53 protein-coding genes and 1 riboswitch (2 of these 54 only partly in view) are annotated in these 57,671 nt (G+C 62.4%); of the genes, 26 read left to right on the forward strand and 27 right to left on the reverse strand.

Going from position 1 to position 57,671, the window contains the following annotated elements:
• A protein-coding gene (locus tag BLT26_RS06315; protein WP_091510358.1) for a TonB-dependent receptor crosses the window boundary here: on the forward strand, positions 1-1,217 show its 3' portion. Its footprint begins 1,015 nt before the window's first position; the window shows 1,217 of its 2,232 coding nt (coding positions 1,016-2,232); its start codon lies off the left edge, out of view; its stop codon occupies positions 1,215-1,217.
• Positions 1,218-1,274: 57 nt separating this feature from the next.
• Here BLT26_RS06315 and cobO read toward each other — a convergent pair whose 3' ends face one another.
• The 5 genes from cobO to BLT26_RS06340 form a co-directional block, all read right to left on the reverse strand.
• Positions 1,275-1,901, reverse strand: a complete 627-nt coding sequence (cobO, locus tag BLT26_RS06320; protein WP_091510361.1) for a cob(I)yrinic acid a,c-diamide adenosyltransferase — start codon at positions 1,899-1,901, stop codon at positions 1,275-1,277.
• A gap of 204 nt (positions 1,902-2,105) precedes the next feature.
• A complete protein-coding gene (locus tag BLT26_RS06325; RefSeq protein WP_175453044.1) occupies positions 2,106-3,968 on the reverse strand; it encodes a TonB-dependent receptor plug domain-containing protein in 1,863 nt (620 codons plus the stop codon).
• Positions 3,969-4,094: 126 nt separating this feature from the next.
• Positions 4,095-4,226: riboswitch (cobalamin riboswitch) on the reverse strand.
• Positions 4,227-4,583: 357 nt separating this feature from the next.
• Positions 4,584-5,369: an ABC transporter ATP-binding protein gene (locus tag BLT26_RS06330; protein WP_091510369.1), complete on the reverse strand. Its 786-nt coding sequence runs from the start codon at positions 5,367-5,369 to the stop codon at positions 4,584-4,586.
• Positions 5,366-6,361 (reverse strand): FecCD family ABC transporter permease, encoded by a 996-nt coding sequence (locus tag BLT26_RS06335; protein ID WP_245720614.1) that lies wholly within the window; start codon positions 6,359-6,361, stop codon positions 5,366-5,368. The genes BLT26_RS06330 and BLT26_RS06335 overlap by 4 nt, the downstream gene beginning before the upstream one ends.
• Entirely contained in the window at positions 6,345-7,184 is an 840-nt protein-coding gene (locus BLT26_RS06340) for an ABC transporter substrate-binding protein (protein ID WP_091510373.1), read from the reverse strand. Before BLT26_RS06340 ends, BLT26_RS06335 begins: the two co-directional genes overlap by 17 nt.
• A gap of 161 nt (positions 7,185-7,345) precedes the next feature.
• Here BLT26_RS06340 and BLT26_RS06345 point away from each other — a divergent pair, with 161 nt between their 5' ends.
• Positions 7,346-7,729: a DUF6249 domain-containing protein gene (locus tag BLT26_RS06345; protein ID WP_091510377.1), complete on the forward strand. Its 384-nt coding sequence runs from the start codon at positions 7,346-7,348 to the stop codon at positions 7,727-7,729.
• Between the two features lie 31 nt (positions 7,730-7,760).
• Here BLT26_RS06345 and radA read toward each other — a convergent pair whose 3' ends face one another.
• Complete coding sequence (radA, locus tag BLT26_RS06350; protein WP_091510381.1) at positions 7,761-9,155, reverse strand: DNA repair protein RadA; 1,395 nt, start codon at positions 9,153-9,155, stop codon at positions 7,761-7,763.
• A 147-nt stretch (positions 9,156-9,302) separates the two neighbouring features.
• Between radA and BLT26_RS06355 the strand changes: the two genes are divergently transcribed.
• Complete coding sequence (locus tag BLT26_RS06355) at positions 9,303-10,010, forward strand: 4'-phosphopantetheinyl transferase family protein (RefSeq protein ID WP_091510384.1); 708 nt, start codon at positions 9,303-9,305, stop codon at positions 10,008-10,010.
• A gap of 163 nt (positions 10,011-10,173) precedes the next feature.
• Here BLT26_RS06355 and BLT26_RS16735 read toward each other — a convergent pair whose 3' ends face one another.
• A complete protein-coding gene (locus BLT26_RS16735) occupies positions 10,174-10,287 on the reverse strand; it encodes a hypothetical protein (RefSeq protein WP_425435277.1) in 114 nt (37 codons plus the stop codon).
• Positions 10,288-10,743: 456 nt separating this feature from the next.
• On the opposite strand from BLT26_RS16735, the gene BLT26_RS06365 reads away from it, so the two are divergent.
• The 11 genes from BLT26_RS06365 (at position 10,744) to BLT26_RS06415 (ending at position 22,776) form a co-directional block, all read left to right on the forward strand.
• Entirely contained in the window at positions 10,744-11,130 is a 387-nt protein-coding gene (locus BLT26_RS06365) for a hypothetical protein (protein ID WP_091510388.1), read from the forward strand.
• A gap of 262 nt (positions 11,131-11,392) precedes the next feature.
• Positions 11,393-14,101 carry a TonB-dependent receptor domain-containing protein gene (locus BLT26_RS06370; protein ID WP_217631379.1) on the forward strand — a complete coding sequence of 903 codons (2,709 nt, stop codon included), beginning with the start codon at positions 11,393-11,395 and terminating at the stop codon, positions 14,099-14,101.
• Between the two features lie 75 nt (positions 14,102-14,176).
• Entirely contained in the window at positions 14,177-14,908 is a 732-nt protein-coding gene (locus BLT26_RS06375) for a hypothetical protein (RefSeq protein ID WP_139169414.1), read from the forward strand.
• On the forward strand, positions 14,905-16,782 hold the full coding sequence (nqrF, locus tag BLT26_RS06380) for an NADH:ubiquinone reductase (Na(+)-transporting) subunit F (protein WP_091510397.1): 1,878 nt from the start codon (positions 14,905-14,907) through the stop codon (positions 16,780-16,782). The genes BLT26_RS06375 and nqrF overlap by 4 nt, the downstream gene beginning before the upstream one ends.
• A 116-nt stretch (positions 16,783-16,898) precedes the next feature.
• Positions 16,899-17,321: a hypothetical protein gene (locus BLT26_RS06385; protein ID WP_091510400.1), complete on the forward strand. Its 423-nt coding sequence runs from the start codon at positions 16,899-16,901 to the stop codon at positions 17,319-17,321.
• Between the two features lie 137 nt (positions 17,322-17,458).
• Complete coding sequence (locus BLT26_RS06390) at positions 17,459-17,968, forward strand: DUF411 domain-containing protein (RefSeq protein ID WP_091510404.1); 510 nt, start codon at positions 17,459-17,461, stop codon at positions 17,966-17,968.
• Positions 17,969-17,995: 27 nt separating this feature from the next.
• Complete coding sequence (locus BLT26_RS06395; protein WP_091510409.1) at positions 17,996-19,909, forward strand: copper resistance system multicopper oxidase; 1,914 nt, start codon at positions 17,996-17,998, stop codon at positions 19,907-19,909.
• Positions 19,910-19,920: 11 nt separating this feature from the next.
• Positions 19,921-20,838 (forward strand): copper resistance protein B, encoded by a 918-nt coding sequence (locus BLT26_RS06400; protein WP_245720615.1) that lies wholly within the window; start codon positions 19,921-19,923, stop codon positions 20,836-20,838.
• 90 nt (positions 20,839-20,928) lie between these two features.
• On the forward strand, positions 20,929-21,291 hold the full coding sequence (locus BLT26_RS06405; protein ID WP_175453045.1) for a copper resistance CopC family protein: 363 nt from the start codon (positions 20,929-20,931) through the stop codon (positions 21,289-21,291).
• Between the two features lie 3 nt (positions 21,292-21,294).
• A complete protein-coding gene (locus tag BLT26_RS06410) occupies positions 21,295-22,149 on the forward strand; it encodes a copper resistance D family protein (RefSeq protein ID WP_091510414.1) in 855 nt (284 codons plus the stop codon).
• Positions 22,150-22,302: 153 nt separating this feature from the next.
• Positions 22,303-22,776: a YybH family protein gene (locus tag BLT26_RS06415; protein ID WP_091510417.1), complete on the forward strand. Its 474-nt coding sequence runs from the start codon at positions 22,303-22,305 to the stop codon at positions 22,774-22,776.
• 59 nt (positions 22,777-22,835) lie between these two features.
• On the opposite strand, the gene BLT26_RS06420 is transcribed toward BLT26_RS06415, so the two are convergent.
• The 6 genes from BLT26_RS06420 to BLT26_RS06445 all read right to left on the reverse strand — a co-directional run bounded on the left by BLT26_RS06420 (position 22,836) and on the right by BLT26_RS06445 (position 28,360).
• Entirely contained in the window at positions 22,836-23,090 is a 255-nt protein-coding gene (locus BLT26_RS06420) for a DUF5676 family membrane protein (protein WP_091510420.1), read from the reverse strand.
• Positions 23,091-23,193: 103 nt separating this feature from the next.
• Positions 23,194-23,652 (reverse strand): ATPase, encoded by a 459-nt coding sequence (locus tag BLT26_RS06425; RefSeq protein WP_217631380.1) that lies wholly within the window; start codon positions 23,650-23,652, stop codon positions 23,194-23,196.
• Between the two features lie 166 nt (positions 23,653-23,818).
• Complete coding sequence (locus BLT26_RS06430; protein WP_091510428.1) at positions 23,819-24,277, reverse strand: hypothetical protein; 459 nt, start codon at positions 24,275-24,277, stop codon at positions 23,819-23,821.
• Positions 24,278-24,387: 110 nt separating this feature from the next.
• On the reverse strand, positions 24,388-24,759 hold the full coding sequence (locus BLT26_RS06435; RefSeq protein WP_091510431.1) for a cupredoxin domain-containing protein: 372 nt from the start codon (positions 24,757-24,759) through the stop codon (positions 24,388-24,390).
• On the reverse strand, positions 24,759-27,074 hold the full coding sequence (locus BLT26_RS06440) for a heavy metal translocating P-type ATPase (protein WP_091510435.1): 2,316 nt from the start codon (positions 27,072-27,074) through the stop codon (positions 24,759-24,761). Before BLT26_RS06440 ends, BLT26_RS06435 begins: the two co-directional genes overlap by 1 nt.
• Before the next feature lie 80 nt (positions 27,075-27,154).
• Positions 27,155-28,360, reverse strand: a complete 1,206-nt coding sequence (locus BLT26_RS06445) for a permease (RefSeq protein ID WP_217631381.1) — start codon at positions 28,358-28,360, stop codon at positions 27,155-27,157.
• A 167-nt stretch (positions 28,361-28,527) separates the two neighbouring features.
• Between BLT26_RS06445 and BLT26_RS06450 the strand changes: the two genes are divergently transcribed.
• The 4 genes from BLT26_RS06450 (at position 28,528) to BLT26_RS16740 (ending at position 31,844) form a co-directional block, all read left to right on the forward strand.
• Complete coding sequence (locus tag BLT26_RS06450) at positions 28,528-29,883, forward strand: DnaT-like ssDNA-binding domain-containing protein (RefSeq protein ID WP_091510438.1); 1,356 nt, start codon at positions 28,528-28,530, stop codon at positions 29,881-29,883.
• Positions 29,798-30,460, forward strand: a complete 663-nt coding sequence (locus BLT26_RS06455; protein ID WP_175453046.1) for a replication protein P — start codon at positions 29,798-29,800, stop codon at positions 30,458-30,460. The genes BLT26_RS06450 and BLT26_RS06455 overlap by 86 nt, the downstream gene beginning before the upstream one ends.
• Before the next feature lie 114 nt (positions 30,461-30,574).
• Complete coding sequence (locus BLT26_RS06460; RefSeq protein ID WP_091510441.1) at positions 30,575-31,297, forward strand: outer membrane beta-barrel protein; 723 nt, start codon at positions 30,575-30,577, stop codon at positions 31,295-31,297.
• Between the two features lie 70 nt (positions 31,298-31,367).
• Positions 31,368-31,844 carry an REP-associated tyrosine transposase gene (locus BLT26_RS16740; RefSeq protein WP_091510446.1) on the forward strand — a complete coding sequence of 159 codons (477 nt, stop codon included), beginning with the start codon at positions 31,368-31,370 and terminating at the stop codon, positions 31,842-31,844.
• Positions 31,845-31,953: 109 nt separating this feature from the next.
• Here the strand turns inward: BLT26_RS16740 and BLT26_RS06470 are convergent, their stop codons facing one another.
• A complete protein-coding gene (locus BLT26_RS06470) occupies positions 31,954-33,909 on the reverse strand; it encodes a phytase (RefSeq protein ID WP_091510449.1) in 1,956 nt (651 codons plus the stop codon).
• A gap of 210 nt (positions 33,910-34,119) precedes the next feature.
• Between BLT26_RS06470 and BLT26_RS06475 the strand changes: the two genes are divergently transcribed.
• The gene (locus tag BLT26_RS06475) at positions 34,120-36,021 is read left to right on the forward strand and encodes a PhoX family protein (RefSeq protein WP_091510454.1); all 1,902 of its coding nucleotides are present in this window, start codon (positions 34,120-34,122) and stop codon (positions 36,019-36,021) included.
• A gap of 9 nt (positions 36,022-36,030) precedes the next feature.
• Here the strand turns inward: BLT26_RS06475 and BLT26_RS06480 are convergent, their stop codons facing one another.
• Positions 36,031-36,639, reverse strand: coding sequence for a MarC family protein (locus tag BLT26_RS06480; RefSeq protein WP_091510458.1), 609 nt, complete (start codon positions 36,637-36,639; stop codon positions 36,031-36,033).
• 104 nt (positions 36,640-36,743) lie between these two features.
• On the opposite strand from BLT26_RS06480, the gene aceK reads away from it, so the two are divergent.
• Both aceK and BLT26_RS06490 read left to right on the forward strand, forming a co-directional pair.
• Positions 36,744-38,498, forward strand: a complete 1,755-nt coding sequence (gene aceK, locus BLT26_RS06485; RefSeq protein WP_091510462.1) for a bifunctional isocitrate dehydrogenase kinase/phosphatase — start codon at positions 36,744-36,746, stop codon at positions 38,496-38,498.
• A 54-nt stretch (positions 38,499-38,552) separates the two neighbouring features.
• Positions 38,553-39,038 (forward strand): hypothetical protein, encoded by a 486-nt coding sequence (locus BLT26_RS06490; RefSeq protein ID WP_091510465.1) that lies wholly within the window; start codon positions 38,553-38,555, stop codon positions 39,036-39,038.
• On the opposite strand, the gene ppk1 is transcribed toward BLT26_RS06490, so the two are convergent.
• Positions 39,039-41,087 carry a polyphosphate kinase 1 gene (gene ppk1 / locus BLT26_RS06495; protein WP_091510468.1) on the reverse strand — a complete coding sequence of 683 codons (2,049 nt, stop codon included), beginning with the start codon at positions 41,085-41,087 and terminating at the stop codon, positions 39,039-39,041.
• Positions 41,088-41,218: 131 nt separating this feature from the next.
• On the opposite strand from ppk1, the gene BLT26_RS06500 reads away from it, so the two are divergent.
• The 3 genes from BLT26_RS06500 (at position 41,219) to BLT26_RS06510 (ending at position 44,715) form a co-directional block, all read left to right on the forward strand.
• Positions 41,219-42,691, forward strand: a complete 1,473-nt coding sequence (locus tag BLT26_RS06500; RefSeq protein WP_091510471.1) for a Ppx/GppA phosphatase family protein — start codon at positions 41,219-41,221, stop codon at positions 42,689-42,691.
• A gap of 7 nt (positions 42,692-42,698) precedes the next feature.
• A complete protein-coding gene (locus tag BLT26_RS06505; protein WP_091510475.1) occupies positions 42,699-44,168 on the forward strand; it encodes a protein adenylyltransferase SelO in 1,470 nt (489 codons plus the stop codon).
• A 130-nt stretch (positions 44,169-44,298) separates the two neighbouring features.
• A complete protein-coding gene (locus BLT26_RS06510; protein WP_175453047.1) occupies positions 44,299-44,715 on the forward strand; it encodes a DUF2147 domain-containing protein in 417 nt (138 codons plus the stop codon).
• 178 nt (positions 44,716-44,893) lie between these two features.
• Here BLT26_RS06510 and BLT26_RS06515 read toward each other — a convergent pair whose 3' ends face one another.
• The 11 genes from BLT26_RS06515 to parC all read right to left on the reverse strand — a co-directional run bounded on the left by BLT26_RS06515 (position 44,894) and on the right by parC (position 56,097).
• Positions 44,894-46,378, reverse strand: a complete 1,485-nt coding sequence (locus BLT26_RS06515; protein ID WP_217631382.1) for a DHA2 family efflux MFS transporter permease subunit — start codon at positions 46,376-46,378, stop codon at positions 44,894-44,896.
• The gene (locus BLT26_RS06520; RefSeq protein WP_217631383.1) at positions 46,375-47,484 is read right to left on the reverse strand and encodes an HlyD family secretion protein; all 1,110 of its coding nucleotides are present in this window, start codon (positions 47,482-47,484) and stop codon (positions 46,375-46,377) included. Before BLT26_RS06520 ends, BLT26_RS06515 begins: the two co-directional genes overlap by 4 nt.
• Before the next feature lies 1 nt (position 47,485).
• On the reverse strand, positions 47,486-47,971 hold the full coding sequence (locus tag BLT26_RS06525) for a MarR family winged helix-turn-helix transcriptional regulator (protein WP_091510482.1): 486 nt from the start codon (positions 47,969-47,971) through the stop codon (positions 47,486-47,488).
• Positions 47,972-48,180: 209 nt separating this feature from the next.
• A complete protein-coding gene (locus BLT26_RS06530) occupies positions 48,181-49,218 on the reverse strand; it encodes a sodium:calcium antiporter (protein WP_217631384.1) in 1,038 nt (345 codons plus the stop codon).
• Between the two features lie 283 nt (positions 49,219-49,501).
• Complete coding sequence (locus BLT26_RS06535; protein ID WP_217631385.1) at positions 49,502-49,837, reverse strand: DUF2185 domain-containing protein; 336 nt, start codon at positions 49,835-49,837, stop codon at positions 49,502-49,504.
• A gap of 366 nt (positions 49,838-50,203) precedes the next feature.
• Positions 50,204-50,542 carry a DUF6547 family protein gene (locus BLT26_RS06540; protein WP_091510485.1) on the reverse strand — a complete coding sequence of 113 codons (339 nt, stop codon included), beginning with the start codon at positions 50,540-50,542 and terminating at the stop codon, positions 50,204-50,206.
• A gap of 137 nt (positions 50,543-50,679) precedes the next feature.
• Entirely contained in the window at positions 50,680-51,297 is a 618-nt protein-coding gene (locus tag BLT26_RS06545; RefSeq protein ID WP_175453048.1) for a DUF4272 domain-containing protein, read from the reverse strand.
• A 222-nt stretch (positions 51,298-51,519) separates the two neighbouring features.
• On the reverse strand, positions 51,520-51,834 hold the full coding sequence (locus tag BLT26_RS06550) for a hypothetical protein (protein ID WP_091510496.1): 315 nt from the start codon (positions 51,832-51,834) through the stop codon (positions 51,520-51,522).
• Between the two features lie 649 nt (positions 51,835-52,483).
• The gene (locus BLT26_RS16215) at positions 52,484-52,894 is read right to left on the reverse strand and encodes a hypothetical protein (RefSeq protein ID WP_139169416.1); all 411 of its coding nucleotides are present in this window, start codon (positions 52,892-52,894) and stop codon (positions 52,484-52,486) included.
• A gap of 157 nt (positions 52,895-53,051) precedes the next feature.
• Entirely contained in the window at positions 53,052-53,669 is a 618-nt protein-coding gene (locus BLT26_RS16220; protein ID WP_139169418.1) for a DUF6988 family protein, read from the reverse strand.
• 181 nt (positions 53,670-53,850) lie between these two features.
• Positions 53,851-56,097 carry a DNA topoisomerase IV subunit A gene (gene parC / locus BLT26_RS06560; RefSeq protein WP_091510504.1) on the reverse strand — a complete coding sequence of 749 codons (2,247 nt, stop codon included), beginning with the start codon at positions 56,095-56,097 and terminating at the stop codon, positions 53,851-53,853.
• A 334-nt stretch (positions 56,098-56,431) separates the two neighbouring features.
• On the opposite strand from parC, the gene BLT26_RS06565 reads away from it, so the two are divergent.
• A complete protein-coding gene (locus BLT26_RS06565) occupies positions 56,432-57,031 on the forward strand; it encodes an ABC transporter ATP-binding protein (RefSeq protein WP_091510508.1) in 600 nt (199 codons plus the stop codon).
• A protein-coding gene (locus BLT26_RS06570; RefSeq protein ID WP_091510511.1) for an ABC transporter permease crosses the window boundary here: on the forward strand, positions 57,032-57,671 show its 5' portion. 167 nt of this gene lie beyond the right edge of the window; 640 of the gene's 807 nt are visible here — the first part of the coding sequence; the start codon lies at positions 57,032-57,034; its stop codon lies off the right edge, out of view.

Here is a 57,671-nt window from a genome sequence, read left to right on the forward strand (position 1 = left end):
AATTCGAGAATTTCACGCTGACGTCTATCACTGCTTACGAGGAGCTGGACAAGTTCCTGCAGGACGATGGCGACGGGACCGCAGTGGTGTGGTTTGACGAACAATATGCCGTGGATGCAGAGCAGTACACCCAGGAGATTCGCCTTAATGGCGCAACCGATAACGCTACCTGGGTGACCGGTTTCTACTACTACAAGGACGACCGGGGCCTGGTGACCGAGGCGCCAACCACGGCGGACGGTCTCTGGCACCAGGAGATCGTCGCGCTGGACAGCGAATCCTGGGCGTTGTTCGGACAGGTGGAATACGACCTGGCCCCGACCCTGACCTTGGTCAGTGGCCTGCGCTATACGGAAGAGGAGCGGGACTTCGCGCAGGACTCGGGCCCCAGTTTCTATACACCTCTTTCGGTACGCGACGACCTGAGTGAGAGCGCCACTACTGGCCGCATCGGCCTGGACTGGCGCCCGGCCGATGACACGCTGGCCTACGCCAGTTTGTCCACCGGTTTCAAGAGCGGCGGGTTTTCCGGCAGCTATAACGCCTCCCTGGAAGCCACCCGCCCGGTGGGCGCCGAGGGCATCACCAACTTCGAGGTGGGGCTGAAAACCACCCTGGCCGGGGCCTACCGCCTCAACGCCGCAGCCTTTCACTACACCGTGGAGGACTACCAGGCCCAGGTGTTCCTCACCGTGGCTGATGGCAGCGTGATCACCAATGCGGGCGATGTGGACGGTACCGGTGCGGAAATCGAGCTGACAGCACCCATCACCGATAACTTCGAGATAATCGCTGGCGCCGGCTGGCTTTCCACCGAGTTCGACTCCGAGCAGATATTCCTCGTCGCCGGCGACAGCTACACGCTGGACGGCAATGAGCTGCCCTCGGCCCCCGGGTTTACCTACAACCTCGTGGCCCGCTATTACCAGGGGCTGGGCCATGCGGGCGAGCTGGTTTTCCAGGGTGATTACTCCTGGCAGGATGACCACTACCTGCAGATCGAGAACGATCCCTACTCGCGCCACGAGGCCTATGGCCTGGCCAATGCCAGTGTCAGCTGGCACTCACCATCGGACCGCTACAGCGTGCAGGCATTCGTCAATAACCTGGCCGACGAGGAGTATTTCACCTACCAGAATACCCTCGGCAGCGACTGGGGTTACGGTGTCTGGGGCCAACCGCGCACTGCCGGCATGCGCCTTAACTGGAAGCTTTGATCGCCCTGTTGCCCCTGCAATATGCCCGCGGCAGCGCTCCTGCCGCGGGCACTCCACCTACCACTCAATGCCCTTGCGCGCGGCAATACCGGACTCGAAGGCATGCTTGTGTGGCCGCATTTCCGTCACCGTATCAGCGATGTCTTTCAGGTATTGCTTCGCCCCCCGGCCGGTGATGATCACCGACTGCTCCCGCGGGCGGTTTTCAATCGCGGCGATTACCTCTTCGCGCTCGAGCCACTTGTAGTTGAGGGCATAGGTGAGTTCATCCAGGACCACCAGGTAGACCGATTCATCGGCAAGTGCCGCGCGCAGTCTTTCCCATAATGACAAGGCGGCCGCCCTGTCGGCCTCGAAGTCCTGGGTCTCCCAGGTGAAGTCGGTTCCCATCTCAAACCATTGCAGTGGGAATTGCTCCGCAGGCAGGCCGGTCAGCAGGTTTTTCTCGCCGCACTCCCAGGCTCCCTTGATAAACTGCCCGACCACCACCTTGTAGCCATACCCCAGGGCCCGGGCCACCGTACCCATTGCAGCGGTAGTCTTGCCCTTGCCATCACCGGTATACAGGATGGCGATACCCCGCTCCTCCAGTGCCCGGGCAATACCGGCATCGACAATCTCCTTGCGCTGCTGCATACGCCGCTTGTGGCGCTCGGTTTTTTTATCGACGCCCGAATCGCTCATGGACAACCCCCTGCTTCAAAAACTTCGCGATAGGAAAACTGTAGGAGCGGCCCATGGCCGCGATCCCACGGCGGGAAAAGGCACCGGCATCCCGCTTGGCAAAAACCTACCCCGTAGGAGCGGCCGCTGGCCGCGACCACTGAATGGCCCGGCCTGCGCGAGGCACCGCGAATTTCCCGGCCAGCGACCGCTCCTACAGCGGACTCAAAGAGTCAGTTCCAGCCCTGCATAAACTGCAGCCCCGGCCGTATTGTAGCCGGCCACCTCGCGGTAATCCTCATCGAGAATATTCTCACCGCGCAGGTTCAGTTGCAGGGAATCAGATACCCGGTACGAAGCTTTCAGGTCTAACCGGTTGTAATCATCCAGGGAGACAGCCGGGCCGAAGAAACCCGGGGCCGCGCTTAGCCGGTTTGCCACATGGCGCCAGTTCAGCCCCAGGGCCAACCGGTCGCCCGGCAGGTGATAACTGCCACCCAGGTTGTAGACCTGCTCCGGCACCTGCAGGCGCTGCTCACCATCCGCATCCTCGGTTTCCAGGAAGGTGCCATTGAAATACCAGTCGAGCCGCTCCGCCAGGTTACCGGACATTACCAGCTCCAAGCCCTCGGAGCTGCTTTCGCCGTCGTCCTGCCCATAGGCACCGAAACCCGAATTACCGAGCCTGTAGTCGAAGACAATGGCATCCCGGATCTGCTGGTCGAAATAGACCAGCTCCACCTGCAGCCGCTCGGCAAGTCGGTACTCGGCCGCCAGCTCATAGCCGCGGCTGGTTTCCGGCCCCACCGGCGCCGCACCCTCGCCGATGTTATACGCCAGTTCGAAGGGGCTGGGTGCCCGGTAGCCGGTGCCGTAACTGGCGCGGAGCTTGGCCTCTGCTTCCTTGCCCAGCAACAGGGGATAAGCGATGGAAGAGCGCCAGCTGTCATGGTCCTCGTTTTCCAGCCGGTCGCGACGGACACCAATTGAGTAATGGAGCAGCCCGGCGAGCTCGGCCCGCCACTCGCTGAACAGCCCCAGGCTATCGAGCTCCCGGGCGCTGAAGGCACTGGAGAATTCCTGTTGCTCGTACTCCGCCCCCCACAGCAATTCGCCACCCGCAACAGGTGTATTGCCAACATAGTTGAGCTCGTCGATGCCCCCCTCCACCGCGAAGGAGCTGGCCCCTGCGCTGAGACTGTCGCGCTCGATATCCTGTCGAGCCACGGCCAGCTGGTGGGCGACGTCGGCCACCCGGTAATCAGCACTCAGGCGATAACTGGCCTGCTTATATTCATCGAGGCAATTGTTGGAGGTGGAGAAGCCCGCGAAGCAGCCATCGAACTCTGACTCGCTGTCGGTATGGCGCGCCTGCGCGCGCAGGGCCAGTGCCTCGGTCACCTGGTAACCCAACTGGGCGCTGGCGGTACGATTGCGATAACCGTCCCTTTCGCCGCTACTGTCCGCAACCTGGCTGTTGAAGCCGTCCGTTTCCAATACGCCCAGGTCCAGCCGGTAGTCCCAGCGATCACTTTCCCCGTAGAGGCTGGCGCTGGTATCGCGACTGCCGTAACGCCCGGCCCCGACCGCCAAGGATCCGCCCAGCGGTGCGTCGGCCTTTTTGGTGATGATATTGATCACGCCACCGGCGCCGGCGCCGTACATCATACCCTGCGGGCCGCGCAGGACCTCGATCCGGGCAATGTCGTTTGCCAACAGGTGCTGGAACTGTGTGGCCACCTGGGTGTTGGCCGGGTCGGCAATGTTGACCCCGTCCAGCAGTACCAGGGTGCGGTAATTGCTCTCGCCACGCAGGTAGAGGTTGCTGACCTTGCCGGCTCCACCATTGTTACTGATGGCAACCCCGGGCAGAGTTCGCATGATATCCAGCAGGCTGGTGTAGCCCAGCCTCTCAATATCAGCGGCGGTGACGACCGATACCGATACCCCCAGTTCCCGTCGCGGTATTTCCACGCGGCTGGCAGTAACGGACATCTGTTCCAGTTTGCCGTTGTCATCGGCAGACACGACATGGGTAGCCGCGGTAAGCAGTGGCAGGAGCGCTGCCGGGAGAAGAGTTTTGTTCACAGTGATTCCCCAATCTCGAAAAAGAAACGGATTGAGGGAGGGTGAGTGCAATCGGTGCATACTTCAGGGGACTGGCCGGTAAAACTGCCTGCCACCTCACACAGACCAGACAAAGCCCTCCGCTTTATCCAAGAGATGCAGAGGGCCGGTATCGGGCTTACCGCGATAGCGGCTCACCGTTGCGGGGGCAGCGCCGGACTCACTGAAACCAGTTCACCGGACTTCCCGTTTAACCCGACCAAGCGTCTTTCCCCAGGATGCTTCTCACACGAAGCGGATAGACACTGCCGGGCACCCAAAGCGGACGGCAGTATAGCAGCGAAGTCATCCGGCGCGAACCACAACAGGCAAACAGGTGCTAGGCTGCTCATCAGGGCATTGTCGGCCACGGTTGAGGGAGCAGGATGAGCACACTCAAGGAACTGGAGCTGGCGAAACAGGAGCTTCAGGATGCGGAACAGCGTTGAAAACAAAGCAATGGTAAAAGTGCCGGGCAGCAACAGCGGGAAATCGAAGCCGCGCGGGAGCGGGTCCGTCACCTGGAAAAGGCGTTGCAGGAATCGGGCGACGGTCGAGGCCGCGACCGGTCCAGGTCGTGAAGGAAGGCTCCGGCGTTTATAAAACTTCCAACGGCACGAAGTCCGCCACGCCGTCGCGCCAGCGGAATTCGCAACTGACACCGTAGACTGCGCCAATCAGGTCGGGCGTAAAAACCTCCAGCGGCGAGCCCGACGCACGCAGGCAGCCAGCCTCCAGCAAGAGAACACGATCGCAGTAGCGGGCCGCCAGACCCAGGTCGTGCAGTGCCAGCACCACCGTGCGGCCGCTGTCGGCCTGCTGCCGGAAATTCTGCATCAGTTGCAGCTGGTGGCGGATATCCAGTGCCGCGGTGGGCTCGTCGCCGATGATCAGCGCCGCATTGCCCACCAGCAATCGCGCCAGCTGTACCCGGCGCAATTCGCCACCCGATAATTGTGTCACCGGGCGATTGGCCAGGCCCAGGGCATCCACCTGCCGCAGCGCATCCAGCACCCTGGCGTTGCGGTCCGGCGTCTTTCCCCACGGCAGCAAACCCAGCGCCACCAGGTCGCGGGCGGCCAGGCTCCAGGCGGGCATCTCCGCCTGGGGCAGGTAGGCGCACAGCTGCGCCCGCCTGGCAGCGGGGATCGCCGACGCGTCCTGCTCACCGAATTCCAGGCGGCCCCTGGCCGGCGGCAACACTCCGGCCAGGGCCTGTAACAGGCTGCTCTTGCCCGCACCGTTAGGTCCCACCACCGCGGTGAGTTCACCGGGGTGCAGCCGGCAGCTGAGATTGTCGACTGCCCGCTGCCCATGCCGGTCGACCGCCAGCTCACGCACTGTCACCAGCAGCATTTCCCCGCTCACTTTTTCTCGGCTCACAGTGCCACCCCCCGGCGCGCGCTCACGATCAGCCAGAAAAAGAAGGGCGCCCCGATAAAGGCGGTCACCGCGCCGATACGCAGCTCCTGCGCACCGATAAAGTTGAGCACCAGGATATCCGCCATTAACAGCAGCAAGGCGCCGGCCAGCGCGCTGGCCCACAGCAGCCGCCCGGGGTCCTGTTTTACCAGCGGCCGCACCAGGTGCGGTACCACAAGGCCTATAAAGCCGATAGTACCCGCCACCGCCACCGCGGCCCCGACCGCAGCGGCAATGCCCAGCAGAATGGCCAGCGGGTAGCGGCGTCCGCCAAACCCCAGCGATACGGCGCTGGCCTCTCCCAGGGACAGGGCCCGCAGGTAATTGCGCCCGGAAAACATCAGCAGCGCGCCGGCCACAACAAAAGGCAGTGCCAGCAGCAACTGGTCCCAGCCGCGGTTGGCCAGGGAGCCGAGCAGCCAGAACACGATTTCCTGCATGGCGAACATACTGGGGGCATAATTCAGGGCGAGCGCCATCAGGGCGGACAGGAAGGCATTGATGGCCACCCCGGCCAGCACCAACCGGCTCGCGCTGGCGCCGCGGCCGGCCAGCAACCAGACGCAACCCACCGCCACAAAGGCACCACCGATCGCCAGCACCGGCAACAGCCAGCCCGACTGCCAGGCCAGGCCATAGTAGAGGAGCAGTATCGCTGCCAGTGCCGCGCCGCTACTCACACCCAGCAGCGCCGGTTCTGCGAGCGGATTGCGCAGCATGCCCTGCATGGCCGCCCCACCCATGCCCAGTGCGGCACCCACCACCAGCGCCAGCAGCGCGCGGGGCATGCGTAACTGCCACAGGATAACTGCGTCACTGCCCTGCCCGGCCCAGCCACTGGCCAGCGCAGGGCCCAGGTCGATATCCACCGGGCCGCTGGCCAGTGCCGCGAGCAACGCCAGCGGCAAGGCCAGTACCAGCAGTCCCAGTATTGCGTTACTGCGATTCAACAAGCTCTGTTCTCTTTTCCGCGAGTTTTTTCATGGTTTCCGCCGCCACCAGCGCAGGGCAGAAGCCCAGTTCTGCCGGCAGGGTAAAAACACGGCCGCGCTGGATATAGCCCTGGATAACCGGGTGGCGCGCCGCCAGGTGGGCGAGGGCGAATTCCCTCTCACCACCGTAAAACACCAGCAGGTCGGGTTGTGCTGCAACCACTTCTTCCAGGGACATTTTCCGCAGCTGCTCCGCGCCCTGCCCGGCGGCCAGGTTCCGGAAGCCGCTCCGCTCCAACAGCTGGTGCTCCAGCATGCCGCTGCCGTAGGTGATGTTATTGGCCGACAGGATCAGGGCCGTAGGTACGTCGCCGTCATTTCCGGATGCCGGCATCGACGTTGATGCCGCCACAAGCGACTGCAGCATAACGTAGTGGGCTTCCAGTTGCGGGTTTTCACCCAGTACCTCGCGCAGCGCCTGCAGCTGCTGTAGCAGCTGCTCCAGGCTGTGGGCGTCGGGAATGGTTACCACCCGTACTCCCAGCTGCCGCAGGCGTGCCGCCGCCCGGCCGGCGCCGTACTGGCCCACCAGCACCAGGTCCGGATCCAGCCGCAGCAGCTCCTCTGCCCGGCCCCGATTGAGGTGAATACCGTCCGGCAGGGGTGCGCGACGATAGTGATCGTTATCGGCGAGCCAGGTAACCGAAACCACTTTCTCCGGTGCCACCCACTCCAGCAGCAACTGGTCCAGGCACAGGTTGAGGGAGGCAATTCGCTCCTGGGCGGCAACGGCAGGGGCAATTGCCACTAACAGGAGCGACAGCAGGCGGGATACGAGATGCATTTCTTCTCTGACTTCCTGAACGGTCTGTTTGCAAGGTTCGCGGGAGAGCGAGCTGCTGCACTCACCCCTGCCCGGTGACAACAGTTGAATCCAAATCGCCGCTTCAGCGCATCATATCCACAACATAAACAAAAACTTTACGACGAGAACTGGAGAACAACGTGAACGAAGCGACTCTTGCACTCCTGGTCCCTTTCGGGGTCTTCCTGCTGATCGGGGTCTCACTGTGGCTGGTGTTGAGCTATCGCGCCAGGAAAAACCTGGAAATCCACAATACCGTGCGCCTCGCGCTGGATAAAGGCGTCGACGTGACACCGGAACTGATTGAGCGCCTCGGCGCCAACAACCAGCCACACCCGCTGCAGGACCTGCGGCGCGGTATCGTCTGGATTGCCACCGCCGTCGGCATCGCGCTGTTTGGCTTTCTCGTTCCGGACCCAAGCAACCATGCCTTCCTGGCCTTACTGGGCATTGCCGCGCTGCCATGTGCTATCGGCTTTGGTTACCTGGCCATGCACCAGTTTTCCCGGCAGAGGCCAGCCTGACAAACCTATCGGGTAACCCTGCAACGGGCGCTCAGCTCATTTCTATCGCGCTGAGTGCCTCTGCCAGGGTCTTGACCGCAATCATTTCCATCCCCTCGATATCATTCTTGAGGCGGTTGGCGGCCGGGACTATGGCCTTGCGGAAGCCGTGCTTGGATGCCTCGCGCAGGCGCTCCTGGCCCGAGGGCACCGGGCGAATCTCTCCCGCCAGCCCCACCTCGCCGAACACCACCAGGTCCCGCGGCAGGGGCCGGTTGCGGAAGCTCGACACCACCGCCAGCAGCAGGGTAAGGTCGGCACTGGTTTCCATGACCTTCACGCCGCCCACCACATTGATAAACACATCCTGGTCCCCCACCAGCACACCGCCGTGGCGGTGTAGTACCGCCAGCAGCATATTGAGCCGGTTCTGGTCCAGGCCCACCGCGACCCGGCGCGGGTTGCCGAGGCTGCTGTCGTCCACCAGCGCCTGCAGTTCCACCAGCAGCGGCCGGGTGCCCTCCCACACCGAGGTCACCACCGAGCCGGCCGCTACCTCCTCGGCGCGCTGCAGGAAAATGGCCGAGGGATTGGAGACCTCTTTCAGGCCCTGCTCGGTCATGGCGAACACCCCCAGCTCGTTGACGGCCCCGAAGCGGTTCTTGTGCGCACGCAGGGTGCGGAAACGGGAGTCGTGGGTGCCCTCCAGCAACACAGAGCAGTCAATAATGTGCTCCAGCACCTTGGGGCCGGCCAGGCTGCCATCCTTGGTCACATGCCCCACCAGGATCAGGGCGGTACCGGTCTGCTTGGCGTAGCGGGTAAGGTAGGCGGCGCTCTCGCGCACCTGCGCCACCGAGCCCGGGGCTGACTGCACGTCGCTCATGTGCATCACCTGGATGGAGTCCACCACCATCACCTTCGGTTGCACCTCTTTCGCAATATGGCAGATGCGTTCCACATCGGTCTCGCTCAGCATCTGCAGGTCATCGGCAGGCAGGCCCAGGCGTTTCGCCCGCATGGCCACCTGCTGCAAGGACTCCTCGCCGGTGATATACAGCGCGGGCATCCGCCCGGCCAGGTGGCACAGGGTCTGCAGCAGGATGGTGGACTTGCCGGCGCCGGGATGGCCACCGATCAGCACCACCGAGCCGGGCACCAGCCCGCCACCCAGCACCCGATCCAGCTCCGACGCTCCGGTGGGCGTACGCGGCAGCTCGGTCAGGTCGATTTCCGACAGTTTCTGCACCCTGCCGGCCCCCGCCGCCCCGGCGTAGCCGGCCTGGGCATCAGTGAAGTCGGCCGCGCGGCTGTCGCGGTGCTCCGGGCCCAGGCGCACCTCGCTGAGGCTGTTCCAGGTGCCGCAGGCACTGCACTGGCCCGCCCACTTGGAGTAGTCGGCACCGCACTCGTTACACACATAGGCGGTCTTGCTTTTCTTGGCCACGGCCTGTCCCCCGGAAACATCAGTCACAGTTGGCCGCAGAGTTTACCTGCCCGGGCCAGCCGGGGAAAACGCGGGGAGGGGCCCGGCTGGCGGCGACGGCCGCCCAGGAGTAGCATAAGTCCCTCCCTGGAACCCGCCGAGGAACCCATGCCCACCCGCGCCTGGCTGCTTAAACTGGACGAATTCGCCCCCGACGGAAAGAAGGTCCGGGAGCTTGCACAACTGCTCTCCGCCGACGAGCGGGTGCGGCGGGACAGCTTCCGCAGCGCTTCCGCCCGCCAGCACTTCCTCCTCAGCCGGTTGCTGCTGCGCCGGGTGCTCGGTGAGATTACCGGCCGGCCGCCACAGGCCCTGCGGTTTGAGCGCTTGCCCTCCGGCAAGCCTGAGCTGGTCGACGAGCCCGGGCTGCACTTCAGCCTCAGCCACAGTGGGGACTGGATCGCACTCGCGGTCAGCGAGGATTCCCCGGTCGGGGTAGATATCGAGCAGCCGCGACGGCAGCGGGACATCATGCGCATTGCCCACCGCTACTTCCATGCCGACGAGTGCGCCCTGCTGGAAGCGCCACCGGAAAGCGAAACCCTACGGCAGTTCTACCGCCTGTGGACCCTGAAAGAGGCCTTCTTCAAGGCCAGGGGCACCGGTATCTCCGAGGGACTCGACAGGATCAGCTTCGCCAGTTTCGAGCGGGATCACCGGGCGGTAATCGACCCGGAGCTGGAGGGCGACGCACCCTGGCAGTTCTACTATGCCGAAAACCCGCTCGCGGAGAGCCGGGATTTTTACCTGGCCGTGGCGGGACAGGACCCGGACCTGGAAAGGCTGCACCTGGTACGCGGCCTGCCGGGGAAGTGACATTTGGCCGGCGAGGCTCAGGGGGCAATCCTGCCGCGCAGCAATTCCCCCCGTCATAGGGGAACACGATTGCCGGATCCGTTTTTTCTGTCCGATGGCCTCTTCCCGGGCAAGCGACTGCCCGGAGCAGGTGCCGGATCACATTCAGCCGCGCCTGTTCCTCTCAGTCGATATCCAGGTAGTCCTTGATTATCTGGATCCCCGAGTTCACCAGCATATGCTCGAACGGCACCACCCGGGTTTCGCGTGGACTGAGGTATTCGACGATACGCTTGATGGTGCCATCCTTCCCGGCCGCATCAGCCCCTCAAAGAGCACCAGGATCTGCAGGTTATTCGCGATCAGCTGCCGCTGAGGGATACGAGGCGGACCTGCGGGTCCCGCAGCTGCGCTTGTATCCTGCCGTACCCTCTCTGCGATCCCGGTCACCATGCTTCTGGCCTTTCATCGCAGTCTCCCGGGGACTCATCCGCTTGCCACATCAGTCTGTCCCGACCAGCACCCAATAATTTGGCGGGCTGATAACACAAAACAACAACGCGAAAGGATGCTTATCCGCAGTACGGTCGAGAATCCGCAAAAATCATTTAACCTTGCCTGTCGCCGAACTCCAGATAAGCCTCGCATCCCGGTAATTGGCGTAAAGCCACCTGCCCACCGGACTTGTATAGACAACTGTTAGCGCTTATTCTCGAGCTGTTTCATGATAATAATTACAGACCCCGAAATACCGATGCCCCTTGCCCTTACGCGCATATTGCTGATTACCTTGGCGCTGGCCCTGAACGGCCAGGCTTTCGCGGCACCCTGTGCCGGGGGCAAGAGCGGCGGCGAGCAGGGTGGTGAGCATCACCAGTCCGGGCACACAGTAAAACACTGCGCCCCCGAGGCCCATCACTGTGCCGCAGCAGGCACCGCCCGCTTCTCCAAAGTACAGGATAGCGGCACCGAGAGCTGCGAGCAGGCCTGCAGCTGCTGCCCGGGCCACTGCGCAAGCGCTGTGCCGGGGAACGAACTCACCGGAGCTGCCAATCACTACGCCATTGCCAGCACCCTTTACTCTGAAATCCACTCCACTCCCCACCCCGAAACAGCCTTGCGGCCTCCAATTACCGCCTGACACAGGACAGGTGCGCCCTGGCGTTGCCGAGCCCCCGCGGGCGAGCGCACGCGAAGCTTAACCTGCACGCCTGTTAAATGCCGGTGCTGAAGGCACATCATCGAAAGCTTCCAGCAACGTCTCACAGAAACCTGCTTTTGTCTTAGGACCATATGGAGTGGCTCTCCGGGCTGCAGCGCGTACCGCTGCGCGCGGGCCCCGCAGCGCCGCCGAAAAAAATATAGAACTACAGGACACAGAGATGACTCGTCACAGCAATAAAATGACCAGAACCCCGCTCTTCGTCGCCCTGGCTGCCGCAGCAGCCGGCTATGGCCAGCTGGCACTTGCCCAGGGGGATACGCCCGCAGCCAAGCCCGAAATCGAGGAAGTAAGCGTTACCGGCTCTCGCATCAAGCGCGCCGACATCGAGGGCGTCGGCCCGGTAACAGTGCTGAGCGAGGCCTCCATCGAGGCCACCGGCCACAGCTCGCTGGAGAACCTGCTGCAGTCCATCCCGGCCGCTGCCGGCTTCGGTGGCAACCAGACCAATGCCTACTGGACTTCCAACGGCTGGGGCACCCCGCAGATCAACCTCCGCGGCCTGGGCATCAACCGCACCCTGGTAATGGTCAACGGCCGCCGCGTGGTGAACGGCGGCACCGGCGCCAACAGCAGTGTCGACCTGTCCATGATCCCGATGTCACTGATTTCCAGCATCGAGGTACTGAAAGACGGGGCCTCGGCCACCTATGGTGCCGATGCGGTGGCCGGGGTGGTCAACCTGATTACCAAGAAGCAATTCGACGGCCTGGAGATTGAAGGCAAGTACGGCCAGACCGCGCTCGGCGACGGCGAGGAAACGGTTCTCGATCTGACCTGGGGTATTTCCGGTGACCGTGGCAACCTGATGGTCAACATGAGCTACCAGGACAATGGGCCCTCCCCCCTCGTCGACCGCGTACCCTGCCCGCTCACCGGCGACAGCTATACCGAGTGCAGCGGCAGTTCTTCCACCATCGGTGGCCGCACTACCCTGCCCGCCGGGGCGGTGCTGGCCGATGGCACCGTGCTGACCGAGCCCACCCGGATCAACTTCAACCAGGACCCGAACGGCGACGGCGACTTTTACGAGCGTTACGACGGCGCCAAGCACGGCTTCAACTACAACCCTTACTTCAATGCCGTGCAGCCGATCGAGCGCTTCAGCTTCACCACGCTCGGCAACTTCGCGATCTCCGACTCGGCCAGCCTGTTCACCGAGCTGATGTTCACCAATCGCCAGTCAATGCAGCCTGCATCGCCGGCGAGCCTGTCCGGCATCGCCTACTCCGCCGATCACCCGACCAACCCCACCGGCACCGACTTCGTGCTGGAGCGGCGCCGCCTGCTGGAGAACGGCGCGCGCGACTTCTACCAGGAGGTGGACACCTGGCGCGCGGTGACGGGCATCGAGGGCGATATCAATGGCAACTGGGGCTATGAGGTCGCCTTCAACTGGGGCCGCAATACCGCCACCGACGCCATCGCCAACAACATCAACATGCAGCGCGTCGGCGAGACCCTCGACCCCAGCCTGTGCGGCATGAACGGCATCCCCTGCGCCGACTACCTCGGCTACGGTGACGTCACCGTCGATGTGCTGGACTATATCGTGTTCAACCAGGAGGGCACTGGCGGCAACGAGCAGAAGAGCCTCAGCGCCAACGTGAATGGCGACCTGTTCGAGCTGCCCGCCGGCACCGTCGGCTTTGCGGCCGGCATGGAGTGGCGCGAGGACAGCGGCTGGCGCAAGCCCGACTCGCTGGTACAGGCAGGCTATGCGCTGGGCAACCAGGCGGACCCCATCTCCGGCTCCACCGAGGCCCGCGAGGTGTATGCCGAGATGCTGGTACCGGTCCTGGCCGGGCTGCCGCTGGTGCAGTCCCTCGATGTGGACCTGGCGATGCGTTACTCCGACTATGACCTGTTCGACGGCGAGGACACCTACAAGGCTGGCCTGAACTGGCAGGTGAACGACATGCTGAAGGTGCGCGGCACCATGACCACCGCCTTCCGCGTACCCAACGTGCCGGAGCTGTTCGGCGGCGTATCCGAGGGCAACCTGACCACCGTTGACCCCTGCTCCGACTACGCCTCGCTGGATCCCTCCAGCACCGTCTACCAGAACTGCCAGGCGGCGGGCGTACCGCTGAACTACACCCAGCTGGGCACCACCATCCTGACCGATCGCGGCGGCAACCAGGACCTGACCCCGGAGAGTGCAGAGACCTTCACCCTGGGCCTGGTACTGCAGCCGCTGGACGGCCTGTCGCTCACCCTCGACTACTTTGATATCGAGATCGACGACGCCATCCGCGAGGTCTCCGGCTCCACCAAGCTCGCCATGTGTTACGAGTCAGCCAACCTGGGCCACGCGTTCTGCGCACCGGACCAGCACACCCGCAACCCGGTCAATGGCGACGTGAACTACCTGTCCACACAGAAGTTCAACACCGGCATGGAATCCATGCAGGGCATCGACTTCGGCGCGCTGTACGATTTCGATTTCGCCGGCCTGTCGCATACGCTGGACTTCAAGGCCTCGTACCTGAAGGAATATGAGACCGTGGCGTTCGACGGGGACGAGCCGTTTGTGCTCGCCGGCTACATCGGCAGCGGCAACGGCGGCTACCCGCACTGGCGCACCAATACCTCGCTCACCACGCGCGGTAACCAGTGGAGCGGCACCTACTCGATCCGCATGATCGGCGAGGGTGACGACTTCAACGCGGACAGTGGTATCGGCTCCAGCATGCCCAACATCTTCTACCACAATGTGCAGTTCTCCTACGCGATGAGCGAAGCACTGCGGATGAGTGTGGGTATCGACAACCTGTTCGACCAGGAGGCGCCGCGGGTGGCCAGCTGGACGGACGGTAACACCGACACCATGACCTACGACCTGGCCGGCATGCGCAGCTACCTGCGGATGACCTACCGGTTCGACTGAGACATTCACGGCGGCGGGAGTTAAACTCCCGCCCAATGTCTAATTTCTCAACAGTTGTTTTAAAGAGAATAAAGAATGCAAGCGGCATCCCTTTCCAGGAAGGTGCACAAGTGGATTTTCCTGTTTGTCGGAATCCAGGCCCTGCTGTGGACCCTGAGTGGGGTCTACATGGTGGTGGTGGACCTGGACTTTATCCACGGCGACCACCTGGTAAAAAACCTGCGTGAACCCCTGCCCGGCAGCGACGCGCAACTCGTACCCACCGAAACCCTGCTGCGCGAGTACAACAGTCCCCGCTCGGTACAACTGAAAGCGATCCAGGGAAAACCGTTCTATATCCTGCGCGATGAGGATGGAGCACACCTGATCGACGCCCGCAACGGTATGGAGCAATCCCCCATCGACCGGGCGCGCGCCGTGGAGCTGGCGGAGTACTACTATGCCGGCGAGACCCCGGCCGTGGCAGCGGAGCTGATCGAGGACAACCCACCCACCGAGCTGCAGTCGCGCCCCCTGCCCCTGTGGCGCATCGACTTCGATGACCGCTACGGCACCAGTTTCTATATCGACCCGGACACCGGCTCGCTGGTGACCCGGCGCCATGACTACTGGCGCGCATTCGACTTCTTCTGGATGCTGCACATCATGGATTACGAAGAGCGCGCGGACATCCACAACCCGCTGCTCCTGACCGTAACGCTGGTAAGCCTCGGCGGCGTTATCGCCGGCCTGGTGCTGCTGTTCTACAGCTTCGGCCGCCGCCGCGGTGACACAGGCACGGCCCCCCAGGCGGGAGGTTCACAATGAATTTCATCAAGACAGCCCACAAGTGGCTGAGCCTGGTCATCGGCCTGCAGCTGGCGCTGTGGCTCGCCAGCGGGCTCGCGTTCGCGCTGCTGGACTCCAGCGTGGTCAGCGGCCGCCACCTGGCCGAGCGCCAGCCGGCGCAGGCGATCGCGCCACAGCAATCGTTGCTCTCCCACGCGGAAATCGCGCGGCGGCATACAGGTGGGGAAATATTCTCTATCCGCCTGCAGCCGGGCCTGGATCGCCCGGTCTACCGGCTGGAGACGGCTGAAGGAATTGAACTGCGCGATGCCGGTAGCGGCAATGCGCTGGTGATCGACGCCGCGGCAGCCGCCGCTATCGCCGCGCGGGACTACGCCGGCGACGACAGCCTGATCGGCGAGCCGGTCATGCTCGAATCCGCCACCATGGAAACCCGTGGCCACAGTGGTGCCATCTGGCGGGTGGACGCGGCCGATGAATTCGGCACCACCCTGTACGTTTCTGCCCGGGACGGGCAGGTGCTCGAACGCCGCAATGATACCTGGCGGCTGTTCGACATCTTCTGGATGCTGCACATCATGGACTACACCGAGCGGCAGGATTTCAACAACCCGTTCGTCATCGCCTTCGGTATCGGCGCCCTGCTGATGTCGATCTCCGGCTGCCTGCTGCTGTTTTCCAGCTTCAGCCGCCACGACTTCAACCTGGTGGCGCTCCTGTCGAGGGGGCGCCGCAGCAAGGTCGCAGTGACCCTGCTGGACCGGGCCGCGGCACCACTCCGGGAGCTGGCCCTGCCGAGCGGCGCCAACCTGTTCGACGGCCTGGCCGCGAACGGTGTGCAGCTGCCGTCCAACTGTGGCGGCGGCGGCAGCTGCGGACTGTGCCAGGTGCAGATGCCGGCGGACACCCCGGTCACCGGCAGCGAGAAGGCCCTGCTGTCGCCTGCCGAGCTGGCCGCCGGCTACCGCCTTGCCTGCCAGCAGCGCGCCAGTGGCGCTACCCGGCTGGTGCTGGACGACGCTGTGCTGCAGGCCGGGCAGTTCGATGCCCAGGTGGTGGCCACGCGCTTCCTGACGCCCTTCATCAAGGAACTTCGGTTGCGCCCGTTGGGCGGGCGCCCCTTCGACTTCCGCGCGGGCAGTTTCGTGCAGGTGGAGATCCCGCCGCACCAGCTGCGCCTGGCGGACATGGCGGTGGAACCCCACTTCCGCGGGGACTGGGACCAGTGGCGCGACACCCCCGGCGGCGCGCACGGCGAAGCGCTGCGGCGCTCCTACTCCATGGCCAATGCCCCCGGAGAGGTGATGTCCGGCAGCGACGACGGCGATAGCGATATCGTGCTGAACGTGCGCATCCAGCCTCCGCCCCCGGGCCAGCCGGCGCTGCCGGCCGGCGCCGGCTCCAGCTATATGTTCCACCTGCAGGGCGGCGACCGGGTACAGCTGAGCGGCCCGTTCGGCAGTTTCCATGCGCGCGACGGCGAGCGGGAGATGATCCTTATCGGCGGTGGCGCAGGCATGGCGCCGCTGCGCTCGATAATCGTGGACCAGCTGCGCAACCGCCGCACCCGCCGGCCCATCCGTTTCTGGTACGGCGCCCGCAGCGGGCGCGAAGTGTTCTACGATGACCTGTTCGATACCCTGGCCGCGGAGCACACCAACTTCAGCTGGCACCTGGGGCTGTCGGAACCGCGCCCGGAAGACAACTGGACGGGCCCCACCGGCTATATCAGCGATATCGCCGCCGAGCAGTACCTGCGACAGCACCCGGATCTCGGCAAGTGCGAGTTCTACCTGTGCGGCCCGCCGGTCATGCTGAAGGCATCCATCGCCATGCTCACCGGGCTGGGGGTACGGGAGGAACAGATTTCCTTCGACGACTTCGGTTGCTGAAGGGGCCGCTCGCAATGGCCTGCCGGGGCGCCTTGCAAAGCGCCCCGGCAGGCTCTAATCTGCGACGACGCTGCCGGCGATCAAGGCCGGTTCGGCGTCCGGAAAGAAGGTTTCTGATGTATAGGTTCACCGCGCGGGCACTGCTGTTGCTGATGCTGGTCACCGTCTTCGGACAGGTGGCCGCGCAGGCATGCGTGGACATGCATGGCCAGCTGCCGACCGACAGCGCCGCATCTGCCGAGTCATCAACCTCTTCCCACCACGAAATGAACGTCACCACCGGGACAGCGAGCATGGACCACTGCGGCGATGGCCCCATGGGCGACACTGCAGAGTCCGGCCATTGCGCTGACCCCGCCGCTGCCAGCGAGGAATGTGGCCAGGAATGCACCTGCTGCCCCGGCCACTGCGCCTCGGCGGTCCCCCTGGCAGACCAGCGCACGGCGACGTCGCTGGGCGCCGTGCCCGAGTCCAGCTATCTTGAAATTGCCTCCAGCGCCCCGCCGGAGAGCGAATTCCGCCCGCCCATCAATCCCTGACCAGGGGTCCGCGCGTGCTGCGCTATTCCCTCTGACTATCCCCGGCGGCATTGCGCTGCGACGGTCTCCTCCTGCCTGGAACCCGCGCCTCACGCCCCTGCCGCCGCTACCCGAATTGCTTTGATGAGAGTCCTGTTATGTATCGCAACCTGAAAACCGTAATCCTCGGCACCCTCGCTGCCGTCACGCTGGCCGCCTGCAGCGGGGAAAAAGCCGGCGCTGAAGACCTGTCCGTTTCGGCACCGGCGGCGGTCACCCTGACCACCTTCAAGAGCGCCACCTGTGGCTGCTGCGGCAAGTGGGTGGAGCACGCCCGCCACAGCGGTTTCGAAGTCACTGCCAAAGACGTCGACGACCTCAACGCGGTCAAGGCCGGCCACGCCATCGCCCCGCGGCACCAGTCGTGCCACACCAGCGTTTCCCCGGAGGGCTACGTCTTCGAGGGGCATATCCCGGCGAAATATATCCGCCAGTTCCTGCAGAACCCGCCCGCCGGCGCCCGCGGCCTCGCCGTACCGGCCATGCCGCTGGGCAGCCCGGGAATGGAAGTGGGCGACCGCTTTACCCCCTACGACATCGTGCTGCTGCACGAGGACGGCAGCGAGAGCGTCTACGCGCGCGTGAACGACGCGGCACAGCAGCACTGACCGGCAAGCATTACCAAGAGAACAGCAATGAGAAAGACTGACCGACCCCAGATCGAGCTGCCGCAAATTTCCCGCCGCCGTTTTGTCACCGGCATGGCTGCCGGGGCCGCCCTGCTGGGCATGCCCGCGGGCCTCGCGGCGAACGCGCCGCGCCCGAACCCGGCACCGCAGACCCTGCGCGGCAATCGCTTCGACCTCAACGTCAACTACATGCCGGTGAACTTTACCGGCCGCGAGCGCACCGCGGTGGCGGTAAACGGCGGCGTGCCGGCCCCGATCCTGCGCTGGAAAGAGGGCGAGACTGTTACGCTGAACGTGACCAACCACCTGGCCCACGATACCTCCATCCACTGGCATGGCCTGATCCTGCCCAGCAACATGGACGGCGTGCCGGGACTGAGCTTCAACGGCATCAAGCCCGGGGAAACCTTCACCTACCAGTTCCCGGTCACCCAGAGCGGCACCTACTGGTACCACAGCCACTCCGACTTCCAGGAGCAGATAGGCCATTACGGTGCCATCGTCATTGACCCCGCCGAACCGGACCCGGTTGCCTACGACCGCGACTATGTGGTGATGCTGACCGACTGGAGCGACGAATCCCCCCAGGACATCTACGCCAGGCTCAAGAAAGAGGGGCACTACTACAATCGCCGCCGGCGCACGGCGGGCGACCTGTGGCGCGACATCCGCGAGAAGGGCGTGGCCCAGACCTGGCGCGAGCGGGAGATGTGGAACGAGATGCGCATGTCGGACCGCGATATCTCCGATGTCACCGGTTACACCTACACCTACCTGATGAACGGGCAGACACCGGACGCCAACTGGACCGGCCTGTTCCGGCGCGGGGAGAAAGTCCGGCTGCGCTTTATCAACGGCGCCGCCATGTCCATTTTCGACATCCGCATTCCCGGCCTGAAGATGACCGTGGTGGCGAGCGACGGCCAGAATATCGAGCCCGTCACTGTGGATGAATTCCGCATCGGGGTGGCGGAGACCTATGACGTGGTGGTGGAACCCGCCGACGACCGCGCCTACACACTGTTCGCCCAGACGATCGACCGCAGCGGTTACGCACGCGGCACCCTTACCCCCGACCCGTCGCTGCGCGCCGAGGTGCCGGCAATGGATTACGCCCCGGTACTGGGACACAGGGACATGGGCATGGCCCACGGCCAGCACGGCGGCCACAGCATGGGCGGTAACACGGGCGGCATGGACCACAGCCAGCATGCCGGCCACGACATGGGTGGCAGCACGGGCGGCATGGACCACAGCCAGCACGCGGGCCACAGCATGGGTGGCAGCACGGGCGGCATGGACCACAGCCAGCATGCCGGCCACAACATGGGTGGCCCGGCCATGGTGGGCAAGACCGGCAACCTGGGCCGCGCCGGTTTTGGCAGCAACGCCCCGGTGCGCCACCACCCGACCGAGTTCGGCCCCGGCGTGGACATGCGCGCGGAGATGCCCATGAGCGGCCTGCAGGATCCGGGTATCGGCCTGCGCGACCACGCGGAACGCTATAACCGGCGCGTGCTGACCTATGCCGATATCCGCAACCTTACCCCCACCATCGACCGGCGCGAGCCGACCCGCGAAATCCAGCTGCACCTGACCGGCAACATGGAGCGCTATATGTGGTCGATGAACGGCATCAAGTTCAGCGACGCCGAGCCGCTGGTGCTGAAATACGGCGAGCGGGTACGCGTGCACCTGGTCAACGACACCATGATGACCCACCCGATCCACCTGCACGGCATGTGGAGCGAGCTGGAGACCGGGGACCCGGAATACATACCGCGCAAGCACACGGTGCTGGTACAGCCGGGCTCCACCATCAGCTACCTGGTGACGGCGGACGCCTACGGGCGCTGGGCCTACCACTGCCACCTGCTGTACCACATGCCGGGCATGTTCCGTGAAGTGCGCGTCGTATAAGGAGTGCGATCATGAAACTGAAGACACTGGTAATTTTCTGCACTGCCCTGACCGCACAGCTGGCAATGGCCCAGGAAGGGATGGAGCACCACAAGCACGCAACCCACGGTAGTGAAACTGCCCCCGCCGGAGACGACCGACAGGCAGTGCAGCTGCAACAAGAGGGCGATGCGCACACTGGTCACGCGGGGCACTCCATGCCGGGTGGGGAAGCCCACGCTGCTCATCAGGGACACATGCAGCAACCGGCCGCCCAGACCCTGGAGCACGCACCCGACGCGCCCGACCATGTCATGGACCACGAAGTGTTGCTGACCAAGGTCACCATCGACCAGCTGGAAGTGCGCGAGCACGAGGGCGCTGCGCTCGAGGGCAGCGCCTGGTTCGGCGGCGACCTGAATAAACTGTGGCTCAAGACCGAGGTGGAGCGCGAGGAAGGCAGTACCGAGAACGCGGAGCTGCAGGCACTGTACAGCCGCGCCCTCACAGCCTACTGGGACCTGCAGATGGGCCTGCGCCACGACTTTGAACTGGAGCACGGCGCCAGCAGGAACTGGGGGGTGATCGGCTTAAACGGCCTGGCGCCCTACTTCTTCGAGGTGGACTCGGCGCTGTTTGTCAGTGAAGATGGTGATACGGCGCTGCGGCTGGAAGCGGAATACGAACTGCTGCTCACGCAACAGTGGATCCTGAGTCCCGAGGTGGAGATGAACTTTTACGGCCAGGATGACCCCGCCACCAATACCGGTGCCGGGCTTTCTGATATGGAGGCAGGCCTGCGCCTGCGTTACGAGTTCACCCCACAGTTTGCGCCTTACATCGGGGTGAATTACGAGAAGAAATTCGGCGATACCGCCGATTTCCTGCGCGCCGAGGGCGAGCCCACCGGGGAGACCAGCCTGGTGGTCGGGCTGCACGCCTGGTTCTAGGTCTGGAAGCGGGCAGCGGGGTAAATCTCCCCCGCCGCCCGCGACACCCTCGTGCGGTTAAAGCATAAACTTACAAAAGGAATGCTAATCATGCTCACATCAACACTGGCCAGGTTACTGGTCCCGCTTATTCTCCTGTTCAGCGCCACCGTCTCCGCCCACACCGGCCTGCAGGGCTCCAGCCCCGCTGACGGCGAGCTGCTCGAGCAGCCGCCGGTGGAGCTGCAGCTCAACTTTTCCGGCAAGGTTCGCCTGATGCGCGTTTCGCTTGCGGAAGCCAAACGCGGCAAGGTGAAACTGGCCTTTATGCCCGGCGCCGTACCCGAAAAAAATATCAGTCTGCAGCTGCCGGCACTGGAGACGGGCGAGTACACCGTATCCTGGGTTGCCATGGGTGGCGACGGCCACAAGATGTCCGGGGATTTTTCCTTCAAGGTTACCGCGGAAAAATAATCCGTGTGGGCGACGGCTTTTGCACTGAACAAATGGCTGCTCTATGGCGCGATGTCGGTGGCCATCGGTGGCACCGCCACCATACTCCTGTGGACACCGCGCCATGATATACGGCCACAGGTAAAAGCCTACCTGCTGCCCGCCGCAGTCGCCGGCCTGCTGTTCGCCGCAACCGGTTTCCTCCTGCAGGTGGGCACCTTCGCCGAGGCGGGGCTGGGCGGCATGTTCGATCGCCTCTACCTGTCGATTCTCTGGCAGTCCCCGGCGGGCGAGGTGGCCCTGCTGCAGGGGCTCGGTTTTTTGACAGCCTTCCTGGCTGGACTCTGCCTGTTGCAGCACCGCCGCCGCTGGGCCGCGGCACTCTGGCTGCTGGGCGCATTTCTCCTACTGCTGCCGTTCGGCTGGCGCGGCCACACTGCGGACTCCTCGTTGTGGCTGCGCGCCGCCCTGTCGCTGCACGCCGGCCTCGCGGCGTGGTGGATGGGCGCCCTCTACCCCCTGTGGCGCCTGAGCCGTCGGGACGACCCGGCGAGGTACGGTGCCGCCATGGTCCAATTCGGACGGCTGGCTTCCTGGCCGGTTGCGCTACTGGTGCTCTGCGGGATCTGGGTCCTGTATTCCCTGCTCAACGGTTTCGCGCCCCTGTTTCAGAGTAATTACGGGCTGGCAATGCTGGTGAAGCTCGCCCTCGTGGCCACACTGCTGCTGCTTGCCGCCCAGAACAAATGGCGGCTGGTACCACGCCTGCCCGCCACCGCCCCTGCGCTGGCCGGGAGTATCCGCGCGGAAATGCTCGTTGGTGTGGCGATACTCTTCACCACGGCGCTGCTGTCCACACTTACCGGCCCGGGACACTGACGCAGGAACTGGCTGGCCGCCCAGGAAACAACAACAAACAGGAAAGGGCCAGACGCACGGTAGAGGATGGAAGATCTTGCAAATCCACTGGTCCAGCAAGTAACTTCACTGCCCGGCTGCGACCGGGCCGAGCTAACCCCAGGAGAAATAACAATGAAAAAACTGTATGGAATTTTTGCCGCGCTACTCTTTGTCTCCCTGGCCCCAGCGGCCTCGCTGGCAGCACCGACGGACCCGGCGCCCATTGAGGCGATCATCGCCGACATCGAATACGGCTGGGAAAATGGTGATGGCACTCCTTTCCGCGAGCACTTCCTCGATTTTGAGGGGGCCCGCTATTTCGAGTCCGGCGGCCAGAATGTGGGACTCGAGGACCTGGTATCCCACCATGTGGAGCCGGAGAAGGACGCACTCGAATTCCTGAGCCTGGATTTCGCCAATATCCAGGTCCACTTCGAGGGCGACTTTGCCTGGGCACTGGCGGACACGCTGGTGAAAGGCAAGGTGCGCAAATCCGGCTACGAATTCGACAAGAAAGGTCACCAGACATTCCTGTTCCGCCATGTAGACGGAGCCTGGAAGGTGGTCCACACCCATTCTTCCTCGCGGGACCGCCGCAAGGACTGAATGGGAGCCGGGCGGAGTCACTGGCTCCGCCCCTGGCAAGCGAGCGCCGGAGAGGCCCCCTAGATCAGGCGGTTGTATATCCAGGCCAGCAACCAGCCGACGAAACCGGCGGAGACAGACCAGGCCACCAGGCCAATCAGCACCCCGGCCAGGGTGAGATGCCAGCCCATTCCGGCCAGCTCCATGTGCACCATATGCCCGGACATGCTCATCATCATCCCGGGCATCAGCATCACCAGCAATGCACAAATTATCCACGCGACACCAAAGCTGATCGCGGCGGCGAGGCCAAATTTAGCGGCGTTCAGTTTCATCGTTTTCTCCTTTTCCGGTTCCCTTGGTACCGCTTTTCCTGTACCTGGTTCTTCCGTATTCCCTATTGACGCCTGCCAGGAAGGGCTGCGCGGCAGGTCCGGGTTACAGGTCCTGCAGGCGATTGGCGGACTGCGTCATCTGCATGGCCTCGTGCTCTTCCAGGGATTTCAGTTTCTCCATCAGGTCGCGAGTGGTGTCGACGTCTGCCCGGGCGTGGAGGTAGCGATAGAGGTCGATCACCTGCTGGTGCTGGTCGGCGACCACATCCATGATCTCTTTCGCGTCCAGTTTCTGGAAGGGCGCATCGCAGCGGGTGCTGCGGAGGATGGGGTGCTTATCCATGTAGTCGTAGCACCAGGTGTTGAGCGCCCTGGTTTCCGCGTTCACCTCGAACTGGTCGACCAGCCCCGCCAGCCGCTCCTCATGCTCGGCCAGGTAATCCAGCAGCATGCTGGCACGCTTGTCTTCATTGGACTTTGCACACTCGCCCAGGCATTCGGCGAGATTGCGGTGCAACTCTGTGGTCCATTCCAGCACATCTTGCAGTGTTTCAACTTGCATCGGGACTCCCGGGTAATTATCAGTGGCAGATACTTGTGTCACAGGGGCGCAAGCGCTCACGGATTCCTTGCACTCACATCATAGGAAAATACAGGGTCATGCACGGGCAACGGTTGACCTGCATCAACTCGCCGCCGCCAGGGCTGCGGAAACTCCCGTGCCGGGCTCAGGCATCCTGCAGGCGGTTGGCGGCCTGCATCATCTGCATGGCCTGTTGCTCTTCCAGGGTCTTGAGGTTGGCCATAAGCTCCCGCGAGGATTCCGTTTCCATGCGCCGGTGCAGGAAGCGGTACAGCCCGATCACCTCATTGTGGTAGGCCATCACCATTTCCATGATGCGATCAGGCCCCGCATCGGCCGGCAAAACCTCATCTGCGTCGAGATGGTCGATGGGATGCTTGTTGAGGTACTCGTAGCACCAGGTGTTCAGGGCCGCGCCATCGGCGCCGCGCTCGATCGCGGTCACCAGTTCCGCCAGCGACTGTTCAAACTGGCACAGGTAGTCGAGCAACAGGGCGGCACGCGTATCGCCGGAAGCGTCGCCACTCTCCTTGAGTCGCTGTTGCAGCTGCTGATGGAAATTGCGGGTGCGGGCGATGATGTCCTGCAGGGTCTCGGTGCGCATGAGTCCTCCACCTTGGTAGGAAATTTTCCGGCGGGGCTAACGCATACGCGCAAATCCCGCCGCTACCATAAGACCTGAAGGTGATGGCGGCCGATTTCAACCCCCGCTGCTCATTCAACCGTAAGGGTGCCGCGGTACATCTGCATCTGGCAGGTGAACGGGTACCTGCCCGGTTCCGCCGCCGGCAACCGCACCGGGGTGCGCTCGTCCACCGCCAGCTGGGCGCTGACTTCCAGGTCCGGGAAGAGTACGTATTCCGCGCAGGGGCTCGGGTCCTCACGGCGGAAGTAGAGCGTGGCTGCCTCGCCTGCGGGCAGGCGGATATGGTCGGGCTCGTAGACACCGCCCCTGACCAGGATTTCCGTCTGCTCGTCACCGACGCTCACCGACGCCTTTTCCTGGCCCGCCTGGGCCACCCAGAACCACCATACAATCGCCACAATCAGCAGCAGGCCGGTGATATTGATTACCAGGGTCGTCACTATGCCTCTCCACTTTTTACCGAATTGCTCGTCGCCACTTCCGCGTTGCTACCTTCAGGCTGAAAGAAGCGCAGCCGGTTTGCATTGGTGACCACCGTGACCGAGGACATCGCCATCGCCGCGCCCGCGATCACCGGGCTCAACAGGGCCCCGGTAAACGGGTACAGCACACCGGCGGCGATGGGTATTCCCAGGGTGTTATAAATAAAGGCACCGAACAGGTTCTGCTTGATATTGCGCAGCGTCGCCCGCGACAGCGCGATGGCGTCGGCCACCCCGTGCAGGGAGGAGCGCATCAGGGTGACGTCCGCGGTCTCGATCGCGACGTCGGTTCCGGCGCCGATGGCGAAACCCACATCCGCGCGCGCCAGTGCCGGCGCGTCGTTGATACCGTCGCCGGCCATACCCACCTGCTCGCCACTATCCTGCAGCTCACCGATGATTTTCTCCTTGTCCTCGGGCTGCAGTTCCGCATGCACGCGATCGATACCCAGCTGGCGCGCGACCGCACGGGCGGTACCCTCGTTATCGCCGGTAAGCATCTCGATGCGTACACCCAGCTGCTGCAGGCGCGCCACCGCCGCTTTCGCATCTTCGCGCAGCGGGTCGGAGACCGCGATAATCCCCGCCATGCGCCCATCGACAGCCGCATACATTGCCGTGCGACCCTCCTCGCCAAGCTGCTTCACACGCTTGTCCCAGCTGCCGGTATCGATATTCTCGCGCTGCATCAGCTTGCGGTTGCCCAGCAGTACCGCGCGCCCGTCCACGCGACCGGCAACGCCATGGGCAGTAATTGCCTCGAAATCCTCCGTGCGCAGGAATTCCAGCTCCCGCTCACGGGCGGCCGCCATCACCGCCGCCGCCAACGGGTGCTCGGAGCCCTGCTCCAGGCTCGCCAGCAGTTCCAGTAGCTCCTCCTCTGTGCCATCGAAGCTGTCGTCCGCCTCTATCTCGGTGAGCCGCGGCTCGCCCTCGGTCAGGGTGCCGGTCTTGTCCACCACCAGGGTGTGCAGTTTGCTGGCCTGCTGCAATGCCTTGCCGTTTCGGATCAGCACCCCGTACTCGGCGCCCTTGCCTACCCCCACCATCACCGACATGGGCGTGGCCAGGCCCAGCGCACAGGGACAGGCGATGATCAGCACGGCGGTGAGCACCACCAGCACATGGGCCGCGCGGGGCTCGGGGCCGAAGTTGTACCAGGCCAGCGCGGCCAGCACCGCGATGATCATTACCGTGGGTACGAAAATGGCCGAGATCCGGTCCGCCAGCCGCGCGATGGGCACCCGCGAGCTCTGCGCGTTTTTGACCATCTCGATAATCTGGGCGAGGCGCGTGTCCGCCCCCACCTTTTCCGCGCGGAACAGCAGGGTGCCGTTCTTGTTCAGGGTGCCCGCGGAGAGGAAGTCCCCTTCGCCCTTGTTTACAGGCACAGGCTCGCCGGTGAGCATGGACTCGTCCACCAGGCTGCGCCCCTCTTCGACGGTGCCGTCGACCGGGATTTTCTCACCGGGCCGCACGCGAATCAGGTCGCCTACCTGGACCTCCTCCAGGGGCAGGTCACGCTCCTCGCCGTCGTGCACCACCCGCGCGGTGGGGTCCTGCAGTTCGAGCAGTTTTTCCACCGCGGCGCTGGTGCGCCCCCGGGCGCGCAGCTCCAGGGCCTGGCCCAGGTTGATCAGGCCGATGATCATGGCACTGGCCTCGAAATACACATGGCGTGACATTTCCGGCAGCATCTGGGGAGCAATCACCACCGCCATGGAGAAGAGCCAGGCCGCGCCGGTGCCGAGCGCCACCAGGGTGTCCATATTGGCGTTGTGGTGGAGGAAGGCGCGCCAGGCACCGGTAAAGAAGTGGCCGCCGCAGTAAACCAGCACCCCCAGGGTGAGCAGGCCCACAACGCCCCAGGCCATTTGCTGCCCGGGAGTATTCACCATCATTTCACCGCCCAGTAGGCCCCACGCCATCAGCGGCACCCCCAGCCCCAGGGCAAGAAAACAGCGCAGCAGCAGCGATCGGTAATGACGCTGCTCCTCGGCGTGCTGTTGCTCGCGACGCTCGCGCTCGCTGGTGCGCACCCGCTCGGCGCCGTAACCGGCCGCCTCCACCGCGGCGATACACTCGTCGTCGCTGGCCGAGCCGGCAACCACCAGGGTGCGGTCCGCCAGGTTCACCCGTGCCTCGGCCACGCCGGGAACGCCGTCGAGGGCCGACTCGATAGAGCGGACACAACCTGCACAGGTGACCCCCTCCAGCCGGAAGGTCCGGCTTTCCGCCGGAGCTCTCTCATTCTCTTTACTTGTGTCGGACATGCTCCCTCCGTCAATTCACGCGTGGCGGGAAGTGTAAAACCCTGCCCCGGGGGCAGGGCAAGGGTCGCGCAGGGATTGGCTCACGCCGGCAGGAAGACACCGATCACCAGCCAGACAATGGCCAGGCTTGCCAGCGTCAGCAGGATTTTATCGGTCATCCTGTCGGTCTTGAGCCCGGGCAGCCCCTTGCTCTTCCAGCGCCAGGCAAGGAACCACACGCCCTGGGCCGCGAACGCCAGGTTCAGGAACAGGGTGTAGTCCACCTTGAAGAATTCCCGGTCGGTTACCGTCTTGGCACTGGAGGAGTCCGGCAGCATGTCGAAGGCGGCGAAGCCGTAATGCAGCAGCATGGCGCTGGTCACCAGGATCAGCAGGAAAATCCCGAGAATGTAGAGCGCCATTTTCCAGCCGTAGTACTCGGCCTGCACCCGCAGCACCGGCAATACCACCAGGTCGCTGAATATAAACGCCATGATGCCGGCAAACGCCACCCCGTTGTCGAACAATACCGCCGCCAGCGGGATATTGCCCATGGAGCCGATAAAGGTGAAGAATGCGGCTATGGGCCCCACCAGTGACTGCAGCAGCACCTCCCAGAAGGCGGGGTCGCTCTTGCCGGAGCCGACGAACAGCATCTGGAAAAACGATTTCGGCACGAAGGCGGCGATAATGCCGGCCACCGTGAAACCCACGGTGACGTCCTTCCACACCATATGCCACTCCATGACATATTTGTTCGCCACCTTGCGCCAGCCCTCACGGCTGCGGATCAGCTTTTTCCAGTCGGGCGCGTCGCCGTCGTCATCACCGCTCCCCTCGGCCTCCTGCGCGCGCTCGCGCGCCTTCTCGACCAGCTTCTTCGGCATTGTGAGCCGCACCAGCAGCCACATCAGCAGGATCAGCAGGACACCGCCCAGGTACTCGCCCACCACAAACTGCCAGCTGAGGAATACCGCAATCACGATGCCCAGCTCGATCACCAGGTTGGTGGAGGCCAGCAGGAAGGCCAGTGAGGGCACCAGTCCCGCCCCCTTGGCGAAGAGCGCGCGGGTCGTGGCCAGCGCGGCGAAGGAACAGGAACTGGAGATAAAGCCGAAGAAGGTCGCCAGCCCTACGCTACTGGCCCCCGCCTTGCCCATGCTCTTGCGCATGCGCTCGCGGGTAACGAACACCTGGATCATGCTGCTGATCAGGTAGCCGAGGCCGAAGGCCCAGAAGGCCATCCAGAACAGGCCCAGCGTGGTCACGGCCGCCTCATGCCAGGTGGACAGGAATGCTTGCATCATGGTGTCTCCGGATCGGGCAGCCCGGAGCCGGGCCGCTCTTTCACTTTAGCGAACCAACATTGCAGTGGCGGAGAACAACATGGCGCGACCAGCAAGTCAACGAAAGTCAGTTTTTCTCCTGCAGGTAATCCCCTGCGGGAAGGCCGGCAGGGTGATAGAATCGCGCCATGAAACACCCCCTGCTACCGGAACGCCCCCTGAGCCTGTCCCCCACTCTGGCCGCCACCATCGGCCTGGAGGAGGCGGTGCTGCTCACGGCGCTGGGCGACCTGCTGCCCTTCCTGCAGCCGGAGGCCCACCCGGGGCGCGAGTGGTATACGGCGGAGGCCGAGCAACTGCAGCAGCTGCTCCCCTTCTGGGAGCCGGCGGATATCCAGCGGGTGGCCACCAGCCTGCGCAACCAGGGCGCCCTGCTCCTGGGCTCGGCCCCCTACGGCAGCAGCCTGCAGCTCAAGTTCGCCCTGCCCGGGGAGCACCAGCGGCCGGAGAGCCCGCCGCAGGCTGCGCAACCATATTCGCGTGAACCTTACGGGGGCGAGCCAGCCCCGGCAGCAGCCATGCCCCGTAGCGCCAACACCATCGGGCCGGGCTGGCAGCCGGACCGGGAGACGCAGGCGCGCATCGCCCAGCTGGGTGTGCCCGAGCACTTCTGGCGCGAGCAGCTGCCGGAGTTTGTCACCTACTGGCGGGAGCGCGGCGAGTCGCGCCACTCCTTCGGCTCCCTGTTCCTGAAACAGGTGAAGAGCCGCTGGGAGGCCTTCCGCGCCACTGCCCAGCGCAAGCAGCCGCTGCCGCAGGGCTGGCACCCGGGCGAGGACACCCTGCGCAAGCTGGCCGACGAGGGCGTGCCCAGCACTTTCGTGCAGCGCGCCCTGCAGCGCTTCCTCGATTACCACCGCTCCAGCGGCAAGCAGTCCATCTCCTGGGACCTGGAGTTCAATGACTGGGTCACCGAGGACTGGGAAAAGCAGGACGCGCCCTTTATGGAGAAGCGCAAGCCCACCGCCATGACCCGCGACTGGCAACCCAGCGAACCCACCTGGGAGCAGCTGCGCCGGCTGGCGATCAACCCCAGTTTCGCCGCTGAATTATTGCCCGAGTTCATTTACAAGTGGCTCGAGCGGGGCGGCCACAGCGCCCGCTGGGGAGAATTGTTTATCGAGTATGCGCGCGAGGAGTGGGCCTACTACTGCCAGGGTATCGAGAAGAACCCGGTGGCCAAGCCGATCCCGCGCAACTGGCAGCCCGGCGGCGACTGCTTGAGCCATCTGGTGAACCAGTGTGAAATAGACCGCGACTTCGCCCTGTCGCTGGTCCCCGAATTCATCATCTACTGGCGGGGGCAGAATGCGGCGCGCAAGAGCTGGGACGCCGTGTTCGTCCGCCACGCGCGCTACCAGTGGGCGGAGCGCAACAAGCTCGCGATAGGAAAGACCAATGGCACGCAGCAACACACCAACAGCGACAACCAGAGAACAAGGGACCGCTCCGTCCTCGACATCGTCACGGACACAGACTGGTAACGCCAGCGGCGGTGAACAGCTGGACGAGCGCAAGCGGGCCCTGAACGAAGTATTCGGCCTGCTGAAGCTCAGCTACCACAACCAGTTCAACTCGGCCTTCCCTGACACCGAGACCCTGAACCACGCCAAGCGCCTGTGGCTGGAGTCCCTGGCCGCCTTTACCCCGGCGCAGATGGTCGCGGGGGCCAAGCGCGCCATCCGCCAGAGCGAGTACCTGCCCACGGTGCACAAGATGTTGCAGTTCTGCGCCGCCGGCGACAATGGCCTGCCCGAGGCCCGCGCCGCCTATCGCGAGGCCTGCAACGCGCCCAGCCCCAAGGCGACCTTCAACTGGAGCCACCCGGCGGTCTACCACGCCGGGCGTGCGGCCAACTGGTTTTTCCTCGCCAACAACCCCGAACACGTGGCCTACCCGGTATTCGCCGAGCACTACCGCAAGATCTGCGCGCGGGTACTTGAAGGCGAGGCGCTGCCGAAGCCAGAGCAGCCACTGCTGGAGGAGAAACCCGGCAAGCCGCTGAGCAAGACGGAAAATGCCGAGCGCATGGCGAAACTGCGCGCCGAACTGGAGCTGTAGCCCCGGCGCGCGGCACAGGCGGGGAATTGACCGCCAAATTTCATCGACCGGTGTAAAACCCGCGTAGGTTTGGGAGACCATAGGATTCCATACCAACGATGCGCAGGTACTGTCATGGCCCGGCCCCTGTTTCTGCTCGCGGTACTCTCTGTCCCCATCCTGTCCCTGGCACCGGCCCTCCCGGCCGGAGCCGATTTCTATTCCCACCGCTACGTTGGCGCCAGTGTCGGCGACACACAGCAGGACGATTTCTGCCTGCAGGCCGCCAGCCAGGTGCGGCAATTCAGCTTTGATGGCCAGGCGGGCAACCTGCTCGGGTGCGACGGCAGCGGGGAGGGCTGGAAGCTCTACACCGGCTGGCGCTGGAGCCCGTACCTGGCGGTAGAGGCCAGCCTGCAGCGACTCGCCACTACCGAGCTGGATTTCGAGCTGCGCAACCAGCGTGGTGAGTTCCTGCGTTTCGAAGACAAGATGGAAACACACCTCGTCAACGCCTTCGCCGTGGGCCACTGGCCGGTGTATGGCGGGCTGAGCCTGTTCGCCAAGGCCGGCGCCGGAGCCTGGAACAGCGAACTGTCAGAACGCCAGTCGGGCGAGGTGCTGTTCCGCTTCCTCGATGGTGACACGGTGGCCGAGGAACTGGTGCCGGTCAGCGGCCGCAGCGCCGCGGTCGACAACGGCTTTCACTGGGGTTACGGCGCAGGCATCAGCTACCGCCATGAGGGTGAGTGGACCCTGCGGGCGGAGTGGGAAGCCTTCCGCGATATCGGCAGCGATGAGCTGCGCGGGAAATTCGATGCGGAGATGGCGTCGCTGGGGTGGAGTATGCATTTTTAGGCGGAGCAACAATGCGTTAAATGATTCATATCTCGTAGGAGCGGCCGCTGGCCGCGACTTCCCGAATCCCATGCCAAATCAACACTTACCGCCGGGGCACCGTTCCCTACGCAAAGGCCGGGTTTCCATTCCTGGTCAGGTATACCTCATAACCGCTACCACGCACCGGCGCCACCCAATTTTCATTGATTTCTCGCTGGCCCGGCAGGCTTGTCGCTGTTTTCAGGACCCAAAGTTGCTAGAAGATACGAAAATGCTCGCCTGGGTGCTGATGCCAGATCACGCCCACTGGTTAATAGAGCTCGGTCACGCACACGCTTTAAGCGAACTGGTCAAACGCCTCAAATCTGCCAGCGCCCTGCAGGTCAATCGGGAACGGCGATGTCGGCAAGCTGTGTGGGACCGAGCCTTCCATGATCGCGCCCTGCGGAAGGAAGAAAGCATAGTTGGAGCAGCACGGTATGTAGTCGCTAATCCATTACGCGCAGGCCTTGCTCGAACAACAGGTGAATATCCATTCTGGGATGCGAGCTGGCTACAAGTCTGAAATTGTCGCGGCCAGCGGCCGCTCCTACAGCGAAAGTTTGCCCGGGCTGTAGGGGCGGCCGCTGGCCGCGATCGAACACCAGTCGATCCCTGCGTCAGCCCTTCCCGCCCTAATCCAGCTGCAACTGCTCGGCGATATCCGCCCAGGAAACCAGCTTGAAATTCTGGGGCCCCGTGGGCATCCGCTTGCGACCGTCCTGCACCACCAGCAGGCCCTCGGGATAAGCCTCGCCCAGCGCCGCGCTGGTCACCTCCAGCCCATCCGTTTGCGAGCTGCCATCGATACCCCGGGCCAGGTTGGCTCCCACCCGAAAGCGACCGACAAACTGGTTGCCATCGCGGCTGTAAAGCGCGTAAGTGTCATTGCCCTGACTGGATACCACCAGGTAACCATGGTCTCCGCGGCGGTACAGGCCTATGCCTTCAACGTCTGCCACCAGGTGCTCGCCGTCGACCCCGGCCACCAGCTCTGGTTGCGCGCTGCCGGCGAGATGGCCGGCAATATCCAGGCGCCATACGCCGCGGCCTCCCTCGCCGAAAAAGAGCAGGCCGCGTTCATCGTCCACCACACAGCTGTCCACCCGGCTCCGCACCGCCAGCTTTGCGCGCGGCTGCAGCTCCCACTCCAGGGGGTCACTACCGAGCGCTATCTCCGCCAGGTGCAGGGCGCCGGCCTGGTCGGATACCCAGACAAAAGTCCGCCCGTCGTTGCGGTACATGCACAGCCCGTTCGGCCCGGGGAGGTTCATCTCCCGCAGTCCCAGGTGCTCCACGTTGCCACTGGAGCGAATGCCAAACAGGTTTACCCCCGGCGTAGTGCGATTGGCAGTCGCCGCCAGTGCCGCATAGCGCCCCTCATCCAAAGAGCGCAGGTCGACATTGCCGACCCCGCCCACCACAAATTGCTCCAGCAGGCGTCCCGACAGGCTGTAGATATTGAGGCCCTTTTTCCTGTCGGTACCCAGCACCAGGCTCTTGCTCTTGTCCCTGGGATTGACCCAGACAGCCGGGTCGCCCGCAGCATCGCCGGCTGAGCTGACAGGCACTGTCTGCGCCTGCGCCCGCACGCGGGGAATGGGGGCTCGCACCGATGCCGTTTCAGCAGCTGCCGGCCGGTCCCCGGCCTCCTGCTCCGGAAGGGTAACGGCGTAGCGCTGCACTATGTCGCTCTCCTCCTCCAGCGCAAACAGGGCATCCCGGAGCCTGGCAATGGAGGCCGGCTCCAGTTCCTGTAGCGACCTCGCGTAGAGGGGGCGGGCGCCCGGCTCTGGCAGCGGGAAGACCTGCACTGTGGCGCCACTGGTGAGCCAGAGGACATCGCCTTCCGGATCCAGCCACAGCCCGCCAAAGTTTCCGGCCAGCGCCTGCCCGTTGAGGAAAACGCGGCGATCCTCCTCCCGCTCCGCGTCCGCGTTCAGGCTCCAGATCCCGAGTGGCGGTTGCGAGACCAGCAGGCGCCCGCGCTTGTCATCGACCACGCAACTGTTGACCTGCTCGCCGAAATAGAGAGGCCGCACATCGGTGAACAGCCACGCCTGGTCGCGCGGGTGCACGATATATTCATGGCCCAGGCCGCTCTCGTCGATGGTGAAAAGGTGTGAGCGCTCCCCCTGGCGGGAAAAGCACAGCGCCGACTGGGGCGTGGGCACCTTGAGCATGCCGAGATACTTCAATCCCGGCTGGCCGGTAGCCGCCTCGGTTTCGAGGTGGCGCAGGTGAATCTCGCCGTCCTCCTCGTCGTAGGCAGCGATCAGCCAGCTCCCATCGGGCTGCCCCTGCAGGGCAAAGTGCTTCACGCTGCCCCCGTCGAGGGAAACCGCCTCGCTGCCGTTTTCATTGAGCAATACCAGCCCGCGCAGTTCGCTGGCGAGCAGGAGGTAGTCTTTGCCCTGCAGCTGCAGAGGCGCAAGCTGGCTGGATATGACTTTAGACAGCATTACGGTGCCGGACGCCTGCAGGGACTCCGGCTCCGGATCGGCCCTTTCCCGCTGGCGGGGATCACAGCCCGACAACAGTACAAGCAGGGTCACTGCCGACGCGATTTTCCACAATACTTTCAGTGCCATGGTGGTGAATTTTTTGCTGAACCTCCTGAAAGAATAAGACAGATTTACGCCAGGCTGGGCGCAATCTAGTGGTCCGGGGTGGCAAAAAATGACGCCGGAGCCCGCCCTTTCCCCCACCCCTGCATTAAGCTCTGGGATATCCCAATACGCGCGCCACGCAGCGATGAGACCCGGCAGCCGTGCACGGCCCGGCGCTGCCGGAGATGAAATATGAGCCAGGACCTGAAAGACCCCGCCCGACGCAGCTTGCTGAAGGGCATCGGTGCAGTGGCTGCGGCGGGCACGACAGCTACCCTGCTACCCGGGTGCGGCCGGAGGGTCCACTCCGGGAACCTGGGCTTCGCCGAGATTCCCCACACGCTGGACGCGCAGCACCACCTCCCCGAGGGCTACCGCGCCGATATACTGCTGCGCTGGGGCGACCCGCTCACTACCGACGCCGGCAAGTTTGCCCCCACCGCGCTGTCGGCCCAGGAGCAGCGGCAACGCTTCGGCTACAACAACGACTTCATCGCCTTTATGCCACTGCCCGGCGAGGCCGGCGGCGCTGCCGGTGACAGCACTCGCGGGCTGCTGTGCGTGAACCATGAATATACCCAGCCCCACCTGATGTTCCCCGGCTACGACGACGAATACGCTGCCACACGCGGTGTCAGTGCAGAGCATGTGGCAATCGAGCAGGAAGCCTGCGGTCACTCGATCGTTGAGGTCGAGAAAACTGCAAAGGGCTGGCGGCCAGTCGTGGATAGCCCTTTCAACCGTCGCATCACCCTGCATACCACCATGGATATCATCGGCCCGGCAGCCGGAGACCCGCGCCTACAGACTGCCGCGGACCCGAGCGGCACGCGGGTATTGGGTACCGTGGGAAATTGCGCCGGAGGCAAGACACCCTGGGGCACCGTGCTGATTGCCGAGGAGGGGTTCGGCGGCGCGTTTCAGGGGGATCCTGGCGCCATTGCCGACCCTGTGGAGCGGCTGAATCACGCCGCCTTCGCCATCGCGCCCCACAACCGCAACTGGGGCGACCACGACCGACGCTTTGACATCGGGATTGAACCACGCGAGCCCAACCGTTTCGGCTGGATGGTGGAAATAGACCCCTACGATCCGCACAGCCGCCCGCGCAAGCTCACCAGCCTGGGCCGGTTCCAACACGAGGGTTTCACGCTGGTCTGCAAGCCACACCAGCCGGCAGTGGCCTACGGCGGTGACGACGACGAGGACCAGTTTGTCTATCGCTTTGTCTCCGCAGAGAATTACCGCCCGGGAAACGACACTCGCAACCGCAACCTGCTCGCCGCCGGCGTGCTTTATGTCGCCCGTTTCAGCGATGACGGCACCGGCGCCTGGCTTCCGCTCGTATTCGGCGAGGGCCCACTGACTCCACAAAACGGATTCCGCAACCAGGCCGATGTGCTGATAGACGCGCGCCGCGCCGCCGCACTAGTGGGCGCCACCCCCATGGACCGGCCGGAAGATGTGGAAACCAACCCGGTCAACGACTGCACCTACGTCATGCTGACCAAGAACAAATCGCGCACGGCAGGCGAGACTAATGCTGCCAATCCCCGCCCGCGCAATGTGGCAGGGCATGTACTCGAGATAGTGCCGCCGGGGGAGGACGGCAACCGCGATCACACCAGCAACGATTTCCGCTGGTACACCTTCCTGCTGGGTGGCAACCCCAACGCCGAGGACCCACGCGAACGGGGCGCTTATGGCGAGGAGGTCATCGGCGCGGTCTCCCCCCATGGCTGGCTCGCCAACCCGGATAACGTCGCCTTCGATCCCGGCGGCAACATGTGGATCGCCACCGACGGCTGCGAGCGCTTCGGCTTCCACGACGGCCTGTGGGCCATGGCCACCGAGGGCGAGTTCCGCGCCGCACCCCGGCACTTCTTCGGCTGCCCGCGGGGGGCGGAGGCGTGCGGACCCGAGTTCACCCCGGACGGCACCACACTCTTTATTTCCGTGCAGCATCCCGCTGATGGTGGCCGCTCCACCTTCGACAGGCCAATGCACCGGTGGCCCGACTACGACCCGGCCCTGCCGCCGCGGCCGGCGGTGCTGGCGATACGCCGCGAGGATGGCGGGGTGGTGGGAAGCTGAGAGGAGCTTCTAGACCGCGAAGAACTGCTGCAGGCCCACCAGCACATTGGTGGTGGCGACCGACGCCAGGATCAGTCCCATGACCCGGCTCACAATGCTCGCCCCGGCGTCACCGATAACCCGGTATATCCACCGGGCGGTGAGCAACAGCAGTAGCACGATACCCAGCACGGCGAGCATCGCCGTGGCCGTGCGAAACTGGTGGATGGGGTCGAAACGGTGGTTGTCGGTCAGCACCACTGCGGCCAGCATGGCACCGGGTGAGGCGATGGAGGGCACCGCCAGGGGAAAGATGGCAGTTTCGTGCCCGCTCTGCACTATCTCCATTTCCTGCTCTGGCTTGCCCTCACCGAAAATCATGGTCAACGCGAACAGGAAGAGAACGACGCCGCCTGCCACCTGGAAAGCCGACAGGGGCACGCCGATGGTCTCCAGCAGGTACTGCCCTCCCACCAGGAACAGCAGCAGGATTGCGGTGGCCACAAATACCGCGATGATTGCGATCTTGCGCTTCTGCCATTCCGCATGGCGGGAGGTAACCGCAATAAAGACCGGCAGGGTCCCCACCGGGTCAATAACGGCAAAGAAAAAGACAAAGCTGCTGATCCAATCGTTCAATGGATGCTCCGGCGCGCCGTGCTACTATCCGCTTGGAATAAGCTGTAGGAGTGGCCGCTCCTACACGAGAGAGCTGAGATCGCCCCAAAACAGAAGTCTAGAGCATGACCAACCACTCCCCGACTGCGCGACGGATTGCCAAGACAATCCTCAACGGGTTCGACGCCTATTTTGCCGACTTCCAGAACATCACCCTGGGGGCCAAGGCCCGTTTCGAGACGGCCGCCTGGCAGGGAGTGCACCACGCCAACAAGGAGCGCATCGACCTCTACAAAACCAAGGTCAATCAGGTGGTAAAGCTGGTGCACTCGGTCACCAGCAAGGACACCACCATGTTGCAGCTGTGGGGCGAGGCCCGCGCCACCTTCGCCCAGCTCATTGCGAACCACAGCAATTACGAAATCGCCGAGACTTTTTTCAACTCTGTTTTCTGCAAGCAGTTCAACCACGCGCATATCCACGACAGCAACCTGTTCGTGAAATCCTCCCGGCCGCCCGACGACAAGCCCCTGCGCGATTACAGTATCTACATCAGCTACAGCGGTCGCGATGGGCTCGAATGCATGGTCGAGGACATCCTCAATGACTATGGCTTTTCCATCCCCTGGGAAGACCAGCAGCGCGACATCCGCAATATCTGTGAGGCAATGCGCGCAAAGCCGCTGGCCCATGTCACTGACGAGAAACAGCTGCGGGTGGACATGCTGGAGTCGGTCTTCTACCGCAACAAGGCCGCCTACCTGGTGGGGCGACTCATGTACGCCGGTGAGGTCATCCCGTTTATCCTGCCTTGCCTGAACAATGGCCGCGGTGCCATTTTTGTGGACACGGTGCTCTACAGCAACGACTCCGCCAGCATCATATTCAGTTTCACCCGCTCCTATTTCATGGTGGACGCGCCGATCCCCTCCCGTTTCGTTCGCTTCCTCTCCACCATCATGCCGCTCAAGGAACGCTCGGAACTCTATAACTCCATCGGCTTCCACAAGCACGGCAAGACCGAGTTCTATCGCCATATCCTGGCGCACATGAAGGTCAGCAACGACAAGTTCGTCATTGCCCCGGGAATCAAGGGGATGGTGATGAGTGTGTTTACGCTGCCCTCCTATCCGGTGGTATTCAAGGTGATCAAGGACAGGTTCGATCGCCCCAAGACAGTGACCGAGGAAATAGTGCGGGAGAAGTACAAGTTCGTATCCCGCTCGGACCGGGTCGGCCGCATGGCTGATACCCAGGAATACACCAACTTCATTTTTTACCGCAATCGCTTCAGCGATGAACTGCTGGCCGAGCTGAAAGAGCTGGCGCCCTCGAAGCTCCATATGGACGACAAGTGGGTCATCATCAAGCACCTTTACGTCGAGCGCCGCATGGAGCCACTGAACCTCTACCTGCAGCATGCCAGCGAAGAGGAGATCCGCGAGGCCATGGAGGAGTATGGCAACGCCATCAAGCAGCTGGCGGCGGCGAATATCTTCCCCGGTGACATGCTATTAAAGAATTTCGGCGTCACCCGCCACGGCCGGGTGGTCTTCTACGACTACGACGAGCTGTGTCCGCTGACCGAATGCAATTTCCGCAAAATTCCCGAGCCACAGACTGTCGAACAGGAGCTGTCAGACCAGCCCTGGTACACAGTCGCTGAGGCGGATGTATTCCCGGAGGAGTTCCGCCTGTTCTTTTCCGGCAACCCGGTGGCGCGCAAGGCCTTCGAAAGCCAGCACAGCGATCTCTATGACTACCAGTTCTGGCAGCGGCTACAGGACCGCATCCGCGCGGGCCATATTGAGAGCGCCTTCCCCTATCGACGCAAGTGGCGGTTCAAGCGTCGTTCGAGTAAGCGGGCGGAAAAGGAATAGTGGCTATAGTGAAAAGAGAGGCGACCCCGATTTAACCGGGCCAGGGAGTTCACTGTGCAGTTTTACCGTGCGGCAGTTTTGTCACTCATCATGGCGGTCGCGGGTTGCGGCTACCTGCCCAGCGAACTGAGCGGCGGCAAGAAGCCCGCCGCTGGCGCACACGCCCGGGTAGTGGCAAGGCCGCACTCGGTCAGCTGTGATACACCGGCGCGGGGTTTCCGCAAGGTCAGCTTCGCGCGGCTCTACCAGACCACTGGCGACCGCAAGGAGCCGTTCCGCGAATCCGCCGACCTCCCTGCACAGTACGATGTCGACGCCTATGTCTGGGGCTATCGCAAGTGCCACACTGGCGAGAACTGCACTGCGGGCGACCACTACTGGCTGATCGAGCGGGGACCCGGCGATGATTTCGAGGTGTGGGTGGTGACCCCGCAGTACCCACGCATCGCCATCCAGTCGAGTTGCCGCGACCGCCTGAAGGTAGGCCAGCGTTATCGCTTCTCCTTCAGCCGCGGCCAGCTGGTTGGTTTCAGCCGCTGATCAACCCTCCTCCTTTTTCTTCAGGTAGCGGTAAATCGAATCCTGTGCCCGGCAGCCGCGCGCGGCATGGTTGGCAATCCGTGTATTGCCCTGGTCCGCATCCAGCACCCGCGCCTTGCGGTTGTCGCGCCACTGCAGCTCCATGATGTCACGAATGGTTTGCCGATGGGCCGGGTCCCGGACCGGGAAACTCACTTCCACACGGTGATCCAGGTTGCGAGTCATCAGGTCCGCCGATGACAGCCAGACCTGCTCATCACCACCGTTGTGGAACATGTAGACCCGGGCGTGCTCGAGGAACTTGTCGACCAGGCTCACGGCCTGAATATTTTCCGATACACCCTCCGTCTCGCATACCAGGGAACACATGCTGCGGACGATCAGCCGCACCCTTACTCCCGCTGCCCCGGCACGATACAGGCGCTCAATCACCTGGGTATCCACCAGGTTATTGCACTTGAAGAAGAGTTCCGCCCGCTCGCCCCGTCCTGCGGCCTCGATTTCCCGGTCGATGGCGCTCAGCAGGGCCGGCCGGTTGGTATAAGGGGACACCGCGATATGCTCGTACTGCGGCCGCAGATGGGGATATTGCAGGAACTCGAATACATTGAAGACATCCCTGCCGAGCCCCTGGTCGCTGGTGAGCAGACTGAAGTCACAATAGACACGCGCCGTGCTTTCATTGAAGTTGCCGGTACCGAGGTGGCTGTAGTAACGGGGCTCGCCCGCCTCATGGCGCAGGATGGAAATAAGCTTGCAATGCACTTTCAGGCCCGGCACTCCGTAAACCACCTCGACCCCCGCATCGCGCAATTCGTTGGACCAGTGGATATTGGCGAGTTCGTCGAAGCGCGCCTGCAGCTCCACGACGGCGATGACGCGCTTGTTATTGCGCACGGCATTCACCAGCGCCGCCACGACCCGCGAGTTCTTCGCCACCCGGTAGAGGTTAATGCGGATCTCGCGTACCTGGGGATCGACGGCGGCGGAAATCAGCAGATTGGTGATGACCCTGAAGTCGTGGTAGGGGAAGTAAAACAGCTGGTCGGCAGCCGCCAGCAGGTCGAATACGCTCTCCTTCTCCGGCATGGTTTCCAGCGGCACCAGCGGCTTGTAGCGGTGGCGGGCAGCGTCTGCCGGGAAGCTGATGAAATCCTTGGAATTGTGGTATCGGCCCCCGGGGGTATAGCTGTCGTAGCGGCCCATCTTGAGCTTCTTTTTCACCAGGCTGAAAACCGCTTCCGGCATGGTGGCGTCGTAAGCCATGCGTACCGGATCGGCCTGTTTGCGCTTTTTCAGCGACTTGGCCACCCGGTCGACGATGTTCTGGGTGATGACCTCGCTCAATTCCAGCTCGGCGTCACGGCTGATCTTGAACATATAGGCCTCAGCCTTCACGATCGGCAGGACATAGCGGAACACATCCACCAGGCAGGCCCGGATGATGTTATCCAGCACGATGTAGACTTTCTCGTGGCGCCCCTCCCGTGGCGGGATGACCACAAACCTGGGCAGGGTGGCGGTGGGTATCTCCAGCGCGGCAAAGCGATCGTTGCCATTCTCCAGCTGCAGGTGTATCGCGAAGTAAATGCTGGCCTCGTTCAGCAGCGGCATATTCTCGCGATCGTCGATAAAGAAGGGCTCCAGCTCTGGCAGCACCTCGCGGTGAAAATAGTCCTCCACGAAGGCGCGTTGTCGCGGAGTCAGCTGGGCCTCGCTGACCAGGTGGATATCGTGTTTGCCCAGGTCGGACAATACCTTGGTATAGGCGGCGAAGGAGCGTCGCTGCAGGCGCAGTACCTTTTCGTTGATGTCGGCCAGCAGGGCGGAAAAATACTCTTTCTTGCTGGCGCTCTTGGCGAAGGTGGCCACCCGGCGAACATCCGCCACCCGCACGCGGTAAAACTCGTCCAGGTTGCTGGAGAATATGCCCAGGAAGCGGACCCGCTCGATGATCGGCACCCGCTCGTCCTCCACTTCCTGGAGGACGCGTTCATTGAAAGAGAGCCAGCTTAGCTCTTTGGGGTACAGCGGCGTATCATCAACCATGGGTTACTCGCCTGGAACTCTATGCATGTGCCGGGGCGGTTTGCCGGACCCGGGAGGCGCGAAAATGGACAGAATTAAGATAGCAAAGCAGTTTGCTACATTCAGATGACAACACTTTTACAGGAAAAATAATGCAGCGTGACGCCGAACGCTACGCCGCGCTGGACCTGGGCTCCAACAGTTTTCACCTGCTGCTGGCAGAATTCCGTGACCAGCGCATGGTGCGGCTGCATACAGACCGCGCCATGGTCCGGCTGGCGGCCGGGCTCGACGACGATAATAACCTCGACCCGGCGGTGGCTGCACGAGCGCTGGATACACTGCGGCGCTTCCGTCCGGTACTGGCCCAATTGCCTGTCGATCATGTGCGCATTGTGGGCACCAATACATTGCGCGCCGCCAGCGATGCCGACGGGTTCCTGGAGCAGGCCGAAGAGATCCTGGGCGCACCGGTCGAGATCATCAGCGGCATCGAGGAAGCGCGCCTGATTTACAGCGGCGTCATGGCCGCTGCCGATGGACCACCGCGGATGCGCTGCGTAGTCGATATCGGCGGCGGCTCCACCGAGCTGGTGCGCGGCCGCGAGGTTCCACATGAACTGCGCAGCCTCTACATGGGCTGCGTCTCTTACAGCCAGCGCTTCTTTACCGACGGCGAAATCGACACTGCCATCGGCAACAACTTTGTGCGGGCGCGACGCGCCGCCAGTGCGGAACTGCAGGGGCTGCACCACTTCGCCGACAACGCCGAGGCGGTCGGGGCCTCCGGCACGGTCAAGGCTGTCGCGCGGGTCCTCAATGACGGCGAAGTGGTGGATATCGAGCGCGACTCCCTGGAGGCACTCGCCGAGCGAGTTGCGCGCTGCAGGAACATAGCCGCACTGGACCTGCCGAACTTCGATGAGGAGCGCCGACCGGTATTCACCGCCGGGCTGGCCATCCTGGTGGCGATCTTCCGCGAACTCGATATGGAACGAATGCAGGTATCGCCCTACGCCATCCGCGAAGGCATCGTCCATGACCTGGCCGGGCGCCTGCACGGGGGGGATCACCGCGCGGATGCGGTCAGCGACCTGGTACAGCGCAGCCAGGTGGACCAGGGCCAGGCGCAGCGAGTGGCGCATACCGCACAGGAACTGCTCTCGCGCCTGCGACCCGACTGTGCCGCCGAACAGCTCCTCCGGCTGCGCTGGGCCGCCCAGCTGCACGAAATCGGGCTGGCGCTTTCCCACAGTAATTTTCGCAAGCTGGGCGCGTACATGATCGAGCAGGCGGACCTGGCCGGTTTCTCACGCGGCGAGCAGGAGCACCTGGCACACCTGGTCCGCAACCAGCGCGGCCGCCTGCGGCCACCCCGCGAGCACTACGGTTTCCACCCCAATCCCGACCTGTTACTGTGCCTGCGCCTCGCCTGCATCGTGCACCGGGACCGGGCGGATCGCAGTATCAGCGGTATGGAGCCCAGGGAAGAGAGTAGTAATTACTGCCTGCGCGTGCCACGCCGGTGGCTGGAGCAACACCCGGCGATCGAGGACCTGCTCTACCAGGAAGTGGAGCGCTGGCAATCGCGGTCACCGGGCCTGGTGCTGGAGACCTACAATTGAAGGCGCTATGAAAAAACTCGACCAGGTCAGCCTCAGCCACCATTTCGCCGATCTCGGCGACGCTTTCGGCACCCCGGTGCCGCCGTCGCCGTTTGAGCGCCCGGACTTTATCCACGCCAACCCGGCGGTCATGCAGCAACTGGGAATCGACCCGGCGGAGGCGGCCAACCCCGCCTGGGCGGAGTACGGCTGCGGCAAGCGCCTGTTCCACGGCAGCCGGCCCTTTGCGATGAAATACACCGGCCACCAATTCGGCGTTTATAACCCGGACCTGGGCGATGGCCGCGCCCTGCTGCTGGGAGAGCTGGAACGGGACGGGACACGCTGGGAACTGCACCTGAAGGGCGCCGGCAAGACACCCTACTCACGCTTCGGCGACGGTCGGGCGGTGTTGCGCTCCACCATTCGAGAGTACCTCGGCGGCGAGGCCCTATACGGGCTGGGCATCCCCACCACGCGGGCGCTGTGTATCGTCGGCAGCGACGAGCCGGTAGTGCGTGAGAAAATTGAAACCGGTGCCATGCTGATCCGGGTGGCCGAGACCCATATTCGCTTCGGTCACTTCGAGTATCTCTTCTACACCAAGCAGCTGGAGGCATTGCACCGGCTGGTCGAATTCACCTGCGCGCGTTTCCTGCCCGAGCTGGAGGGCCAGCCCGCCGCCGAGCAGGCGGAGGCGTTACTGCGCTTCACCACGCGGCGCAGTGCCAGCCTGGTGGCAGGCTGGCAGGCGGCCGGCTTTGCCCACGGGGTGCTGAACACCGACAACATGTCGATCATCGGCGATACCTTCGACTACGGCCCGTACGGATTCCTCGACGACTACGAACCGAACTTCATCTGCAACCACTCCGACCACACCGGCCGCTACGCCTTCGAGCAGCAGCCCGGCGTGGTGCTGTGGAACCTGAATGCCCTGGCGCATGCCTTCTCCGCGTTCGTCGGCGCCGACACCCTGCGTGACTGCCTGGAGGAGTTCCAGCCGCTGCTTATTGACGAGTATGCCGCGCGCATGCGCACCAAGCTCGGCCTGCAGCAGGTAGAGGACGGCGACCAGCATCTCTGTGCCGAGCTGCTGCAACTGCTGGAGCAGGCGCAGGCGGACTACACGCTGTTCTTCCGGGCCCTGGCCCACTACCGGGGCGAGCGTCCCCCCGCCAGCCTGCAGGAAATCGTGCCGGTTGCGCAGCACGCAGCCCTGGAGCAGTGGCTAAACCACTACGACCAGCGCCTGACCCATGAGCAGAGCGACAGCCGCACCAGGAATCGCACCATGCTGGCCGCCAACCCCAAGTACATACTGCGCAACTACCTGGCGCAGAAGGTCATCGAGGCCGCCGAAGCACACGACTTCCGGCCGCTGCAGACCCTGTTCGGGCTGCTGCAGGCGCCCTTCGACGAACACCCCGAGCACGAATCCTGGGCCGCGGCACCGCCACCGTCCGGCAAGCACATGCCCATCAGCTGCTCCTCCTGAGACCCTCTTTCCCGGCCCGGCGGCAACAGGGTTGCCGCAGGGGAGCTAAACTGGAAACAGGTTCCTGCTCAGCCTGATGACCTGTTGTATGATGACGGTCACCTGAAGCAACAATCACGGGTACAGAAAGATGATGAGAAACCTGCTGTTCTTCGCCGCCGCCCTGCTGTTTGCGGTCGGCGCCTCCGCCGCCGATATCACCGGCAAGTGGCGCACCATCGACGACGAGACCGGGCAGCCCAAGTCCATCGTGGAAATCTACGAACGGAACGGCAAGTACTACGGCCGTGTGGTGGACCTGCTGATGAAGCCCGACGACACCATTTGCGAAAAGTGTCCTGGCGCCCGCCAGGGCCAGCCTATCGTCGGCATGAACATCATTACCGACATGGTCAAGAAGGGTGATGTCTACGAGGGCGGCCAGATCCTGGACCCGGCCAAGGGCAAGGTCTACGACGCCAAGATGTGGCGCGAGGGCAACACCCTGAAGGTACGCGGCTACCTGGGCTTCTTCTACCGCACCCAGAGCTGGCAGCGGGTCCAGTAAGGCCGGCACTTCCCCCTTACCCCGAGGTCATCCCGGCGCAGGCCGGGGTGACGAAAGGCGGTCGGCGCAGGCCGCCGCCATTGCCAGTTTGATCATGTAGGAGCGGCCGCTGGCCGCGACTCCCGCAGGGGCGAACCTTGTGTTCGCCCTTTCGTATTCCCCCGCCGTAAAAGCCCAGTCAGGCCGCCTGCGGCTCCCGGTCCGGGTTCGCCAGCAACAGCACCAGCGGCATGGCCGCCAGGTTGATCCACATCAGCATCTGGAAGTCGTTTACATAGGCGATTTCCGCCGCCTGGCGGGAGACCTCTCCCGCCAGCACCTGCGGCAGCGCCGCCAGCTGCTCCGCCGTCGGTAAGCCCGACAGCAGCTCCGGGGACATCTGCACCCGCTCGCCCAGCTGCTGCTGGTTGATCCACAGGTTCCGTGTCAGCACCGCCATCACGATGGACACCCCCACGCTGCTGCCCAGGTTGCGCGACAGGCTGAACAGCGCCGTGGCCTCGCCGCGCAGCTGTGACGGCAGGGTGGCGTAGGCCAGGGTGGAAATGGGCACGAACACCATGCCCAGGCCGAAGCCCTGCAGCAGGCCGGTGCTGACCAGTGCGGGCTGCCCCACCTGCAGGTTGAAGCCCGCCATCTGCCACAGCGACAGGCTCACCAGCGCCATGCCTACCAGGATCAGCAGCCGGCCGTCGAAATAGCGCAACAGGCGCCCCACCAGCAGCATCGCCAGCATGACCCCCACGCCTCGCGGCATCAACACCAGGCCGGTAGTCACCACCGGGTAGCCCTTCCACTGCTGCAGGTAGGACGGCAGCAGCGCCATGGTGGCCAGCAGGATGATGCCGACGATGAAGATGAACGCCAGGCCGGAGACGTAATTGCGGTCGCGGAACAGCCCCGGCGCCAGGAACGGGGTCTTCGTGGTCATCGAGTGCACCACAAAGAGGTAGAGCCCGAGCGCGGCCGCGATGGCGTATAGCTGGATTTCCAGCGACTCGAACCAGTGCACCTGCTCGCCGCGATCCAGCAGCATCTGCAGGGCACCCACGGCCAGCGCCAGCAGGCCGAAGCCCAGGGCGTCGAAGCGCGGCTTCCTGGTCTCGCCATCCGGCAGGTAGAGGTAGATTCCCACCAGCGACAGGATGCCCAGCGGCAGGTTGATATAGAACACCCAGCGCCAGGAGTAGTATTCGGTGAGCCAGCCGCCCAGGGTGGGCCCGAGGATGGGGCCCAGCATTACGCCCACCCCCCACAGGCTCATGGCCGAGGCGTGGCGCTCGCGGGGGTAGGTATCCAGCAGGGTGGCCTGGGACAGCGGGACCAGGGAGGCACCAAAAGCGCCCTGCAGCAGGCGCCACAGGATCATCTCATTGAGGCTGGCCGCCTGCCCGCACAGCATGGAAGTGACGGTGAACCCCGTCACCGACCACAGGAACACCCGGCGCCGGCCGTAGCGCTGGGACAGGAAGCCCACCGGCAGCGTCATGATGGCCGCCGCCACGATGTAGGAGGTGAGTACCCAGGTAACCTGGTCGCTGGCAGCCCCGAGGCTGCCCTGCATATGCGGCAGCGCCACATTGGCGATGGTGGTGTCCAGGACCTGGATCACCGTCGCCAGCATAATGCTGACTGTGATCAGCCTGCGGCGCGCCTCGGTCATTCGGACAGGACTACCCGGCCGCCCTCACCGCCGGCGACCCGCGCGGACACCAGCTTGTCGTCCTCACTGGTGTCGATGGTGACCTGGGCGCTCATGCCGGCGCGCAGTGTCGGCGCCTCCTTGGCCGGGTACAGGCGCAGGCGCACCGGCACCCGCTGCACCACCTTGACCCAGTTGCCACTGGCGTTCTGTGGGGGAATCAGGGCGAATTCGCTGCCGCTGGCAGGGCTCAGGCTGTCCACCTGGGCCTGCCAGGTAAAGCCGGGGTAGGCGTCCAGGGTCACCTCGGCCTGCTGGCCGGCGCGCACCCGGGCAAGCTCGGTTTCCTTCAGGTTGGCCTCGACCCACATGCCCTCGCCGCCCAGCATGCTGATAAGGCTGACACCGGCGGGCGCCATCTCTCCGGCCTGCGGCACATCGTTGGCAATCACGCCATCGGTCGGGGCTGTGATTTCGGTGCGGGACAGTTGGTAGCGCGCCTTGTCCAGCTTCGCCTGGGCCACCTTCAGGTCGGCCTGCTCCTCCAGCGGCAACAGCGGGTTGCCACCCAGTTCCGCGCGCAGGCTGGAGAGCTTCTCGGTATTGATGGCGATCAGGCTGCGGGCGTGCTCCAGCTTCTGGCGCGCCTCGTCCAGCTGCGCCTCGGAAATGGTATCCCGGCGCAGCTTCTCGTTGCGCTCCAGTTGGCGACGGTAGAATTCGGCATCCTTGCGCGCCTGCTCCACCGCCGCCTCGGCCTCGGCGTATTCGGCGCGGCGTGCCAGCAGCTGGTTGCGCACCTGTGCCAGGTGGGCCTCGGCCTCATTCACCGCCAGCTGGAAGGGAGTCTGGTCCAGTTTCAGCAGCAACTCGCCGCGCTTGACCGGCTGGTTCGGGCGCACCGCCACGATAGAGATGACGCCGCTGACCTCGGGGGCCAGCGCAATCTTGTCGGCCTTGATGTAGGCGTTTTCGGTTTCCACGCGGCTGCCGCCGCCAAACAGGCACCAGCCGGCCACCAGCAGCGCCACCAGGATACCGGCAGCGAACCCCAACTCACGCGCGCCGAAGCGGCGCGGCGCCCGGGCGGCCAGCTGTCCCGCCACTTGCTCGAGTTTCTTTACCACGTTACGTCTCCTCGCGCGTCAGGTTGGCCCGCAGGCGGCTGAGCAGGCCCTGCAGCTGCATCACTTCCTCGGAGGAGAACCCGGCCAGGGCCTGGGCCCGGGCCTGCTGTGCCAGCCCCCGCAGTACCTGCAGTGCCGGCTCCGCCGCCTGGGTGAGGAAGATACGGAAACAGCGCCGGTCACCGGGATCCTGGCGCCGTTCCACCAGTCCCTCCCCCTGCAGGTTGTCCAGCTGCCGCGCCAGGCTGATAGGTGCAATATCCATCAGCTCGGCCAGCTCCGCCTGCTTCAGGCCCTGCTCCCGTGACAGGTGCCACAATACCTGCCAGCGGGAACGGCTCAGCTCATGCGCGCGGGCGCGGCGGTCGAAATTGCGGCGCAACAGGCGCGCGGCGCTGTGGAGCTCGAAGCTCATCTGCGCGGCGATATCCTGGGTTGCGGAATCCCCAGCGGGTAATTGCTGGACAGAATTGTTGTTTGCGGTCATGCCCCCTCCGATAAGGGCGCCAATTATAAGCTTGCTTACAATCTTCGCAATGGGGACGGGAAATCGAGACGAGGCGGGTGGATGCGCAGCCTATAATCGTGAACAATCAGTCAGAATGAGATGGAGCTACCTGTCACTGTGGACGAAATTCGCAGTGAAGCTCGGCTCACGCCATGAGAGCGCCCCGGACACCTCTTTCCGGCACGCGCTCATTCCCCCCAGAACAACAATGCCACCCCGCTGAAATAGCATGCCAGTACCGCAATGCCCTCGAAGCCAATATTGCCGGAGCCGTGCGCCTGGCGGCGCAGCAGCCCCATCATGACGATCGCGCTGAGGACGAGGTTCATGGCCAGCCAGAAAGTCTGTTGCTGGTTGATGGCGGTGTAGATAGAGCCCTGGCGGAAGGCTACGTCGGAACCGACCAGGAAAAGTACATCGAAGGAATTGCCACCAATAATATTGCCGACAGCCAGGGTGACCGCGCCGCGCCTGGCTGCGGTGAGGGCGATAACCAGTTCCGGCAGGGAGGTGGCAACGGCAGTAAACAGGCTCCCCACAATGGTCTGCGACAGCCCTGACTCCCGGGCGATGACAATGCCGGCGTGGCTGGTCACCCAGCCCGCGGCGGCCACCACCATGGCCAGCGCTCCGAAAGTCAACCACAGCTGCCTGAGATCAACAGGTGCTGACTCACGCTCAGTTGGTTCGCGCTGCGTCAGCGCGGTCTGGCGGGGTTGCCACATGGGGTTCTCGCCCGCAGCGGCCAGCAGACGGATACCGCCGATATAAGCTGCCAAAAGCAATGGAGAAAACAGGTCTACATGACCGATGGTATAACCGGGCCCGGCGCTGGCGAGTATCGCCAGGCCAAGCATGAGCATGACCAGTACGGTCTGAAACAGGTTTTGTACTGAAGCCGCGGCGTGCTCGAGATTGGACCGCCGGTAGACTATGTCGGCGAATACGAGAAAGGTGGTTTGGGCGGCGATGCCACCGATGGCGTTACTAACAGCCAGCTCCCCCGCCCCCTGCCAGGCCGCGTTTATCGAGGTAATGACTCCGGCGACAGAAGTGATCATGCCGAGAAACAGGGTGCCCATGATAGCCTGGCCCATTCCCGTACATTGAGCGAGGGTTTCCGCGCGACGCGTCAGCTTCACGCCACATATGCCGATAACTGCCGCTGCCACACAGAGCAATACGATACTTGTGGCCAGGGACCAGTTAGCGGGGCTTAAGCTCACGAAATTACCTGGGCCAGTTCGCTACCGTGAAGGAATCACAAACCTCCCCCACCTGCGCGGCGCCGCCTTTGCAGCAACAATAAACAATGATCACGTAATTCTCCTTTCGGCTTTTCTTGTGGTAAGCATAGAAATGACTGTAACCGTTCTTTATGAAACTGACGGCGCCGCCATGCTCTTATCGACAACAATGAAAATAGGCGCCATTTGGCGCCTGTTCAGGGTCACTCTGGCCTGGAGCAGTAGCGGAAAATTGGCCGGCTAAATTCACCTGTTAAGCTTATCAGTCCTCGACCAGCACGAAGTCAGGACTACCTGGCACTTTCTCAAATGCCAGCCCAATTTCTGCATCCAAGAAGGGGATAATTGACGGATCATAGTTGGCGATTGTGTTTACGTCATAAATACCATGCTTTTCAGCATTCTCCATGTATTCATCGCTCTCATGACCACTCATAAACCGCCAACCACTATCAATGTCATTGTGCGGACGCTCCCTGCACATAAAACGTACAGGTTCACCTTCAACTGTGATCATATCAGTCGCAAAACAGGCGCCGCGTCCCTCGGCAAGGGGCTTAATCTGATCAGCGCTGAGTTTGTAGTTTTTGCCCATCATCTATTATGTGCCTTATCACTTTAGCAGCAGCCGCAGCGTCGACTCCAAGCACCGAACCGAAGTCCCGGACCCGAGGGAGCGATGCCCCATAAACTTGTTAACTGCTTGATCTGCGGTGTATGTTCAGCCTTACCTCCGCAGCATACGGTAAGTACTTATACTGCATTTGATATTGTATTTCGGTGATCAGAGAATAAAGTTGTTCTCTTTCATCGATTTCGCGAACCGCAATTAGCCCCATATTGAGCTATTCAAGTCCCTGAGGAGATACTTTTCCAGAAGCCACCTCGAGGCAGTACACCAATTGCTTTCGCTCGATCTCTTGCCATGGCAACTGAAACTTAGCCAGTTCCGTTATGGCTTGGCTCACCGAGGCCATTTGTCAGCCTCCAAACGGGCAACAAAATCGTAATTTAACTCAGTACCAAAGGGCTCGGATGGCAATGCAATGCCCTGGTAAGCAAGTGAGCACTCCTGATTTAAAAGTGCCAACAGGTCATGAACCCCGGACTCTTTGGCTTCTTGCACTATATTCGCAACCTCTTCTCGCTGAGCCTCAGATAAAGAAGATAAAACCTCATTACGATACTGGTTTTCCTTAGTCTCCGGGTACGAACCTCGCGCAACCCATTTCGAAGTGGCTGCGTCTTTTATCGAGACGACTTCGTCAATGAATTTCTTGTACGCTTCTACTTCCTTAGTCATGACTTTATGGGACTCAAATAATCTTATTCTCTGCGGCGGGGACATCTTTCAAGGACACTAGCCCCCACGACAGTAGTTACGGATCAGCTGGCTTGAATGCAGCGCCAAACCAGCCCCACAATATGTGCTTGTTAGGACTAGGTATCCATTGGCACTGCATCCCAATCCTTCTCTACACCATATGCCCAGTCAATTGCTCTTCGACGTTCGGAGATAACCTCCTCGCTTAACTCACATTCTTGCCCAGTGAGACCACAATTTCTTACATACCAGTGCAACCTGTATAGAAGATCAGACTGCTCTTGAATTTCAGCGATCGGACGAAGCTGCGACTCTTGAATGAACTCTTCAGGATTAGATTTAAATGGTATTTTTTGGGCCAGATCATCATCGCAGTGCTTAAAATGGTCTAGATCCACTAACCCAATGCACCAGGCAAGAGCTTGAGCACACTCAGCTAGCCAAGACATATCTATTTTATCTTGTTCCCCGATGATATCCTGGCTGAGCAGCTCCCTCTCATACCCACTTACATAAGGCATGAGATTGTACTTATTAAGCTGCTCAAGTAGATCCTCACCTCTCGCGCCGAATCCCAAGCCAATGACATATGCCAACGCGCTTAAACGCCCAGCAATATCCTGAGCTGTTCTAGGCTCTACTTCATTCAGGCTTTCTATTTGAGGCAGGTCCTCAGGCACATCAATACCAATTGAGCTTAGATATTGAGTATTCTTATTTTTTAATTCTTCCATGTTCATTTCTCAGGGAGACCTAAAACCCGGGTCTGGGGCGGGCTTTGAGCGGCGAAGCCGCGGAAAGGCCGTCCCAGCCCCGAAGGGGCGAGGACAGCGGATCGTTATACATCCGTTTAGTGCGAGTCACTTAGCTCAAGCTAACCTTGGCGGACTAACGCGACATTAGCGAGTCCGGTGGAGGCCCCGCTTTTTGTGGCCGGCGCAAGTTCGAGCGGCTTATTATATTTTGATGCAGTGCTTATCAATGTATGCCTGCAATTGGCCAAATATCGCATTACCAAGATCGAGACCCTCAGTGCCGATAAAATCATCCCATGCTGTAGTAGGTGCAAACCAGATCCACAAGTCTCTTGCTTGGCTATCATCGCCGCATTCAAAGGCCTCCACCGCGCTCTTTAGTGCCTGATAGAATTCCTGAGCATCTAAGAACTCACCAGAATAGCCACCACTATAATGGGAGGCAATTCCACATGCTTTTTTGAGATCCTTGATCAGCCTACTTTTCAATTTATCTCTTTTAGCAAGGTCAAGCACTGGTAGAAACTCTTAAGAAATATAACGCCGCCAGCAGGGGCAGCTTACTTTGTGCGCATTTGCGCGAAAAATGGGAGCGCAGCGACTCGCGCAGAATGTGTACAAAGCAAGCTGTCCTGCGGAGGGCCGAAGGCCGGGAGTAAACTGCCTGGCCTTGTTATAAGGGCGCTCACTCGTAGCAAGATTTAAGCACCCATGGATTTACCGCTGCATTCAAGCTTTTATTTACACTCAAGTACGCTATTGCCTTACCATCTTTTACAAGAAATGGCGGCGTACTTGTATATGGGTTGAACGGAGATTTAGTAGAGTACTCACCTCCGTATGTACCATACTCATTCCAGATACTATCAGTACTATACTCGCTACCATGAGATCCATACTCATTAAAAATTGAATCACTTGAATATGAACTTGCAACTACACCTAAAAACTTGCCGTCTTCGGAAATTACTTTGGCTCCGCTCAAAATAGAACATAGATCACTAGCCGAAACACTCGGACAGACAGAAAATAATAGGACAAAAAGACACTTTCTCACTTCTATTTCTCAGTTTTTAAGGCTTATAACGCCCGCCACATAGGCGAGCAACTTGTTGCGAGCCCAGCGCCTCAGGCGCGATGTGCTGGCGCTTGTTATGTGATGCCTTCACTGCTCTAGCCTTTCCCTCAAGGCATCCGTCTTAGCGGGTTCGATCTCTTTAGACTGAGAAAATACAGATTGCAAAGTCGAGTCTTCTCGCCAGTGATCATTTGGATGAATTTCATCTAACACCGCGATTCTCACAACATGCGCCCAAAATATCTCTGCTTCTTTTTCAGAAACTTCGCACGAGGGGTCCCCTATAGCGATTGCCATTGATCTAATATCAGCAGAGATATTTCTGCTCAATTTTTCTCTTGCCTCTTCTAAGACCCCTTCATCAATTTGATTGAGAATAACATGTGAACCAAATATATAACTGTTAATTCTCTGATTTTCACTCCCAATTACTTGAAGAATGCAGGCTTCTACTTGAAAAGAAAGGAACAATAAAATAGGTGGAAATAGCTTTTTCATAGAAATAAATCACATAACGCCCGCAGCAGGGGCGACCAATGCTGTGCACGTATTGTGCTAAAAAGGGAGCGCAGCGACCAGCACAATATGTGCACAGCGTTGGGCGTCCCGCGGAGGCCCGAAGGGCCGTAGCATACTGCCTGCGATTGTTATAAGCCTACGGACCGAAGGCCTCTTGCAGGAATTTGCTCGAGCCAATTAAGCTGCGAATTTCAGTTTCTGAATCATCCGAATTCGAAAGTTTTAACAGCTCTAACAGAGTTTTAAAGGCTATAAGATCGCCGAAATTCAGCACTGAGCTAACAAACCCATCATCATAATTAGGAGATATATTTGACCCTATGAATCTTCGTGCTAGTTGAGGCTTGCCCGTATGAGTGTAGCCACACAAGATTGACCAAAAGGATTCTTTAACTTCTTTTACATCTTCCCATCCGGGTACTTGCCTACTCTCTAGATCAAGAGCAAGTTTCCTCATACCCAAGCTCAGCTCATCATTGTGGGCTGCTTCTACATCAGCATCGCTGCCACAGTACAAGAACCACACACCTTTTGCATAAGACTCAACCTGCGACCGCAGTAAATTGGCCGCTGCACCGAATCTCTTATTTTTGCATAGGAGCCATAGAGCTGCGTGATACTCTAAGCTGGCTGAAAAGCTACCGACAGAAATAATTTTTCTATCATCTAAATCAAAGGATTTATGCGCTAAAAGGCGATTGATACCTCTAAATATCGCCTGGGATTCACTGATTCTTATGTTGTTGTCATTCATGGCTTATAACAGTTTATTAACAGGCATGGTCATATCTGGGCAAATGGCTACATCTGACCATGAATGCCCATATCTAGCTATAGATGCGCGGCTATAGCCACGCTCTTGCACTCGCATGCAAAAAAATAGGCGCCAATTGGCGCCTATTTTTGCTATCGAAGTGCCGGCCCGGACGGCAGGCTCAATCCAGCACCTCGACCCGATCCACCTTCTGGAATCCTCGTGGCAGCTTGTTGCCGCGCCGGCCGCGTTCGCCGCGGTAGTGGTCCAGTTCGGATATTTTGATCCTGGTGTGGCGTTTGCCGGCGTGGATGACCAGCTGCGCATTGCCCTCCAGCACGGCGGCGCCGACGACGATTTCCTCGCGGCTGGCGGCGCGCGCCGAGGGAATGTTGACGATCTTGTTGCCCTTGCCCTTGGACAGTTCCGGCAGCTCGGACACCGGGAATACCAGCATGCGGCCCTCGCTGGTCACCGCAGCCAGCAGAGCCTCGTCGGGATTCTCGATCTCGCACGGCGGCAGTACCCGGGCATTCTTCGGCAGGGTCAGCATGGCCTTGCCGGCCTTGTTGCGTGACTGCAGGTCGCCGAGCTTGGCCACGAAACCGTAGCCGGCGTCCGAGGCCAGCAGCAGGCGCTGCTCGTCGCTGCCCATCAGCAGGCCCTCGAAGGTGGCACCGGAAGGCGGGTTGATGCGGCCGGAGAGCGGCTCGCCCTGGCCGCGGGCCGACGGCAGTGTGTGCGTGGCGATGGCGTAGCTGCGGCCGGTGCTGTCGAGCAACAGCGCCGGCTGGTTGCTCTTGCCGCGCGCGGCCAGCTTGAAGTGGTCGCCGGCCTTGTAGTTGAGGGAGGTGGGGTCGATCTCGTGGCCCTTGGCGGCGCGGATCCAGCCCTTGTCGGACAGCACCACGGTGATGGGGTCGGACGAGAGCAGGTCCGCCGCGTCGAAGGCCTTGGCCTCGCCGCGCTCCACCAGCGGCGAGCGCCGGTCGTCACCGAACTCGTCGGCAGCGGCCAGCAGTTCCTTCTTGATCAGGGTCTTCAGGCGGCGGGCGCTGTCCAGGGTCTTGGTGAGCATGTCGCGCTCTTTTTCCAGCTCCGCCTGCTCGCCACGGATCTTCATTTCCTCGAGCCGCGCCAGCTGGCGCAGCTTGGTGTCGAGGATATATTCCGCCTGCACCTCGGTGAGCTCGAAGCGGTCCATCAGGGCCTGCTTGGGCTCGTCGTGGGTGCGGATGATCTCGATCACCTCGTCGATATTGAGGAAGGCAATCAGCAGGCCGGCCAGCAAGTGCAGGCGCTTCTCGACCTTGTCCAGGCGGAACTGCAGGCGCCGACGGGTGGTGACGGTGCGGAAGCTCAGCCACTCGCCCAGGATCTTGTCCAGCGACTTCACCTGCGGGCGGCCGTCGATACCGATCATGTTGAGGTTGATGCGGTAGCTCTTCTCCAGGTCGGTGGTGGCGAACAGGTGGTTCATCACCTGCTCCAGGTCGACGCGGTTGGACTTGGGCACGATCACCAGGCGGGTGGGATTCTCATGGTCCGACTCGTCGCGCAGGTCGGTGACCATGGGCAGTTTCTTGGCCTGCATCTGCGCGGCGATCTGTTCCAGCACCCGGGAACCGCTGGCCTGGTAGGGCAGCGCGGTGATGACGATATCCCCATCCTCTTTGCTCCAGACCGCGCGCATCTTCACCGAGCCGCGGCCGGTCTCGTAGACCTTCTGGATATCCGCGCGCGGTGTGATGATCTCGGCCTCGGTGGGCATGTCCGGCCCCTGGATGTGCTCGCACAGATCGGCGACGGTGGCCTTGGGGTTCTCCAGCATGGCCACGGTAGCGTTAACCACCTCGCGCAGGTTGTGGGGCGGGATATCCGTGGCCATACCCACGGCGATGCCGGTGGTGCCGTTTAAGAGGATATTGGGCACACGCGCCGGCAGCACTGCCGGTTCGTCCATGGTGCCGTCGAAGTTGGGCTGCCAGTCCACCGTGCCCTGCCCCAGTTCGGACAACAGCACTTCCGAGTATTTACCCATGCGCGACTCGGTATAGCGCATGGCGGCGAAGGACTTGGGATCATCCGGGGAGCCCCAGTTGCCCTGGCCATCGACCAGCGGATAGCGGTAGCTGAACGGCTGTGCCATCAGCACCATGGCCTCGTAGACGGCGCTGTCGCCGTGCGGGTGATACTTACCGATCACGTCGCCCACGGTGCGTGCGGACTTCTTGTACTTGGCCGTGTTCTTGAGGCCCAGCTCGCTCATGGCGTAGACGATACGCCGCTGTACCGGCTTCAGGCCGTCGCCGATATTGGGCAGGGCGCGGTCCAGAATGACGTACATGGAGTAGTCCAGGTACGCCTTCTCGGTGTATTCCTTCAGCGGCAGGCGCTCGGTGGCCTCGAAGACGGAGGATTCGGTCATACAGCTTGGATCTCGTTATTCTCTCTGGAAGACAGCGGATTATGGCGAGGAATCGACAAGGGTTCAAAGGGGCAGGCATGCGGGGATGGCGTGGCACTGGTGGAATAGCAGGCAAATGTCCCCCCGGCCAGCCCTCTCCCAACGCCTTATTCTTGTTTTCCCGAGGATAAGACGGTAGAAAGCACCGGCCTCAAGGCTCAAAAGGCAGGTCATCCGCAAAGGATCAAATACCAGAACCCAACAGGTAGGGTCATTGGCTCTCCTGTTCGGACAGGCTCACCGCTCTCCTGCAGCGCCGCTCCGGCCTGCAGGGATTGCCACCCGAGGAGTTCCGTTGAACCAGCAACCACTTTATCTCGATAAACTTACCACCGACCTGCTCGAGCCGGTTTCCCTGCAGGTAAAGCCCGGCGAGATAGCCTGCCTGTCCGGCCCCTCCGGCAGCGGCAAGTCGCGCCTGCTGCGTGCGATCGCCGACCTGGACCCCCACGAAGGCAGTGTTCGTCTCGGCGACTACACCCAGGCAAAAGTGCCGGCCCACCATTGGCGGCGCATGGTGATGCTGGTACCTGCCGAGAGCGCCTGGTGGTTCGATACCGTTGGCGAGCACATGTACACGCCCCAATCCGCGACACTGCAGGAACTGGGTCTGGAGCCGGAGGTAATGGAGTGGCCGGTGGATCGCCTTTCATCCGGCGAAAAGCAGCGCCTTGCACTGGTGCGTGCCGTCTCTTGCGAACCTGCGGCCCTTCTGCTGGACGAGCCCACCGCCAACCTGGATCCGGACACTACCCGGCTGGTGGAACACTGGCTGACCGGCTACATTCGCGAGCGGGAGATTCCGGCGTTCTGGGTCGCGCATGACAGCGAGCAGATCGAGCGCGTTGGCGACCAGCACCTGCACATCGCCGGCGGCCGGCTGGAGGGACACTGAATGGGTGTAATCGAGCTTTCCTGGTGGCAACTGGCGATGGCCGCCAGCCTGGTAGTGCTGCTTTCACTGTGCATCTACCTGGCGCGCCTGGGCCTGGCCGGGTCACTGCTGCTGGCGGCGGCACGCACGGCGGTGCAGCTGGCGCTGGTGGGCCTGGTACTGGAGGCGCTGTTTTCCGTCGGCAGCCTGCCCTGGGTGGCCCTGATGGGGGGAGTGATGTTGCTGCTTGCCGGGCGTGAGGTCATGGCCAGGCAACAGCGCCGCCTGCGCGGCGGCTGGAGCTTCGGTATCGGCACGGCGGCCATGTTTGTTTCCGCCTTCAGCGTGACGGTGCTTACCCTTGTCGCGGTGATCGGCCCGACCCCCTGGTACGAGCCCCAGTACGCAATCCCGCTGCTGGGCATGCTGCTGGGCAACACCATGACCGGGGTGGCGCTGGGGCTGGACCGGCTGACGGAAGGGCTATGGGCGCAACGCCAGCTGGTGGAAAACCGCCTGATGCTGGGCGAGCCCTGGTCGCGGGCCTGCGGCGGTATTCGCCGCGAGGCCATGCGCTCGGGGCTGATGCCGATCATCAATTCCATGGCAGCAGCCGGTATCGTCTCGCTGCCGGGGATGATGACGGGCCAGATTCTTTCGG

This window comes from Microbulbifer yueqingensis, assembly GCF_900100355.1.
GTDB lineage: Bacteria > Pseudomonadota > Gammaproteobacteria > Pseudomonadales > Cellvibrionaceae > Microbulbifer > Microbulbifer yueqingensis.

Bases quoted from the DNA above. Each gene is read 5' to 3' on its own strand.
- cobO (WP_091510361.1), bottom strand. From the start codon at position 1,901: ATGAGCGATTCGGGCGTCGATAAAAAAACCGAGCGCCACAAGCGGCGT.
- BLT26_RS06340 (WP_091510373.1), bottom strand. From the start codon at position 7,184: ATGCATCTCGTATCCCGCCTGCTGTCGCTCCTGTTAGTGGCAATTGCC.
- BLT26_RS06355 (WP_091510384.1), top strand. From the start codon at position 9,303: ATGCCCACCCGCGCCTGGCTGCTTAAACTGGACGAATTCGCCCCCGAC.
- BLT26_RS06365 (WP_091510388.1), top strand. From the start codon at position 10,744: ATGCCCCTTGCCCTTACGCGCATATTGCTGATTACCTTGGCGCTGGCC.
- BLT26_RS06370 (WP_217631379.1), top strand. From the start codon at position 11,393: ATGACCAGAACCCCGCTCTTCGTCGCCCTGGCTGCCGCAGCAGCCGGC.
- BLT26_RS06375 (WP_139169414.1), top strand. From the start codon at position 14,177: ATGCAAGCGGCATCCCTTTCCAGGAAGGTGCACAAGTGGATTTTCCTG.
- nqrF (WP_091510397.1), top strand. From the start codon at position 14,905: ATGAATTTCATCAAGACAGCCCACAAGTGGCTGAGCCTGGTCATCGGC.
- BLT26_RS06385 (WP_091510400.1), top strand. From the start codon at position 16,899: ATGTATAGGTTCACCGCGCGGGCACTGCTGTTGCTGATGCTGGTCACC.
- BLT26_RS06390 (WP_091510404.1), top strand. From the start codon at position 17,459: ATGTATCGCAACCTGAAAACCGTAATCCTCGGCACCCTCGCTGCCGTC.
- BLT26_RS06395 (WP_091510409.1), top strand. From the start codon at position 17,996: ATGAGAAAGACTGACCGACCCCAGATCGAGCTGCCGCAAATTTCCCGC.
- BLT26_RS06400 (WP_245720615.1), top strand. From the start codon at position 19,921: ATGAAACTGAAGACACTGGTAATTTTCTGCACTGCCCTGACCGCACAG.
- BLT26_RS06405 (WP_175453045.1), top strand. From the start codon at position 20,929: ATGCTCACATCAACACTGGCCAGGTTACTGGTCCCGCTTATTCTCCTG.
- BLT26_RS06415 (WP_091510417.1), top strand. From the start codon at position 22,303: ATGAAAAAACTGTATGGAATTTTTGCCGCGCTACTCTTTGTCTCCCTG.
- BLT26_RS06420 (WP_091510420.1), bottom strand. From the start codon at position 23,090: ATGAAACTGAACGCCGCTAAATTTGGCCTCGCCGCCGCGATCAGCTTT.
- BLT26_RS06425 (WP_217631380.1), bottom strand. From the start codon at position 23,652: ATGCAAGTTGAAACACTGCAAGATGTGCTGGAATGGACCACAGAGTTG.
- BLT26_RS06430 (WP_091510428.1), bottom strand. From the start codon at position 24,277: ATGCGCACCGAGACCCTGCAGGACATCATCGCCCGCACCCGCAATTTC.
- BLT26_RS06440 (WP_091510435.1), bottom strand. From the start codon at position 27,074: ATGTCCGACACAAGTAAAGAGAATGAGAGAGCTCCGGCGGAAAGCCGG.
- BLT26_RS06445 (WP_217631381.1), bottom strand. From the start codon at position 28,360: ATGATGCAAGCATTCCTGTCCACCTGGCATGAGGCGGCCGTGACCACG.
- BLT26_RS06450 (WP_091510438.1), top strand. From the start codon at position 28,528: ATGAAACACCCCCTGCTACCGGAACGCCCCCTGAGCCTGTCCCCCACT.
- BLT26_RS06455 (WP_175453046.1), top strand. From the start codon at position 29,798: ATGGCACGCAGCAACACACCAACAGCGACAACCAGAGAACAAGGGACC.
- BLT26_RS06460 (WP_091510441.1), top strand. From the start codon at position 30,575: ATGGCCCGGCCCCTGTTTCTGCTCGCGGTACTCTCTGTCCCCATCCTG.
- BLT26_RS16740 (WP_091510446.1), top strand. From the start codon at position 31,368: ATGCCAAATCAACACTTACCGCCGGGGCACCGTTCCCTACGCAAAGGC.
- BLT26_RS06470 (WP_091510449.1), bottom strand. From the start codon at position 33,909: ATGGCACTGAAAGTATTGTGGAAAATCGCGTCGGCAGTGACCCTGCTT.
- BLT26_RS06475 (WP_091510454.1), top strand. From the start codon at position 34,120: ATGAGCCAGGACCTGAAAGACCCCGCCCGACGCAGCTTGCTGAAGGGC.
- aceK (WP_091510462.1), top strand. From the start codon at position 36,744: ATGACCAACCACTCCCCGACTGCGCGACGGATTGCCAAGACAATCCTC.
- ppk1 (WP_091510468.1), bottom strand. From the start codon at position 41,087: ATGGTTGATGATACGCCGCTGTACCCCAAAGAGCTAAGCTGGCTCTCT.
- BLT26_RS06500 (WP_091510471.1), top strand. From the start codon at position 41,219: ATGCAGCGTGACGCCGAACGCTACGCCGCGCTGGACCTGGGCTCCAAC.
- BLT26_RS06505 (WP_091510475.1), top strand. From the start codon at position 42,699: ATGAAAAAACTCGACCAGGTCAGCCTCAGCCACCATTTCGCCGATCTC.
- BLT26_RS06510 (WP_175453047.1), top strand. From the start codon at position 44,299: ATGATGAGAAACCTGCTGTTCTTCGCCGCCGCCCTGCTGTTTGCGGTC.
- BLT26_RS06515 (WP_217631382.1), bottom strand. From the start codon at position 46,378: ATGACCGAGGCGCGCCGCAGGCTGATCACAGTCAGCATTATGCTGGCG.
- BLT26_RS06525 (WP_091510482.1), bottom strand. From the start codon at position 47,971: ATGACCGCAAACAACAATTCTGTCCAGCAATTACCCGCTGGGGATTCC.
- BLT26_RS06535 (WP_217631385.1), bottom strand. From the start codon at position 49,837: ATGATGGGCAAAAACTACAAACTCAGCGCTGATCAGATTAAGCCCCTT.
- BLT26_RS06540 (WP_091510485.1), bottom strand. From the start codon at position 50,542: ATGACTAAGGAAGTAGAAGCGTACAAGAAATTCATTGACGAAGTCGTC.
- BLT26_RS06545 (WP_175453048.1), bottom strand. From the start codon at position 51,297: ATGGAAGAATTAAAAAATAAGAATACTCAATATCTAAGCTCAATTGGT.
- BLT26_RS16215 (WP_139169416.1), bottom strand. From the start codon at position 52,894: ATGAAAAAGCTATTTCCACCTATTTTATTGTTCCTTTCTTTTCAAGTA.
- BLT26_RS16220 (WP_139169418.1), bottom strand. From the start codon at position 53,669: ATGAATGACAACAACATAAGAATCAGTGAATCCCAGGCGATATTTAGA.
- parC (WP_091510504.1), bottom strand. From the start codon at position 56,097: ATGACCGAATCCTCCGTCTTCGAGGCCACCGAGCGCCTGCCGCTGAAG.